This window comes from Paraburkholderia sejongensis (genome assembly GCF_020880815.1).
GTDB classification, from domain to species: Bacteria; Pseudomonadota; Gammaproteobacteria; order Burkholderiales; family Burkholderiaceae; genus Paraburkholderia; species Paraburkholderia sejongensis.
The window spans coordinates 1-56,968 of the sequence record NZ_JAJITD010000003.1 but is presented as its reverse complement, the minus strand read 5'-3'; the positions used below and the strand labels follow the sequence as shown (position 1 = coordinate 56,968).

Below are 56,968 nucleotides of genomic sequence, written 5' to 3'. Positions count from 1 at the left end.
TCGAGGAAAACAATGTGCAGGTCCACCTGTCGGGACTGAGAAAGTTGCTCGGCGCCGACCGCGATCTGATCGTCACGGTGCCGGGGCACGGCTATCGGCTGGTGCAGCGGCGCGCGCCGAGCGCGGCCGGCCCGCGCGAGCCATCGGACGCGCCGCGCGGCGCCGCGGCCAGCCGGCCGGCCTGCGCGCGCTCGCTGGTCGGCCGCGACGCGATGCTCGCGAGCGTCGACGCGCTGCTCGCGCACGCGCGCGTGCTGACGCTGGTCGGCACGGGCGGCGTCGGCAAATCGACGCTCGGCCGCGAAGCGGCGCGGCGGCTCGCGGCCCGCACGGCCGAGCCGCTGCGCATCGTGTCGCTCGCGGGCGCGCGCGACAAGGCCGCGGTGCTCGCGGCGCTGGCCCGCCACTGCGACGCGGCCGCGCACGCGCCGCTGGAACTCGCCGCGATCGTCGCAAGCGTGAGCCAGTGGCGCGGCGTGCTGCTGCTCGACGATGTGGACCCGGCCATCAGCGCGGTCGCGGAATTCGTCGATGCACTGACGGCGGCGGGCGACCAGCCGCGGCTTGTCGTGACCAGCCGCGAGCCGCTGCGCATCATGCCGGAGACCGTGTTCCGGGTCGCCCCGCTCGAGGTTCCCGCGCAGGACGCGCCCGCTGCCGCGCTGCGCACCAGTGCGTCGGTGCAACTGTTTCTGGGCCGCGCCCATGCGATGCAGGCGCAGGTGCGCGACGACGGCGACGCGCTCGCCGTGATCGCCGCGATTTGCCGGCGCGTGGGCGGCGTGCCGCTCGCGATCGAACTCGCGGCGGCGAGGCTGACCGCGCTCGGCCTCGACGACATCTTGCGGCGTCTGGACGACCCGCTGACGCTGCTGGCCGGCGGCTACCGCACCGCGCTGCCCCGCCACCGCTCGCTGCGCGCCAACGTCGAATGGAGTTATGCGTTGCTCGATGCGAACCAGCACGCGTTGCTCCATTGCATTGCCTGCTTCGACCGCGCGTTCGCGCTGGAGGCGCTGTGCGCGGTGGCGGACGACGCAGGACTCGCGCCGGAGCAGGCAGTGGAGTGCGCGAGCCAGCTCGTCGCGAAGTCGCTGTTGTGCGTTGAGTTCGACGGCCTGCGCGCCCGCTACCGCCTGCCGGACGCGATCCGGCTGTTCGCGCTTGAAATGTCACGCACGCCGCACTACGCTCCGAACGATCCGCTGGGCGCTCGCGCGAACCGCGACGCGGTCGCCGTCGCTGCCGCTGCCGCGACCGCGCACTGAGCGCAACCGGCGCCGCCGCCCGGCGGCGTGCCGGCAACCCGACCGCGATCTCGCAGGTGCGCGGTTTGCTCGCCTGTAGCCCGGCCAGCGCCGCGGTGCCGTAGCGCCGCAGCGCTGCGCCTATACTCCCGCCCAGTATTGACCTATACTGCCCGGCAGTATCCCCTATCGATCCCGCCATGCCTCACTCCCCCGAAGAAAAGAAGCGCGTCCTGACGCGCGTGCGCCGGGTTCGCGGTCAGCTCGACGCGCTCGAACGCGCGCTGGAAGAAGGCGCCGACTGCGCGCCGGTGCTGCAGCAGCTGGCGGCGATCCGCGGGGCGATCAACGGCGTGATGGCCGGCGTGCTCGAAAGTCATCTGCGCGAAGAGTTCGCGCATCTGGCGGGAACCTCGGAGACCTCGGCCGGATCGATCGATGATGTGGTCAGCCTCGTTCGAACCTATCTGCGTTAGCCCGCCGCGGGCCCGCCCGCGCTCCGCTAGCCGAACCCACTTGTTAACAGGACTTCTATGAAATCGCGTGCTGCTGTTGCGTTTGCGCCGGGCAAACCCCTCGAGATCGTCGAGATCGACGTCGAACCGCCCCGCAAGGGCGAAGTGCTGGTGAAGATCACCCACACCGGCGTGTGCCATACCGATGCGTTCACGCTGTCGGGCGACGACCCCGAAGGCCTGTTCCCGGTCGTGCTCGGCCATGAAGGCGCGGGCATCGTCGTCGAAGTGGGCGAAGGGGTGACCAGCGTGAAGCCCGGCGACCACGTCATTCCCCTCTACACCGCCGAATGCGGCGAGTGTCTGTTCTGCAAAAGCGGCAAGACCAATCTGTGCGTGTCGGTGCGCGCGACCCAGGGCAAGGGCGTGATGCCCGACGGCACCACGCGCTTCAGCTACAACGGCCAGCCGCTCTATCACTACATGGGCTGCTCGACGTTCAGCGAATACACGGTGGTGGCCGAAGTGTCGCTCGCGAAGATCAATCCGCAAGCCAATCCCGAGCAGGTCTGCCTGCTGGGCTGCGGCGTGACCACGGGTCTCGGGGCAGTGAAAAACACGGCCAAGGTGCAGGAAGGCGATACGGTCGCCGTGTTCGGACTCGGCGGCATCGGCCTCGCGGTGATCCAGGGCGCCAAGCTCGCGAAGGCGGGCCGCATCATCGCGATCGATACCAATCCGGGCAAGTTCGATCTGGCGCGCGCGTTCGGCGCGACCGATTGCGTGAACCCGAACGATCACGAAAAACCGATTCAACAGGTGATCGTCGAGATGACCACATGGGGCGTCGACCATAGCTTCGAGTGCATCGGCAACGTCAATGTGATGCGCGCGGCGCTCGAATGCGCGCACCGCGGCTGGGGTCAGTCGGTGGTGATCGGGGTGGCCGGCGCGGGTCAGGAAATTTCCACGCGGCCGTTCCAGCTGGTGACCGGCCGCCGCTGGCTCGGCACCGCGTTCGGCGGCGTCAAGGGCCGCTCGCAGTTGCCGGGCATGGTCGAAGAAGCGATGGAAGGCAAGATCCAGCTCGCGCCGTTCGTCACCCATACGAGGGCGCTCGACGGCATCAACGAAGCGTTCGATCTGATGCACGAAGGCAAGTCGATCCGCACGGTCGTGCATTACTGAGCTGATGCGTCGATGAGCGATCGGCACTGACCAGGAGGCGTTAATACAGATGGAGCGCATTGAACGACACGTCAGCCACGGCGGCAGCCAGGAGGTGTGGAAACACACTTCCACCAGCGTCGGCGGCGAGATGAAATTCGGCATTTATCTGCCCGAGGCCGCGCTGCGCGGGCAGAAATGTCCGGTGCTGTACTGGCTGTCGGGGCTCACCTGCACCGAACAGAACTTCATCACCAAGGCCGGCGCGCAGCGTTACGCGGCCGAACATGGAGTCATCGTCGTTGCGCCGGACACTAGTCCGCGCGGCAGCGAGGTCGCCGATTCGCCGGACTACGATCTCGGCCAGGGCGCGGGCTTTTATGTGAACGCGACACGCGAGCCGTGGGCGAAGCACTTCCGCATGTACGACTACGTGGTGTCCGAACTGCCGGCGCTCGTCGAGGCCCACTTCCCGGCCAGCGACGCGCGCTCGATCAGCGGTCACTCGATGGGCGGGCACGGCGCGCTGGTGATCGCGCTGCGCAATCCGGGCCGTTATCGCAGCGTGTCGGCGTTTTCGCCGATCGTCGCGCCGAGCCAGGTGCCGTGGGGCGAGAAGGCGCTCGGTGCGTATCTCGGCGACGAGCGCGACGCGTGGAAGCAGTACGACGCGGTGGAACTCGTCGGCAGCGCGAGCGAGAAGCTGCCGCTGCTCGTCGAACAGGGTGGCGGCGACGAATTCCTCGCGCAACAACTGCGGCCGGAACTGCTGCAGCAAGCTTGCGCGAAGGCCGGGCACCCGTTGCAGCTGAAGCTGCGCGACGGCTACGACCATAGCTATTACTTCATCGCCAGCTTTATCGGCGAACACTTCGCGTATCACGCCAAAGCACTGGCCTGATCGCGCGGGCCGGCTTGCGCCCGTTGCGGCAAGCCGGGTCCGATAATTGCAGCGCGTCGCTCACAGGAGGACTCATGGGCGACGACAAACTACTCGATCCGGAAAGCACGGTCAGCGATCCGGTGTCACGATCATGGATCCGGCGCCTCGGCCCGGGTCTCGTCACCGGCGCGGCGGACGACGACCCTTCCGGCATCGGCACCTATTCGCAGGCGGGCGCGCAGTTCGGCTTCAACCTGCTGTGGACGCTGCTGCTGACCTATCCGCTGATGAGTGCGATCCAGCTGGTGAGCGCGCGCATCGCCCGGGTGACCGGCAAAGGTCTCGCGTCGAACATGCTCGCGCACTATCCGCGCTGGCTGCTCTACAGCGCGGTCGTGCTGCTGGTGCTCGCCAACGTAATCAATATCGCAGCCGATCTGTCGGCGATGGGCGCGGCGGTCGGCTTGCTGGTGCCCGGTCCCGAGCATCTCTACGTGGTCGTGCTCGGCGGCTTTTCGGTCGTGCTGCAGATCTTCGTCCCTTACGAGCGCTATGCGCGCTTTCTGAAGTGGGCGGCGCTGGTGCTGCTCGCCTATGTCGCGGTCGCGCTGATCGTGCCGATCCGGTGGGGCGACGTCGCGCATGCGATCGTGTTTCCGCGCATCGAGCTGACCCCGGCCTATCTGACCACCGTCACCGCGGTGCTCGGCACCACCATCAGTCCGTATCTGTTCTTCTGGCAGGCGTCGCAGGAAATCGAGGAGATGCGCGCGAAGCCGGGTCAGGGGCCGTTGCGCCGCGAGCCGCAGCAGGCGCCCGCGCAGTTGCGGCGAATCAGCTTCGATACGTGGGTGGGAATGGGCGTGTCGAGCGTGATCGCGTTCTTCATCATGCTGACCGCCGGCGCGACGCTGCATCTGCATCACATCGAAGTAAAGACCTCGGCGGACGCCGCGCGCGCGCTCGAACCGTTCGCCGGGCGCTTCGCTTACGCGCTGTTTGCGATCGGCATCGTCGGCACCGGGCTGCTGGCGCTGCCGGTGCTGGCCGGCTCGGCCGCCTATGCGGCGGCGGGAAGTTTTCGCTGGCGCAGTTCGCTGTCGCTGCACCTGACGCTCGCGCGCGAGTTTTATGCGGTGATCGCGCTGGCGATCGTCGGCGGCGTGGCAATCACCTTCATGCACTTCGACCCGATCCGCGCGCTGTACTGGAGCGCGGTGATCAACGGCGTGGCCGCGGTGCCGATCATGGTGATCATCATGCTGATGGCGCGCAGCCGCCGCGTAATGGGCGAGTTCGCGATCAGGGGCGCGCTCGGCTGGGGCGGATGGGCGGCGACAGTCGCGATGATGGTTGCGGCGGCGGGGGTGTTTGTGCCGGCGTGAGCCGGGGTGTGCCCCAAATAGTCTTACTAGTTACGGGTATACAAGTATTAGCCGACGCAACCGCGCTGAACTAACATTTTTGCGGTACCGCACGGCGCGTAACGAGTGCTTCCGAATCCGGGCTGCCCGCCTTCACGCCACTACCCTGCGCTGCGCGCGAGCAGCGCACTCCCGGTGCCATCGAGCATCTGCATACGATCGACTCGACGTCGACCGCATCGACCAACGCAGAAGTGAACCGGAGGCAAAAATGGCACAGCAACGGGACGACGATCAGGCCGCTAGCGGCAATGGTTTCAGTGCGCAGCGGCGGGGGCTGATGCAGGGAGCGGGCTTGGGCGCCGCGCTTTCCCTACTGGGCGCGCTAGGCGGCAGCGGCGGACTGATCGGTACCGCGCAGGCGGCGGAAGCTGCTTTTCCCGCGCACAAGAAGTGGAAGATCGTGTTCGTTAATCACGTCACCACCAATCCGTTCTTCGTGCCCACCCAGTACGGTATTCAGGACGCCTGCTCGTTGCTCGGCATGGACTATCAGTGGACCGGCTCGGCCACCTCGGACGCCGGCGAAATGGTCCGCGCGGTCAATTCGGCAATCGCCGCCAAGGCCGATGCGATCGCCGTGCCGATCGTCGATCCGAGCGCCTTCGACAAGCCGATCCAGGCCGCGCTCGACGCCGGCATTCCGGTGTTCTCGTACAACGCCGACGCGCCGCGCGGCAAGAAAAATCCGCGCCTTGCGTATATCGGTCAGGATCTCTATCTATCCGGCTATCAGATGGGCGAGCGCATCGTCAGTCTGATCGACAGCGGGATGGTCGCCCTCTTCATCGCGACGCCGGGCCAGCTCAACATCCAGCCGCGCCTGGACGGCGCGAGCGACGCGATCAAGAAGTCGGGCAAGAAGATCGATATTCAGACCATCGCCACCGGCGCGACCGTCAACGAGGAGCTGTCGAAGATCAAATCGTTCTACCTCGGACACCAGGACGTGAAAGGCATGTTCGCGGTGGACGCGGGCAGCACCCAAGGCGTCGCGCAGGTGATGAAGGAATCGAACCTCCCCGCCAAGGGCGTGCACGGCGGCGGGTTCGACCTGCTGCCCACCACCGTGCAGCTGATCCACGAAGGCTTTCTCGACTTCACGATCGATCAGCAGCCGTACGTGCAGGGTTTTTATACGGTGATGCAGGCTTTCGTCACGCTCGCCTCCGGCGGCCTCGTCGGCCCGGCCGATACCAACACCGGTCTGAAATTCGTGACGAAGGACACCGTCGAGCCGTACCTGAACACGTCGACGCGTTATGAAGGCAAGACCACCCAGCCGCAAATCGTGCCGATGCGCGGCGCGATCAAGTCGTGATGAACACAGTGGACGAGACCGGCAAAATGCAAACGGCTCGCGTGCCCCGGCGCGCGGGCGTTTCGTTCGCATCGCAATGGGGCGCCGAGCTGCGCATTCTGCTGGTAGCGGTGCTGCTGGCCGCGTATTTCCAATTCGCAAATCGCGATTTTCTGCTCAGCAACGCGAGCCTCGTCAACCTGTCGCAGTACATCGCGCCGGTCGCGATCATCGCGTTCGGCGAAATCATGCTGATGATCGGCGGCGACATCGATCTGTCCGCGGGCATGGTGTTCGCATTCGCGCCGTTCATGATGGTGTTCGCGAACGACGCGGGCGCGCCGATGTGGCTCGCGCTGATCGCGGGACTGATTGCCGCGGCGCTGATCGGCTTCGTGAACGGCGCGGTGACCGTGTGGCTGCGCTTGCCGTCGTTCGTCACCACGCTCGGCACGCTGTTTCTGATCAACGGCATCACGCTCACCGTGTCGCGCGGCACGCCCGCCCCCACGCCCGGGTCGCCGCTGTTCGCGGCGGTGATGGGCGCATGGGGCTACAGCGAAATCCTCTGGACCTTCGCGATCGCGTTCGCGATGCACGTGCTGTTGCGGCACACGCGCTGGGGCCTGCATACCCAGGCCGCGGGCGCCAATCCGATCGGCGCGAGTGAAGCCGGTATTCACGTGAACCGGCTGCGGCTCGGCAATTTCATCCTCGCGGCGGTGCTCGCGGGTTTCACCGGGATCCTCGAAGCGTTCCGGATCACGTCGATCGATCCGCAGGCCGGCGGCAACCAGATCATGTTTCTCGCGGTGGCCGCGGCGGTGATCGGCGGCACACCGCTCACCGGCGGCTCGGGCACGATCGTCGGCGGATTGATTGGCGCGGCGGTGCTCGGCATCCTGAGCGACGGCTTCACGCTGATCGGGATCAACGCGTTCACGTTCAACATCATTCTCGGCGCGGCGATTCTCGCGGCGATGATCTTCAATGTTCACGTCGGGCGCATTCGCCGCAAGGGAGGCCGCTGATGGACGAAGCGCCCAACGCATCGCCTCACTCGCCCGCCGCCCCGGCTCCTCTTCATGCAGCCGATGCGGCGCTCGCGCTGCGCGGCGAGAGCCTCGTCAAACGCTTCGGCGCGGTGACCGCGCTCGACGGCGTATCGCTCACGCTCGGCAAGGGCGAAATTCTCGGCGTTCTGGGCGACAACGGCGCGGGCAAATCCACGCTGGTCAAGATCCTCACCGGCTTTCATCAGCAAACCGGCGGCACGCTTCATATCGACGGCCACGAAACGCTGCTGCGCTCGGTCGATCACGCGCGCTCGCTCGGCATCGAATGCGTGTACCAGGATCTCGCGCTCGCCAATTCGCTGAGCATCTATCACAACATGTTCCTGAACCGCGAGATCGTGCGGCGCGGGCCGTTCCGGCTGCTCGACCATAAACAGATGCGCGAGCGCGCCGCGCAGTGTCTCGACGACATCGGCGTGCATGTGCCGTCGGTCGATCTGCCGGTCGAGCGTTTGTCGGGCGGCCAGCGCCAGGCGATCGCGGTGGCGCGCGCCGTGCATTCGAACGCGAAAATCCTGTTGCTCGACGAGCCGCTCGCGGCAATGGGCGCGCGCGAGGCGGGACTGATCATCGATCTTTTAATGCGTCTGAAGGAAAAAGGCGGCCTGTCGATCATCATGATCATGCACAACTATGCGCAGACGCTCGACATCGCCGATCGCATCATGCTGATGCAGCGCGGACGCGTGACCTACGAGCAGCAGAGCGCACTGACTTCGGTCGCCGAACTGATGGATATCGTGCGGCGGGAATACCGGGCGATGCGCGCGGCCGGCTCGCATTGAGTTGATCGGCCCACGGGCTACGCGGCGCCGCTGCCCCGAAATAATATGGACTACCGAAATCCGGAGAAACGCAAGAGCATGCACGGACGCATCGTGCAGGAGCTCGGCATGCGGATCGTCGGCGGCACGCTCGCGCCGGGCCAGCGGCTGCCCGCTGAACCGTCGCTGTGCGAGACCTACGGCGTGAGCCGTCCGGTGCTGCGCGAGGCGACGCGCGTGCTGGTCGCCAAAGGGCTGGTGTTGTCCAAACCGCGCGTGGGCAGCGTGGTGCGGCCGCGCGAAGAGTGGCATCTGCTCGACCCGGACGTGCTGTACTGGACCGTCAACAGCGTCGCCGAAGGGCAATTCTTTCATTCGCTGATGACGGTGCGGCAGATCATCGAGCCCGCTGCGTCCGCTCTGGCCGCCACCTGCGCGAGCGATGCCGATCGCGCGCGCATCGCGGCCGCTTACACGCGCATGGAGCAGGCGGAAACGGCGGCGGATCTGCTCGAACCGGATCTGGAATTTCATCGCGCGATCATGGCCGCGACCCACAACGACATGCTCGCGTATATCGGCAATATGCTGTCGCTCGCGCTCGGCGAGTCGATCAAGCTGACGAGCCGCCACCCGAATACCCATGCGCTTTCGCTGCCGCGCCACAAGGCGATTCTGAACGCGATCGAGAACCGCGACGCCGGCGCGGCCCGCGAGGCGAGCCGGGTCCAGCTCGACAATGCGCGCGCGGATGCCCAGGCGATTCTCGGCGCCGCGACGCAGGCCCCGGAAAAGCCGAACAGCACGGATTAGGATCGAGCGTCATCTGTACCGAACGCCGCCTCGTAACCAGATCCCCCCGGACACCCCGCCGCCGCACCGGTCACCGGTAACGACACCGCGGCCACGATCCTGCCGCCGGGCACGCTCATGCTGTCGTTGCCCGCCTTGTGCGCTTTGCTGCAAGCCGCCACGCTGATGGCCATCGGCACGAGCAGCAGCGCCACGTGTATCCATCGTTTCATCTTTCCTCCTCACCCGAAGTTCGTGACTGCTACCCCGGGTCATGCAGCAACGCAGCAGCGTGCATGCCCGCACTCGCGGCGCTGCGAACCGGCCGTCGACAGACAAACGAAAACCTCAGGCATGGCTAATGCGCACCTACTAAAGACCGGTTCCGCCAAAGGAAGGAAAGTCATGTCCACAGCGCCATCGCCCACCCGCGCTTCACCTCGCCAGCCAGTCCGCCACCGTGCCCGTGCGTCAGCGCAGCTCGCCGCCGCGCTGTTCGAATGGCTCAATCCGATCCCGTATGGGATGTTCGTCGCTACGCTAATCTTCGACATCACGTATATGAACACGCGCAACGTCTTCTGGGCCAAAGGCGCCGCGTGGCTCGTCACGGTCGGCCTGCTGATCGCGATCATCCCGCGCCTGCTGAACTTCGGCCACGTGTGGTTGCAGCGACGCCGGCCGGTCTCGCGGCTCGAACGCGTCGACTTCTGGCTCAATCTGTTCGCAATCGCCGCGGCGATCGTCAATGCGTTCGTTCACAGCCGCGACGCGTATGCGATGGTGCCGGACAACGTGATTCTGTCGATGGTCACCGTCGTACTGCTAAGCATCTCGCACGTCGTAATGGCGATGAACCGGCTTGCTCGCGCGGAGGTGGTTCATGAATAAGCGCCCTACGATCAGCGTGTTCGTCGCGGCCGTCGCCAGTGCCGCGCTGCTTGGCGGCTGCCACGAACAGGCCGAGTACAACCCGACCCAACAGGCCGGCACCAATCCAACGCTGCCGCCCGCACGCAACTTCTTCGCGCCGCCGATGCAGGTGCCGAAATACGCCGGCTGGCAAAACGGCGCAACGCCGAAAGTGGCGGACGGGCTGAAGATCGAGAAGATCGCGTCGGGACTCGTGCACCCTCGCCAGCTTTACACGCTGCCCAACGGCGACGTGCTGGTGGCCGAATCGAATAGCCCGAACCAAGAAGCGGTGACCACGCCGAAGCAGGTGATCGCCGGACTGATCGAAAGCAAGTCGGGCAAGAAGGCAGAAGGCGCGAATCGCATCACGCTGCTCAGAAAGCCCGCGAACGGCAGCGGAGCATGGCAGCGCTTCGTGTTCATCGACCACCTGCACTCGCCGTTCGGCATGCAGCTGATCGGCGATACGCTCTATGTCGCCGATACCGATGCGATCCTGAAGTTTCCGTACCAGACCGGTGCGACCAGCATCAGTGAGCGCGGCGTCGAACTCGCCGACCTGCCAGATACGATCAACCATCACTGGACCAAAGCGCTGCTGGCCAGCCGCGACGGCAAGAAGCTGTATGTCGGCGTCGGCTCGAACAGCAATGTCGGCGAGAACGGTCTGGAAGTCGAGTACCGGCGCGCGGACGTGCTCGAAGTCGACACCGCGACCGGCGCGAGCCGCGTTTACGCGGCGGGCATCCGCAATCCGACCGGCCTGCAATGGGAGCCGCAAACCGGACAACTGTGGGCGATCGCCAATGAGCGCGACGAGATCGGCCCGGACCTCGTGCCCGACTATCTGACCTCGGTGAAAGAGAACGCGTTCTACGGCTGGCCCTATAGCTATTACGGCCAGCATGTCGATCCGCGCGCCCAGCCGCAGCGTCCGGACCTCGTCGCGAAAGCGATCCCGCCGGACTTCGCGCTCGGCTCGCACGTCGCGGCGCTCGGCCTGCTGTTCTATACCGGCAACAGCCTGCCCGCGCGCTATCGCGGCGGCGCATTCATCGGCGAGCACGGCAGTTGGGACCGCTCGCCGTTGAGCGGTTACGTGGTCGCGTACGTACCGTTCGCGAACGGTAAACCGGCCGGCGCGCCGCAGGATGTCGTGACCGGCTTCACGTCGGCGGATCAGAAGCAATCCTATGGAGCCCCGGTCGGCGTCGCGCAGGATCGCGACGGCGCGCTGCTGATTGCCGACGACGTCGGCAACACCGTCTGGCGGGTGACGGCCGCGGGAAGCTGAGCGATGCGCAGCACGGTTGAAATGCGCGAGCGGCAATTCGCGGGGACGCCGGCGCGCGACTGCGTCGGCTGGCCGGAACATGTGTAGACGCGCTGTGCCGACCGCCGCATCAGACATCCGGTTGGACAATCGCCCGTCGTCGCGCTCGCGTGCCGCCACGCACCTGCTGTTCGTGCTCGCGCTGGGCGGCCCGGCGCTATCAAGCACCACTCCCGCGTACGCGGTCTGCGCGATCGCCCAATACGGCGAGCCCAAATACCCGGCGAAGTTCCAACATTTCGACTACGTGAATCCGGCCGCGCCGCGCGACGGCACGCTGGTCCTCGCGAACCCGAACCGGCTGACGAGCTTCGATAAATTCAATCCGTTCACGCTGCGCGGCAACCCCGCTCCGGGCCTGGGCCTGCTGTTCGAAAGCCTGACGACCGGCAGCGCCGACGAAGTAGCAAGCGCGTACTGCTTGCTTGCCGACGACATCGACGTCGCGAAAGACGGCTTGTCCACCACCTTCCATATCAATCCGAAAGCGCGCTTCTCGAACGGCGATCCAGTCACCGCCGCCGACGTCAAGTTCTCGTTAGACACGCTTAAAAGTCCTCAGGCGTTGCCGCAATTCGCGGTGTACTTCGCGCAGATCGCGCGCGCGGTGGTGCTGGACCGGCTGACGATCCGCTTCGACTTCAAGGTCGCGACGCGCGAAATGCCGCTGCTCGTCGGCGGTATTCCGGTGTTCTCGCGCAAATGGGGAATGCGCGCGGATGGCACGCGCATTCCGTTCGATCAGCTCGCGTTCGAAAAGCCGATTGCAAGCGGCGAATATCTGATCGACCGCTACGACAACGGCCGCACCATCCGCTATCTGCGCAATCCCGACTATTGGGGCAAGTCGTTGCCGGTCCGGGTCGGCACACATAACTTCGCGCGGATCGACTACAAGCTGTATGCGGACACGGTCTCGCAGCTCGAAGGGTTCAAGGCGGGCGAATACGACGTGCTGGTCGAACACACCGCGCAAAGCTGGGTACGGCGCGATGTCGGCAAACGCTTCGACAGCGGCGAACTGATCAAACGCGAGTTCATGCATCACAACGGCGCCGGAATGCAGGGCTTTTTCATCAACCTGCGCCGGCCGCTGTTTCAGGACGTGCGGGTGCGCAAGGCACTCGATCTCGCGTTCGACTTCGAATGGCTGAACCGGCAGCTTTTCTACAACCAGTACAAACGCACCGACAGCTATTTCGTCAACACGGACCTGCAGGCAACGGGAACGCCGGGCGCCGGCGAACTCGCCATTCTCGATCCTCTGCGCGGGCAGCTCGATCCCGCCGTGTTCGGCCCGATGCCGCGCCAGCCCGACACCGATCCGCCCGGCTCGTTGCGCGCGAATCTGCTCGAAGCGCGCGCGCTGCTCGCGCAGGCGGGCTGGACTTATCGCGACGGCGCGTTGCGCAACGCAAGCGGTCAGCCGTTCGTGTTCGAGCTGCTCGGCGACAGCGGCGGCGACGTGTCGATGGAGCCGGTCGCTGCCGCGTATGCGCGCAATCTGCAAAAGCTCGGCATTACGATGCGCTTTCGCACCGCCGATTTCGCGTTGATTCAACGACGCATCGACGCATTCGACTTCGACATGACGACCGTGCGGCTACCCGACGTGCAGGTGCCGGGCACCGAACAGCTGTCGCGCTTCGGCAGTCGCTACGCGGACGAGCCGGGCTCCGACAATATCGCCGGCGTGAAGTCGCCCGCGATCGACCGCATCCTGCGCCTCGTGCTCGGCGCGCAAACCCGCGAGCAGTTACTCGACGCAACCCACGCGCTCGACCGCGTGCTGATGCATGGGTATTACGTGATTCCGCACTGGTATTCGGCGGTGCACCGCATCGCGTACCGCAACACCCTCGCCTATCCCGCCAGAGTTCCGCTTTACTTCGCCGCCGACGAATGGGTGCTGTCGGTCTGGTGGCGCCAAAGCCCGCCACCCTCCCCATAAAACGTCGAACCGCGCCGACGCCAGGGTAAACATCCATCCACGCAAGAAGTGCTTCAAAATGGTTGGGGTACGGAGTATATTCCCGCTCACAGTCTTTCACACATATCCGGAGGAGCACGTCATGCAGTTTCATCTGAACGGTTTCCGCGTCGGCGACCCGACCATCGAACCCGCCATCGAAAACGCTCATCGCGCGGAAATGCCCGATACGGTCGATGTGCTGATCGTCGGCAGCGGCCCTGCCGGACTCGTGCTCGCCGCGCAACTGTCGCAATTCCCGTCGATTCGCACACGCATTGTTGAACGTCGCGACGGCCCGTTACAGATGGGTCAGGCCGACGGCGTCGCGTGCCGCACCGTCGAGATGTTCAATGCGTTCGGCCTCGGCGATCGCCTGCTCGACGAAGCGTACTGGGTCAATGAAACGGCCTTCTGGCGTCCCGCTCCCGACAACCGCAATGCGATTCATCGTACCGGGCGTGTTCAGGATACCGAACCGGGTCTGTCGGAATTTCCACACGTGATCGTCAACCAGGCACGCATCCAGGAATATCTGCTCGACGTGATGCGCCGTTCCGCGCGCCGCTTCGAACCGGACTACGGCCTCGAATTCGTCGAACTGCAGCGCGACGACAATCACGAATATCCGGTACGGGTCACGCTCAAGCGCACCGATCCGGCACGCCTCGACGAACTCGTGACCGTGCGCGCCCGCTATGTAGTCGGTTGCGACGGCTCGCGCAGCAAGGTGCGCACCGCGATCGGCCAGACGCTGCGCGGCGACGCGGCCAACCATGCATGGGGCGTGATGGACGCGCTCGCGGTCAGCGACTTTCCTGACATCCGCCTGAAAGTGGCGATCCAATCCGCGAGCAAGGGCAACCTGCTGATCATTCCGCGCGAAGGCGGCTATCTGGTGCGTTTCTACGTCGACCTCGGCGACGTCACCGCGGAGAACCGCGACGGCCTCAAGCAGATCAAGGTCGAGCGCATTATCGAAACCGCGCAGAGCATCCTCCATCCTTATTCGCTCGACGTGAAGGAAGTCGCGTGGTTTTCGGTGTACGAAGTCGGCCAGCGTCTCACCGACCGCTTCGACGACGCGATCGCATCCGACGGCAGTTCGCGCGAGCCGCGCGTGTTCATCGCCGGCGATGCGTGCCACACGCATAGCGCGAAGGCCGGTCAGGGGATGAACGTGTCGATGCAGGATGGCTTCAATCTCGGCTGGAAGCTCGGCGCGGTGCTCGAAGGACGCAGCGACGTGAGTCTGCTGCGCACGTATTCGGACGAGCGCCAACCGATCGCGCAGGAACTGATCGACTTCGACAAGGAATGGTCGGCGATGATGGCCGCGCCGCCGAAAGATCCGAACCGCCCCGAAGCGGGCGGCGTCGATCCGGCCGAATTGCAGGCTTATTTCGTGCGCGCCGGCCGCTATACCGCGGGTGTCGCCACGCGCTACAAGCCGGCCACACTGACCGGCGAAGCCACTCATCAGGCGCTCGCCAAAGGCTTTACGATCGGCACGCGTTTTCACTCGGCGCCGGTCGTGCGGGTCGCCGATGCAAAGCCGTTCCATCTGGGGCACGCCGCGCGCGCGGACGGCCGCTGGCGTCTGTACGCATTCGCCGATGCATCGCGCCGTGAGTTGCATGCGTTGTGCGAGCATCTGAACACGTCGGCCGATTCGATCGTGCGACTGTTCACGCCGGAAGGCGCCGACATCGATAGCGTGTTCGATCTGCGCGCGGTGTTGCAGCAACCGCACCGTGAAGTCAGTCTCGACTCGTTGCCCGCGCTGCTGCTGCCGCGCAAGGGACGCTACGGTCTGGTCGACTATGAAAAGGCATTTACGCGCGACGCGAGCGCTGATATCTTCGACGAGCGCGGCATCGATCGCGAACGCGGCGCGCTCGTCGTGGTGCGTCCCGATCAATATGTGGCGCACGTGCTGCCGTTGAATGCATATGCCGAGTTGAACGCGTTCTTCAAGCCGATCTTCCGCGCGCGTTAAATCACCCTGAAATCCGACACTCCGAAATTGCCGATCGAACCTGAAGACACCGGCACGCTGCCCCGATTCACCGGCAGTCTGGTGCGCCGTGCCCAACAACGCCACGCAGCAGTGTGGCTCAGCGAGGTCTCCGCGGAAATCACCAGCGTGCAGTACGCGGCGCTCGAGATCCTGCACGAAACGCCCGGCGTCAGTCAGCGGCAACTCGGAGATCAACTCGACGTCGACCGCTCGACGATCGCCGACCTCGTCGCGCGGATGGTTCGCAATGGCCTGATCGAGCGCGCCGACGATCCGGTCGACAAGCGCAGCTATGTGCTGTTTCTCAGCGCCGCCGGCAAGAAGCGACTGGTCGCGTTGCGGCCGCGCGTCGAGCAGGTGGAGCGGATTCTTACCGCGAAGCTCACAGCCGCCGAGTCCGCGCAATTGCGGCGCCTGCTCGCGGCATTGCTGCTGCCGCAGACCTGATCGATTAAACCTCGTACGGCGGCGCGTGCTGATTCGCACGCGCCGCCGTTCGCGCTTTCTCGCGCGACGCGTCTCTCTCTTCTTTCCCTATCTGTTCACCGCTTGCGTGCGTGTCGTCGCAGGTGGACGCGCGCCCGTTCGTTCGTGTCGCTGCACGACGGTATTCCCCGTCGCTTCAATCCCCGGCCTGCGAAACTCGCACATCGCCCAACGCGAACTGTCGCAACGCAACATCGCCGTTAAACGCGTCGTTTTGTCATGGGAAAGTCGAATACTCCCAATTAGTGGTGGTGACGTTCTGTCGCAACTTCCCGCTCTCCCACACCAGGCAAGGCTGGCCGCTTGCATCAGACGAAACGGCGCCAAATATGTCCAGAAAACTTCGGGTAACCCCTTATAAAACAGCCTTCCAAAGGCATATTTAACAAAGTTAGAATGAACTGTCTAATGTTGCGATGCGGAAGGAAAATTCGCATCGTGACAAGTCTGGAGGGCGTTGTGCGTTGTCTGATGAGCCCCGTCTTCACCCCGCGTATTGCGTATTTAATTCGTATCACTAAAGGAGCTTCAGGTGTCCGTCCCGATGACCGAACAGTTCGACCGGCTGCACAGTGGTAGCGTTTTCACGGCCTTTTCGCTGGCGCAACAGGCGTTCAAAGGTTTCGAAGAACTGGTTCGATTGAACCTGCACGCGGCGAAGCAGGCGCTGCCCGGCAGCGAGGATGCGCAACGCCTGGCGGATAAAACGCCGTTCGATCTGTGGATCGAGCAGGCGAACCGCGTGCAGCCGCTCACCGAAGCGCTGCTCGAATACCACCGCCAGACGTCGGATATCTCGGCTCGTACCTCTGCCGCGATTCTCGCAATCTTCGATGCCGGCTTCGAACAACAGCAAGAGAAATTGCGCGAGGTCGTGGAAGGGTTCGCGCGGAACGCGCCCGCCGGTTCGGAAGCCGCTGTGTCCGTGATGAAGTCGGCGGTGTCGTTCGGCAGCGTCGGGATCGACACGATCCGCAAGAGCGCCGCCCAGGCGATCGCGATGGCGCAGCAGGGTCAGGCGGCCGTTCACTCCGCCGGCTAGCCCGGTTGAGTATCGCTGGGTCGTTCAGCCGTTTCGACCAAAGTAGTCGAATCGCATGATTCCAGATGGGCGGGGCGCGCATCCGAATGCGCGTGGAGCGAAGCTCGACCCGCCCGCTAGCGTGGTTTTCCTGTCAGCGAGGTCACGATGAGCGAAACATGGATGGGACTGACGATCACCGGCGTCGCGTTGCTGATCGCAATGCCGCTGATATTTAGCCATTACCGTCGGGAGCGACGACGACGCCAGTTGCTCCGCAATCTCGATCACGAGCAATGGTGGTATCAGGCCCGCCCCGGCGTCACCGCAACGCGGGTATTTAGCAAAACGAACCGATAAGGAATGGGATGGCACTCGACGCTTCTTACAAAAGCGACCTGTTGCACATCGAGGCGATCATCGCCGAACTCGAGCGAATTGCCGAGAGAGGCGACGAGATAGCACCGACATCGTTGATCAACGTGCCGGATTACTGGCGCTGCCGCATCGAAGGATTGTTGGGCCGTCAGGATATCTCCGGCGCAGATCGGAAGCACGCACAGGCCGTCATGGATCGACTGCATCGCATCGCCGATGCAGGTCCGGAAAAATAAGAGATCGAAAAATAACGCGGCGCCCACAGGGCGTCGCGACACACACCCAGGAGAAACACAATGAGCAACACGCACGTGGAAACGGGATTGCCGATGACACCACTGCAATCCGCGGATCACCATCGGTTAATCGTTCGCGCCGGAACGCAACGGATCCGCATCGCGGCGATCTGGCAGGTGTTGCTGCCGTTTTCGGGCAATGTCGAAAAGGTGGACATCAAGACGCTGCCGGCCGACGGCTTCGACCAGGCGACGATCGCACTGCGCCACACGCCGCGGGAGTCGCTCGATCATATCGTCACGCGCTTTAACGATATGTCGTGGGTGACGAGCACGACGCTTTGCTGACACGCGCGGCGCGCGGGCCGCATACATAAAAAAGGCATGGTGTCTTGCGGCACCATGCCTTTGCTTTTGCTGCGCCACGCGGCCAACGGCAATAAGCCGCGTTGCCGTTCAGGTTCGCCTTGCTGCCAGTTGACGAACCACCGATACCATCGCATCCACCTCATCGCACGTGTTGTAGAACGCGAGCGACGGACGCACCGTCGCTTCGAGCCCGAAACGGCGCAGAATCGGTTGCGCGCAGTGATGCCCGGAGCGCACCGCGATGCCCTCCTGCGACAGTGCCCGCCCGACTTCTTCGGTCGCGTAGCCCTGCAGCACGAACGACAGCACGCTCGCCTTGTCGCGCGCGGTGCCGACGAGCCGCACGCCCGGCACCGGCGCCAGCGCATGGGTCGCGTACTCGAGCAGATCGTGCTCGTAGCGCGCGATATTCTCGATGCCGACACGCTCGACGTAATCGAGCGCCGCGCCGAGACCGACCGCATCTGCGATATTGCCGGTGCCGGCTTCGAAGCGGTTCGGCGGCGGCTGGAACACCGTGCGTTCGAACGTCACGTCGGCGATCATGTTGCCGCCGCCCTGCCAGGGCGGCATGTCGTCGAGCACCGCGCGCTTGCCGTAGACCACGCCGATCCCGGTCGGGCCGAAGATCTTGTGCCCCGAGAACACGAAGAAGTCCGCATCCAGCGCCTGCACGTCGACCCGCATGTGCGACACCGACTGCGCACCGTCCACCAGCGCCTTCGCCCCCGCGCGATGCGCCAGCTCGACGATCTCGCGCACCGGCACGACCGTGCCGAGTGCATTCGATACCTGGGTAACCGAAACGATTTTCGTGCGGTCGTTCAGCAGCTTGCGGTATTCGTCGAGCAGCACCTGACCGGAATCGTCGACCGGAATCACGCGCAGTGTCGCGCCCGTTTGCGCGGCTAGCTGCTGCCACGGCACGATGTTCGCGTGATGTTCGAGATGCGACACGACGATTTCGTCGCCGGCGCCGACGTTCTGCACGCCCCACGTCTTCGCGATCAGGTTGATCGCTTCGGTCGTGCCGCGCACGAACACGATCTCGTCCGGCGACGATGCACCGATAAAGCGCTGCACCTTGGCGCGGGCGGCCTCGTAGGCATCGGTCGCGCGACCCGCCAGCGTATGCGCGGCGCGGTGGATGTTCGAGTTCTCGTGCGCGTAGAAATACGCGAGACGGTCGATCACCGACTGCGGCTTGTGCGTGGTCGCCGCGTTGTCGAACCAGATCAGCTGCTTGCCGTTCACGCGCTCCTGCAGGATCGGGAAATCGCGGCGAATCGCGTTGACGTCGAACGGCGGCCGGGCTGCCGGCGTACTCGCCGCGAGCCCGGGCGTTGCATCCTGCGCGCGGGTACCTTCGACGAAGTACGGCTCGCCGCCGCGCGGCAAACCATGCTGATCGTCGAGCGGTGCGAAGCGGTGGATCGACAGCAGCTCGCGCAGCTCGTCTTCACCTGGCAGACCGAACGAAGCCGGCGCGGCAATGCCGCTCGCCGGCAGCGCGATCGGCTGCTCGGGTCGCTGCCAGCCGTGCCCGGGCGCATCGAGGAAGTAGAACGGCGCGACGCCGAGCGCGGCCCCACCGGCGCGCGGCTCGAGCGCCGGCGCAATCGCCACCGCGTTATCGGGCAAGCCGTTCTGCGCCGCTGCGTGCGGCACAAGTGCCGGCGCGCGATTGCCGAGCGCGAGCACATGGGTCGGCGCCGACGGCAGCAGATTCGCCCCTGCCGCTTTGCCCTGCGGCACCGCGAGGCCCGGCACCCCGGTGCCGCTGCCGCCGGGGCCGGCCAGCGGCGAACCCGCCGGCGCCGGATTGCTCGCCGACGCAAGAATCGGTGCGGCGGCCGGCAACGCCGACGCGACGCCGCCGACCGCACCGCTGCCCGCGGACACGCCGGGCGCCGCCGCGCCGCCGGGCAGTGCGCTGAAGAACTCGGTTGCGAGACGCGCGAGTTGCGCGGGGTCCGGCAAGCCCGCCGGCAGACCAGCCGGCAGACCAGCCGGCAATCCCGGCGGCGGCGAAACAGACGCCCCCTCCACGCGCGGCGGACTACCGGTAGGTCTCTGGATAGTCATGGTATTTGCCGATTTCCACGTCATCGAGCACTGCGAGCGCATCGGGTGAATGAACCGCGAGCGAGCAATACAGCGAGATCAGATACGACGCGATCGCCTGATTGTTGATGCCCATGAAGCGTACCGACAGCCCCGGTCCCTGCTCGCCCGCGACGCCGGGCTGGTACAGACCGACGACGCCTTGCCGCTTGTCGCCAACCCGCAGCAACAGAATCTTGGTCTTGCCGTCGGCGACCGGCACCTTGTCCGACGGGATCAGCGGAATGCCGCGCCACGTCAGGAACTGCGAACCGAACAGGCTGACTGTCGGCGGCGGCACGCCCCGGCGCGTGCATTCACGACCAAACGCGGCGATCGCGAGCGGATGCGTGAGGAAGAAGGCCGGCTCCTTCCAGACTTTCGTCAGCAGTTCGTCCAGATCGTCCGGCGTGGGCGCGCCGGTCAGCGGAAACACCCGTTGCGCGTCATCCACATTGGCGAGCAGACCGTAGTCCGGATTGTTGATCAGTTGGCTTTCCTGAACTTCCTTGATCGTCTCGATGGTCAGGCGCAGCTGTTCCTTGATCTGATCGTGCGGGCTGCTGTACAGATCGGAGATCCGGGTGTGCACATCGAGCACCGTGCTGACCGCATTCAGGAAGTACTCGCGCGGATTCTCCTCGTACGGCACGTAAGTGGTCGGCAGCGTGCTCACGTCTTCGCGCGCGGTGCAGGCGGCCTGCACCGCTTCGGGATCCTTCACGCGATTCAGTCGATAAATACCCGCCTCGACGGGGACCCACTGCAGCAGGTGGGTCAGCCAGCGCGGCGTGATCGTGGAAAGCTGCGGGACTGTTTTGGTGGCGTTGGCTAGTTGCCGTGCTGCGTTATCGCCGAGCGCGGTCTGGCCGCTCGCTGACGTCGACATTAAAAGGCTCCAGGTTTTAGAAGAAAATCGGGAATGCTTATTACGGCAGGGAATTATCGGAAGACTCTAAAAATGGCTCAACATGCTATAGCCGTCATCACGCGCGTCGCGGACCCTGCTGCCGCTACGCGCGCTGTGTTGCTCTGTTTGGATGAGGCTTGCTCCGCAGATGCGGACGTCAGGCCGGCGCGTCCACCGTCAAGGGCGCGCACAGCAGCGTGCCGACCGGCACATTGAGCGCACGCGCGAGCTTGTCCGCGGTGACGATCGACGCGATCGCACTGCCCCGCTCGATCTCGCCGACATACGAGCGATTCAGCCCCGCGTATTCGGCAAGCTGCTCCTGCGACCACGACAGCGCCTCGCGCAACGCGCGCACGGTCGCTCCGAACTCGCGCACGAGTGCTGTCATCCCGGCACCTCCGCTGTGATTGCATCGGCCGCCGGCGCGACGGCCCGGGCCGATTCGCTGCGCAGTACCGCCTGGGTCACGTGCGAGCCCGGCGCGACGTCATGCGTGATCCACACATTGCCGCCGATCGTCGCGCCGCGCCCGATCGTCACGCGGCCGAGAATCGTCGCGCCCGCATAGATCACCACGTCATCCTCGACGATCGGATGGCGCGCCAGCCCCTTCTGCAAATGGCCGTTCTCGTTGAGCGGAAAGCGCTTAGCGCCGAGCGTCACCGCCTGATACACACGCACGCGCTCGCCGATCACCGCGGTCTCGCCGATCACGACGCCGGTGCCGTGATCGATGAAAAATCCCGAACCGATTTGCGCACCCGCATGAACGTCGATCCCGGTTTGCGCATGCGCGAGCTCGGCAACGATCCGCGCGAGCAGCGGCAGGCCGAGGCCATAGAGTTCATGCGCGAGCCGGTGATGGATCATCGCGAGCACGCCCGGATAGCACAGCAGCACCTCGTCGACGCTGCCGGCCGCCGGATCGCCGTGATAGGCCGCGATCACGTCGCTGTCGAGCAGCGAGCGGATCGCCGGCAGGCGCCGCGAGAACGCGCGGATTGCGTCGAGCGCGCGGGTTTCGATCGCCCGGTTTTCGCTGCTGTCCGCTGGCGCTTTATCGCGGCGCGCCCCGTACTGCAATTCGAGCCGCGCCTGCGCGAGCAGACTGTGCAGCGCCGCGTCGAGTGCATGCGCGACGTAGAGGTTTTCGCTCTCCTGACGCAGATCGGGCGGTCCGAGCCGCATCGGAAAGAGCGCGCCTTTCAACGCATCGATCACGGCCGCGAGCGCGTCGCGCGACGGCAGATCGCGGCCGCCGGGCTCCAGCGCGCGACGCTGCACGTCACGCCATTGCTGCCGGACCGTCTGAAGCGATCCGGCGATCTCATCGATATCGAATGCCGCCACTGCGCTGACTCCTTGAATGTTGTACACCGGCAAGCGGCATTTCACGGACAAGCCGGCTGGGCGTTAGTCCTGCACCCATGGCAAATCGTGGAAACGCCAGCCGTTCAGCGCACCGCGATGCTGCCCGTCGTTCAGGTCTCCTTCGAAACCTTCCCGCACATTCAACACCTGCGTAAAGCCGGCCTTGGCCGCCGCGTCCGCCGCTTGTGCCGAACGGTTGCCGCTACGGCACAGCAAGAGCACGACCGAGTCCTTGGGGGTTTTCGCTTCGAGTTCGCGCACGAAACGCGGATTGCGCGTCAGGCTCGTGCCGGTCGCCCACGGCACGTGCACGGAGCCGGGCACATAGCCGACGAACTTGCGCTCCTCCGCGGTGCGCACGTCCACCAGCAGCGCATTGCCGCTGGAAACGAGGGCCCACGCGTCGCGCGGCGTCACGCCGCCGGCATACGCGAGCCCTGCCGTTTCCGCCTCCTCGCGTGCGGTCTCGAGCACTGCGTGAAGCGGTCTTTCTTCGAGTACTGCTGTCATGTCGCCTCCTTGGTTGATGGAGCGTGCCGCCACCGCGCGGCATACCGTCTATAGCCATCAGCACCGATCATCGGCCAAACGATGCACGCGGCAGAACCAATCAAATTTCATTTGTTTAGAAGGCGCAATGGAATGACGCTATCCGCAACCGGCTTGCATCGAATCGCGATAACGATAGCGCTCGATATTGTTTGTGCGCTAACGGCCGGCTCTCTACGATCTCGTCACCTTCACTTCTATAGCGTCGAGACCATGAAAACGACCAAAGCACTCAAGGCCACTCTCTTTGCCGCTCTACTCGCATGCGGCGTCGTCGGCGCGCAAGCGGCGCACGCGGCGGGACAAACGGTGCGGGTCGGCATCATGTCGGGCGAGGACGAAGACGTGTGGCGCGCGGTTGCCGCCAATGCCGCGAAGCAGGGCATCACCGTCAAGATCACCACGTTCGCCGACTACACGCAGCCGAACGAAGCGCTCGCGCAGCACGACCTCGACGCCAACTCGTTCCAGCACAAGCCGTATCTGGATGCGCAGATCGCCGCGCGCCACTACGACATCGTGCCGGTCGGCTTCACCTACGTGCAGCCGATCGGTCTGTATTCGCGCAAGGTGAAGTCCGTCGCCGCTCTGCCGCAGAACGCGACGATCGGCGTGCCGAACGATCCCAGCAACGAAGGCCGCGCGCTGCTTCTGCTGCAGGCGAACGGGCTGATCAAGCTGCGCCCCGACGTCGGTCTGCTGCCGACCGCGCGCGACATCGCGGAGAACCCGAAGCACGTGCAGATCAAGGAACTCGACGCGGGCATCGTCGGCCGCGCGATCGGCGACCTCGACGCGGCCGTCGTCAATACCGACTGGGCGATCAAGGCCGGCATCAAAATTCCGCAGGAACGCATCGCGCAGGAGCAGGTGAGCGGCAATCCGTATCGCAACTTCATCGCGGTCAACGCGAAGGACGCGAACGCGCCGTGGGTGAAGACGATCGTCGACAGCTATCAGCAGGCCAACGTCGCTTCGTCGATCCTGACCGTCTATCACGGCGCCACGTTGCCCGCATGGGACGGCGCACCGCAGCACTGATCGCGCATCTCACATCAGCGGCGGCGGTCGGGCCGCCGCGCACCCGCTCTCTTTCATCGTCCTGCCTGTCATGTCCAAGCTCCCACGTCATTCGCACGAGCGCCGCTCGTTCCTGAAACTTTCGCTTGGCGCGGCGGCCGCCGCCGCGTCGCTCGCGGGCGCGGCGCTGTCGTTCGCGCAAGGCACGCCGGCGCGTACGCTGCGCATCGGTAATCAGAAGGGTTATCTGAATCTGCTGAAAGCGCGCGGCACGCTCGAAAAACGGCTCGCGCCGCTGAACGTGGCGGTGACGTGGACCGAGTTCAACGCGGGACCGGTGCAACTGGAAGCGCTGAACGTCGGCTCGATCGATTTCGGCGACGTCGGCGAAGCACCGCCGATCTTCGCGCAGGCGGCCGGCGCGCCGCTCGTCTATGTGGCCGCGACCGTCAAGCGCCCGCAATCGGAAGCGGTGCTGGTGCCGCCGCAATCGACGATCCGCTCGGTCGCGGACCTGAAGGGCAAACGCATCGCGCTCAATAAAGGCAGCAACGTCCACTACTTTCTCGTCAAACTGCTGCGCCAGCATGGCCTGCAATACAGCGACGTGAAACCGGTGTTTCTCGCCCCCGCCGATGCGCGCGCCGCGTTCGAGCGCGCGTCGATCGACGCATGGGTGATCTGGGATCCGTTCTTCGCGGCGGCGGAGAAATCGCTCGGCGCGCGCGTGCTGGCGGACGCGAGCGGCGTGGTCGGCAATCGCGCGTTCTATTTCTCTTCGCAGAACTTTGCGGCGAATAATCCCGACGTGATTCGCATCCTGATCGAGGAACTCGAGAAGATCGATCAGTGGGGTCAGCAGAACAAGGATCAGCTCGCGAGCGAACTCGCGCAGCTGTGGGGCGTGCCGAAGCCGGTCGTCGACGTGGTCGTGCAGCGGCAGCAGTTCGGCACGGTGCCGATCACGCGCGCGATTCTCGGCGAGCAGCAACAGATCGCCGACACCTTCCTCGAACTGGGCCTCATTCCGAAACACGTCGACGTGCTGCGGGCGGCGCCGAGCAATCTCGCGTAACGCGTCGCCGCATTAAACCTCCACTGACCGGCGGATTCAGGCCTCGGGCATCAGGCCGCAGGCCGCAGGCCTCAGGCTTCCGGCTACCGGCTACCGGCTACCGGTCGGAAACCGGCCGCTCGGTCGTGGCGCCGCGCTGCTGCGGCGCGTCGACCTGCTCGGTGCTCATCCGCCGCATCGAACTCGCGCAGGCCGCGATCACGGCCAGCGTCGCGGCGATCCCGGCAATCAGCGTCAGATGCCGGCCCGGCACGAGTCCGAACACGATCGCGACCACCACTGCGCCGCTCGACTGACCGAGCAGCCGGCCCATCGATTGCAGACCGGACGCGCCGCCGCTGCGATTTCTCGGCGCGCTGCCGATAATCACGCGATTGTTAGGCGACTGGAACAGACCGAAGCCGAGCCCGCAAATCGCGAGCCGCCAAACTATGCCGAACTGTGTCGCGGTATCGCCGAGCAGGCCCAGCAGCGCGAGCCCGCAGCCCAGCACGAACAGCCCGATGCTGCTGATGAGCCCCGGCGACACGCGGTCGGACAGCCGCCCCGCGATCGGCGCGATCAACGCGGTCATGAGCGGCCACGGCGTCATCAGCAGGCCGGTTTGCGTTTCCGACAGCTTCAGCGACTGCTGGAAATAGAACGGCAGCACGAGGTACGCCATCGTTTGCGCGGCGAACGAGCAGATCGACGTCGCCATCGACAGCGAGAACACCGGCATGCGCAGCAGGTCGAGCGGCAGGATCGGCGTCGCGAGACGGCTTTCGCGGCGCACGAATAGCACGCCGGCAACCAGCGCGATCGCGACCATCACGATCCCCCGCCGGGTTGCGCCTGCCTCGCCGAACGCGGTGAGACCCGAAATCAGGAGACCGAACGTTACCGCGTTGAGCACCACGCTGACGAGGTTCAGGCGCGCGCCGGAAGTCGGCGTCGCGGGCAACGTGCGGATCCCGATCAGCAGCGCCAGCACGCCGAGCGGCACGTTGACCAGAAACAGCCACTGCCAGTGCGCGACCGACAGAATCGCCGACGCGATGCTGGGCCCCGCCGCCGACGATACCGCGACCACCAGCGACGTATAACCGACGCCGACACCGAGTTTTGCGCGCGGAAAGATGAAGCGCACCAGCGCGATATTGACGCTCATGATGCCGGCCGCGCCGAGCCCCTGAAACACCCGCGCGAGCGCGAGGAACGCCAGCGTATGCGCGTTCGCGCACGCGAACGACGCGAGCGTGAAGAGCGCGAGTCCGTAGCAGTAGACGCGCTTGTAGCCGAGGCTGTCGCCGAGCACCGCGAGCGGCAGCAGGGACACCGTGATCGCCAGCTGGTACGCGTTGACCACCCAGATCGCGTCCGCCGGCGCAATCGACAGGTCGTTGCAAATAGTGGGTAACGCGACATTGACGATCGAGGTGTCGAGCACCGACATCATCGTCGCGATCGCGATCGCCAGGTAGGCAAGGGCGCGTTGGGGATTGGGCAGGCCGTCCGTCATGGGGCTAGGAGTCGAATGGGAATGCATGGGCAACCGTGGGTAACCGCGCGGCTTACGGCGCGCGGGTGCTGTCGGGCTGAATTGTTGCAACTCTGCGCCGCCGGAGCAAGGTGATGCGCGATACCGGGATCGGGAGTACCCGGAGGCGCGGGCATCGAGCGGTGTTCGAGCGGTAGCCGGCTGGCTCGCGGGCCGTGTTCCGGGGCGCGCCGGCGCGCGCGACTTTTTTCGACCTTTCCGCTCGCGGGTCTGAATCCTATAGTCGTTTGACGGCCAGCGCATCGGGCACTGGCCGGCCAGACGGATCGAACAAATCAGGAGAGAGAACATGCAGCGTTTGACGGGAAAAGTCGCGATCGTGACGGGTGCCAGCGCGGGCATCGGCCGCGCGAGCGCAAAGCTGTTCGCGCAGGAAGGCGCCAAAGTGGTCGTTGCGGCGCGCCGCGCGGCGGAACTCGAAACGCTCGTCGCGCAGATCGTCAGCGAAGGCGGCGAAGCCGCGTATCTGGCCGGCGACGTGCAGGCGGAGGACTTCGCGAAGGCGCTGGTCGATCTGGCGGTCAGCCGCTTCGGCCGCCTGGACATCGCCTACAACAACGCCGGCACGCTCGGCGAGATGGGCCCGAGCACCGGTATTTCCGCGGACGGCTGGAACGCCGCGCTGGCCACCAATCTGACGAGTGCCTTCTTCGGCGCGAAGCACCAGATTCCCGAAATGCTGAAGCAAGGCGGCGGCTCGATCATCTTCACATCGACGTTCGTCGGTTACTCGTTTGCGTTTCCCGGCACCGCGGCCTACGCGGCGAGCAAGGCCGGCCTGATCGGTCTGACCCAGGCACTCGCCGCCGAGTACGGCGTGCAGGGCATCCGCGTGAACGCGGTGCTGCCGGGCGCGGTCGACACGGAGATGTATCGCGGCATGAACGACAGCCAGGAATCGCAGGCGTTCGTGACCGGGCTGCATGCGCTCAAGCGCATCGCGAAACCGGAAGAGCTGGCGCGTTCGGTGCTGTATCTCGCGTCGGACGATTCGTCGTTCGTGACCGGCACCGCGTCGCTGGTGGATGGCGGCGCATCGATTACCCGTACCTGAAGCGCTCTTGTCACTTTCGCTTCACTCACTGCTTCACTCATTGAAAGGACAGCACTCATGGACCTGAATCTGACAGGCAAACTCGCACTCGTGAGCGGCAGCACGGCCGGCATCGGCCTCGCTATCGCCAGCACACTCGCGCAGGAAGGCGCGCGCGTGATCGTGAACGGCCGCTCGCAGTCGCCGGTGGATGAAGTGGTCGCGCAGTTGAAAGCGCAGACCGGCGCCGACGTGCTTGGATTCGCGGGCGATCTCAGCAGCGCCGCGTCGGCGGAAGAACTCGCGCGACGCTATCCGGACGTCGAAATTCTGGTCAACAACCTGGGCATCTTCGAGCCGAAGCCGTTCGAAGAGATCCCCGACGCGGACTGGCAGCGTTTCTTCGACGTCAATGTGTTGAGCGGAGTGCGCCTCGCCCGGCTGTTTTTACCGGCGATGAAACGGGCCAACTGGGGGCGCATTATTTTCATTTCGAGCGAAAGCGGAGTGCAGATCCCGGCCGAAATGATCCACTACGGGATGACTAAAACCGCGCAACTGGCCGTCGCCCGCGGGCTCGCCGAAGCGGTGGCCGGCACCGGCATCACGGTCAATAGCGTGCTGCCGGGGCCGACCCGCTCGCGCGGCGTCGGCGACTTCGTGGAGAGCCTCGCCAAGGCCGACGGCAAATCGTTCGAAGCATTCGAAAAGGAGTTCTTCGAGAAGGTGCGCCCGACGTCGCTGATCAAGCGGTTCGGCTCGCCGCAGGAAGTCGCGTCGCTGGTTGCCTATATCGCCAGTCCGCTGGCGTCGGCGACGACGGGCGCCGCGTTGCGCGCCGATGGGGGCGTGATCAAGAGCGCGTTCTAGATTCGCACCGGTCGTAGCAGGCGGTGGACGCGAACCCGGAGTAAATTGAGTGTTCGTCCGTAGCGCCGTTGCCGTACGCTAACCCGTAACCCCGATTCTGGAGAACCTCATGACAGATATCGCACTTGCACGCAAAGATGCTTGTCTTGCAGTGGTTCATGGAGTTTTGTCGGACATGCTCGACGACGCCAATCTGATCGGCGCGTGTCTGCGTGTCGCGGACTACCTGGCAGACGATCTGGAAGGCAAGATCACCGAGACCGACGCCGTCCTGCTGGCCGTCTCCTCCCTCACCAAAGTCAATCGCGCGATCCGCGAGTGGTACGACGTGGACGGCAATGCGATGGACCCTATGAAAGCCGCGAACTTTGTGATCGACGAAGAAATAAACGGCTACGATCGCGCAAACCATCCACGTGAAACGACGTCGTCCGCGCAAAGAATCGAGGCGCGCGAGGCCGCGGTGATCCGGCCGAGCGGGTCGCCGGTGCGGCCCGTTCAACATTAACGGGTGGGTTCCGCCGGGGCACCCAGGCGTTTGGGCGCCCGGGCTTTTTGCCTCCATTGCAGCCGGCTTTCGTTAGAATCTCTTTTCGATTCTTTTATTCGTCCATTTAACGGAGGCGAACGTGCCAGGCTTACTTCCCGATGTCGATCGCGATGGGCTTCTCGAATATTCCGTCGTCTACACCGACCGGTCGATCAATCATATGTCGCGGCTCTTTCAGGGCGTGATGCGCGATATTTCCGCCAGCCTGAAAAAAGTCTATAACGCGAAGTCGGTCGTCGTCGTTCCGGGCAGCGGCACTTTCGGCATGGAAGCGGTGGCCCGCCAGTTCGCGACGAACCGCAAGTGCCTGGTCATTCGCAACGGCTGGTTCAGTTTCCGCTGGTCGCAGATTTTCGACATGGGCGGCATTGCGTCCGGATCGATCGTATTGAAAGCGCGTCCGGTCGAAGCGGGCCCGCAGGCGGCGTACGCACCGGCTCCAATCGAGGAAGTGGTCGCCGCGATTCGCGAGCACAAGCCGGATCTGGTCTTCGCGCCGCACGTCGAAACCGCGTCCGGGATGATGCTGCCCGACGACTATCTGCGCGCGGTGGCCGACGCCGTGCATGCGGTGGGCGGGATGTTCGTGCTCGATTGCATTGCCTCCGGCACGGTCTGGGTCGATATGCAGGCGAGCGGCGTCGATATTCTGATCAGCGCGCCGCAGAAAGGCTGGAGTGCATCGCCCTGCTGCGGGTTGGTGATGCTGAGCCCGCTCGCACGCGAGCGCATCGACGCGACCACCAGCACCAGCTTCGCGTGCGATTTGCGCAAATGGCTGCAGATCATGGAAGCCTACGAGGGCGGCAGCTTCGCGTACCACGCGACGATGCCCACCGACAGCCTCGCGACGTTGCGCGACGTTATCAAGGAAACCGAAACATACGGTCTGGACAAGGTGAAAGCCGAGCAGCTCGAACTCGGCGCGCGGATTCGCGCGCTGCTGGCCAGCAAAGGTTTCCGAAGCGTGGCGGCCGCGGGATTCGAGGCGCCGGGCGTGGTAGTCAGCTACACGGACGACGACGGCATCCGCTCCGGCCAGAAGTTCGCCGATGCCGGTGTGCAGATCGCGCCCGGCGTGCCGCTTCAATGCGATGAGCCGGCCGACCTCAAGACCTTCCGGATCGGACTATTCGGCCTCGACAAACTGCATGACGTCGATGCCGCGGTCGCCCGCTTCGAGAAGGCGCTGGACAGTATCGTTTAAAGCGGCTCGTCCCGTTCGCACGCGTACCCGGACTCATGCCGCACGTCCGGGTACGCCGTGTCAAACAATCGTTTCACTCCCACCGCGCACTGCGGGTTAGTTGTCCGGGTGCGCGGCGACGAAGGTCTTGAACGTGCCGTAAGTCGGCTGGATCGGCACCAGGCTGTCGGTGACGATCCCGTAGGTCTGGTCGCCGCTCGTCAACTCGTAGTACATCACCGACTCGATCGCACTCGTCTTGCGCGCCGCATAGAATTCGCCGAGTTGCTGCTTGACGTAGGTCGAGCGGAACGTTTCGGTCTGCTGAGGACTCGCATTCCATTCGGTGATCATGAACGGCACCCCATAGCGCGCCTTGCAATAGACCGGCAGGTTGAAGCCCGGACCGGCGCCGTCGGTGCCAACGTTGAAGATATCGCCGTACGCCTCGTAGTTGTGCCAGGTCGTGATGTCCCAGCGCACCTTCGGGTAGCCGCCCGAGCCATCCGGCTGCATGCCGTCCCACAGCATATCGGCGGCGGCAATGTCCGCGACGCAGAAGTTGATCCCGCACTTCGCGTTCGGCTGCACCGACTTGATCCCGTCGATCATGCCGAGCATCGCGCCGCGCATGATCGGCCAGTTCGCGTTGTTGAAGTCGCCGCGCCCATTGCCCGCGGTCGCCGAATTCAGAATGATCGCCGGGTCGCGCGTCAACTCGTTGCCGCATTCGTACATCGTCACGCCATACGGCGCGAGCGCGGTCGCAATCGCGGCGGCGCCGGCGAACGACGCCTCGTATGCAGCCGATTCGCTGGTGTACAGCATGCCGCGGTCGTCGTGCAGCCCGTAATCGACGAGCGTGAACAGTTTCATTCCCGCCGCCTGAAACGCGCTGGCGAGCGCGACGACCGGGTTCATCATCGCCGGGATGTTGACGCAACCGACGCGATACGTGTTGCAGCCGAGCCCGCGCAGCGCGGAGACGACCTGGGAAGGCGTGAACGGATAGTCGTGATGGCCGTTGATGCCGTAGAACGCGCCCGCCGTCGCGACCGCGGCGATCCGCGGGTCCGCGCACGGCAACCAGTTGCCGTTGAAGGTCAGCACATAGAACTGGCCGCCGGTGCCCGACTGATAGATCAGGCCGCCGTACCACAACAACAGGCTCACGTTATAGGAATACGGATCCTTCACGCTGTTCCTGTAGATGTAGCCGGCGGACAACGTCCAGACGTTGTTGGACTTGTCGATGATGTACGACGAAGACGGCAGCGTCGTGCCGTCCGCGGAAACGCCGCCCATGCGGGGATCGAGCGAATACTCCCAGCCGGACCCGGTGTAGCGATAAAAGTCGCCGCCGGTGTTTTTCTGGTAGACGCTGCCGCCATACCACAGCAGCAGCGCCACGTTGTACGAGCCCGCATCCTTGGTGCCGTTCTTGTAGATAAAGCCGCTGGAGGTTTTCCACACATTGCCGCTCTTATCCACGATCGACGCCGCCGGCGGCGTCGTGGTGCCGTTCGCCGAGGCGGACACGGTCGCCTTGGCTTTCGCCGCGCTGCTTTGGGCGCCGGGTGCGAGCGCCTCGCTTTCATTGTCGCCCCCGCCGCCGCATGCGATCAGTACAGAGCTGCTTGCGGCCGCCGTCAGGTAGCCGAGAAATTGTCGTCGGTTGATCACAAAAATAATCCGTCGCCGGAGAACCGGCAAAATTCAGTCTGTCCGCGCCCGCGTCGCGCGGCTCGACCGGGCGACAAAATGCGCTTCCAATTTTTAATTCGCGCTCCTGATTGAATGGCCGGCTCCGCGATCCCGCAGTGCGTCCACGGCGTTAGCGGCACGCCGGGTTATTCAGCGCACGACTGACGTCGAAGGATCTGGATCGCTCGGGGGTGGCTGTCGATTGACCTGCGTGAAAGCAGTGAGCCGCGCGCATTCGAAAAGGAACTGCGAAAACGTTGATCGGTAAGTTATACCCAGTGCGCAGACCTCGATAAGTAACACATACCTGGATGTCGGCAGCGCGGGCGGCGACGTTAGAGTGGGGCTGCAAATAAGCGCATTCTTCCGACAGAAATGCGGCCAAAGGTGACCTTTGCGCCGAACTCACGTTTGCAGGGAGGAACGTGCCGGAAACGGCTGAAATCGCGTAAGAGGAAGTAATAATTACGGCGTGAAGTTGGATATCGTTCTCATTCTCAGGGGCAGACCTCGGCGACCTTTTCCCCGTATGCACCGCCCGGCCCGGATGCGGTGGCCGCACCCAAACTGATTACGGCCAAGCCCCCTCGCCCCAACTCGTCGCGCATCGGCAGAGCGCCGCGGAGCCGAGCGCGCGCCGAAAAGCACCCCCACCGCCCATCCCCCTGATTTTCAACGGCTTTTACTTTTCAACTCTTATATAAGACATAAGACATTTGACCGCATAGAGGTATTGCACTTAAAATCGCGGCCAAAGCTGCACCTGGAATACCGCCGCGAAGTGCCTGACAAGGTCTTCCCCTTACAACGCAATACAGCAGGTTCCCCATGCTTGAAAACTTTCGTGCTCACGTTGCCGCACGCGCCGCGCTCGGCATTCCCCCCCTGCCGCTGACGGCCCAGCAAACCGCCGAGCTGGTGGAACTGCTGGCTAATCCGCCGGCCGGCGAAGAGCAGACCCTGCTCGACCTGATCACCAACCGCGTTCCCGCCGGCGTCGACGAAGCCGCTCGCGTAAAGGCCGGTTTCCTCGCCGCTGTCGCCAAAGGCCAGACCGCCTGCCCGCTGATCTCGCGCGAGCGCGCCACCGAACTGCTCGGCACGATGCTGGGCGGCTACAACATCCAGCCGCTGATCGAACTGCTGGCCGACGCCGCAGTGGGCACCGTCGCAGCTGACGCGCTGAAGAAAACCCTGCTGATGTTCGACCAGTTCCACGACGTCAAGGAACTGGCCGACCAGGGCAACGCGAATGCGAAGGCCGTGCTGCAAAGCTGGGCCGACGCCGAATGGTTCACGAGCCGTCCGGAAGTCCCGCAAAGCCTGACCATCACCGTCTTCAAGGTGACCGGCGAAACCAATACCGACGATCTGTCGCCGGCACCGGACGCAACCACCCGCCCGGACATCCCGCTGCACGCGCTGGCGATGCTGAAGAACGCCCGTCCCGGCATCACGCCGGAAGAAGACGGCAAGCGCGGCCCGGTCAAGTTCATCGAATCGCTGAAGGAAAAGGGGCACCTCGTCGCCTACGTCGGCGACGTGGTCGGCACCGGCTCCTCGCGCAAGTCGGCTACCAACTCGGTGCTGTGGTTCACCGGTGAAGACATCCCCTTCATCCCGAACAAGCGCTTCGGCGGCGTGTGCCTCGGCGGCAAGATCGCCCCGATCTTCTACAACACGATGGAAGACGCCGGCGCGCTGCCGATCGAACTCGACGTGTCGCAGATGGAAATGGGCGACGTGGTCGAACTGCGCCCGTACGAAGGCAAGGCACTGAAGAACGGCGCAGTGATCGCCGAATTCCAGGTGAAGTCGGACGTGCTGTTCGACGAAGTGCGCGCCGGCGGCCGGATTCCGCTGATCATCGGCCGCGGCCTGACCGCCAAGGCGCGTGAAGCGCTGGGTCTGGCGCCGTCGACGCTGTTCCGTCTGCCGCAGCAACCGGCCGACAGCGGCAAGGGTTTCTCGCTCGCGCAGAAGATGGTCGGTCGCGCCTGCGGTCTGCCGGAAGGCCAGGGCGTGCGCCCGGGCACTTACTGCGAACCGAAGATGACCTCGGTCGGCTCGCAGGACACCACCGGCCCGATGACCCGCGACGAACTGAAAGACCTCGCGTGCCTCGGCTTCTCGGCCGACCTCGTGATGCAGTCGTTCTGCCACACCGCCGCTTACCCCAAGCCGGTCGACGTGAAGACCCACCACACGCTGCCGAACTTCATCAGCACGCGCGGCGGTATCGCGCTGCGTCCGGGCGACGGCGTGATCCACTCGTGGCTGAACCGCATGCTGCTGCCCGACACCGTCGGCACCGGCGGCGACTCGCACACCCGCTTCCCGATCGGCATCAGCTTCCCGGCTGGTTCGGGTCTGGTCGCATTCGCGGCAGCCACCGGCACGATGCCGCTCGACATGCCGGAATCGGTGCTGGTCCGCTTCAAGGGCAAGATGCAGCCGGGCGTCACGCTGCGTGACCTCGTCAACGCGATCCCGCTGTACGCGATCAAGCAAGGCATGCTGACGGTTGCCAAGCAAGGCAAGAAGAACATCTTCTCCGGCCGCATTTTGGAAATCGAAGGCCTGCCCGATCTGAAGGTCGAGCAAGCGTTCGAACTGTCGGATGCGTCGGCGGAGCGTTCGGCCGCCGGTTGCACGGTGCACCTGAACAAGGAACCGATCATCGAGTACCTGAACAGCAACGTCACGCTGCTCAAGTGGATGATCGCCCAGGGCTACCAGGATCCGCGCAGCCTGCAACGCCGTATCAAGGCAATGGAAGCATGGCTGGCCGATCCGCAATTGCTGCAACCGGACGCGGACGCCGAGTACGCTGCCGTGATCGAAATCGATCTGGCCGACGTGCATGAGCCAATCGTCGCCTGCCCGAACGATCCGGACGACGTGAAGACGCTGTCGGACGTGGCCGGCGCGAAGATCGACGAAGTGTTCATCGGTTCGTGCATGACCAACATCGGTCACTTCCGTGCGGCGTCGAAGCTGCTCGAAGGCAAGCGCGACATTCCGGTCAAGCTGTGGGTCGCGCCGCCGACCAAGATGGACCAGAAGCAGCTGACCGAAGAGGGTCACTATGGCGTGTTCGGCACCGCTGGCGCCCGTACCGAAATGCCGGGCTGCTCGCTGTGCATGGGTAACCAGGCACAGGTGCGCGAAGGCGCGACGGTGATGTCGACGTCGACCCGTAACTTCCCGAACCGTCTGGGCAAGAACACGAACGTGTACCTCGGCTCGGCGGAACTGGCGGCGATCTGCTCGCGTCTGGGCAAGATCCCGACCAAGGACGAGTACATGGCCGACATGGGCGTGCTGAACGCGAACGGCGACAAGATTTATCAGTACATGAACTTCGACCAGATCGAGGACTTCAAGGAAGTGGCCGATACCGTCGAGATGTAAATCGCGTGCTGTTGACTATGACGTGGTGAGATTGATGTAGGGTTCGCGTCGTAGTGCGATGGCGATGGCGCCGCAGGCTTAATGCCTGCGGCGCTTTTTTTTGCTTCCGAGTCACGAACAAGCGTGCCATCCGCCGCCAGTAAGAGGCTGCAAGAAGTCGCCTGTCGCCTGGCAAATTTTGCACAACACCCCTGTCCAGTCGCGTTCACGCAATAGCTCGGTCCCAGCAAACCGAAGATTCGCCAACCGCCTCGCGCCCCTGCGATTAGCGAGCGCGGCGCACCCCTAGCCAGCGGCCAACGCCCTCGCCACTGCATCAACTCCCCGCCGCTAAACCCCCGCCCCCAGGCACACCGCTTGCTCTCCGATTGCCCTGTCCTTTCGCCGCACCGCACAAGTGCAAACTGCGTCTTTCCTGGGGGCCACCTTGCCGCTTAACGTCCTGCTTGTCGCTTCAGAAGCCTTTCCACTGGCCAAAACGGGCGGCCTTGGCGATATGGTCAGCGCCTACGCCGCCGCGTTGCGCGATGCGGGCGTGGAGGTGTCGATATTGATGCCCGCGTATCCGGCCGCGCTCGAGGGCGCCGTCGACGTCGTCCCGGTTGCGCGCATGACAGGCCTGCCCGGCGGCGACGCGCGGCTGCTGCGCGGACAGATGCCCGACAGCGGCGTCACCGTCCTGCTGCTGCAAATGGATCATCTGTTCGCGCGCGAAGGCCTGTACCGCGATCCGCACGGACGCGACTACCTCGATAACCTGACACGGTTCGCGTCGCTAGCGGCAGCGGCCACGCGCATCGCGCGCGGCGTGCGCAACCTGAAACGCCCCGACATCGTGCATGCGCACGATTGGCATGCGGGCCTCACGCCGCTGTATCTGCGCGTCGCGGGCGTCGCGGCGAAAAGCGTGTTCACGATTCACAACCTCGCGTTCCAGGGCAACCATCCACTCGCGATGGGCAGCTGGATCGGCGTGCCGCCCGAACTGCTCGTCCCCGCGTTGACCGACGAACGCAGCATCGAGTTTTACGGGCTGCTAAGCATGATGAAAGCCGGCATCGTTCACGCGGATCGGGTGACGACCGTGAGCCAGCGCTATGCGCACGAAATCGTCACCCCGCACTTCGGGCATGGCATGGAAGGCGTGCTGCAAGCGCAGCAAACGAAACTCAGCGGCATCGTCAATGGCATCGATACGTCGGTTTGGAACCCGGCGACGGATCCGCTGATCGCGCGCCGGTATCGCGTCGATGACACGGCCGGCAAGCATGCGTGCAAACGCGAGTTGCAACAGGCGTTCGGTTTGACACGCGATCCGTTTGCGCCGCTCGTGGCGATCGGCAGCCGTCTGACCGAACAGAAAATGGCCGACGTGGCGGTACGCGCGCTGCCGACTCTCCTGCAACAGCATCCGCGCCTGCAGTTTGCGGTCCTCGGCCAGGGCGAGCACGGCCTCGAACACGCGATGCAGGAACTGGCCGCCGCGTGGCCCGGCCGCGTCGGAGTGCAGATCGGCTACGACGAGCGCCGTGCGCACGCGCTGCACGCGGGCGCGGATATCCTGCTGCATGGCAGCCGCTTCGAGCCGTGCGGACTGACGCAGCTCTATGCAATGCGGTACGGCACGATTCCGGTGGCGTCGCGCGTCGGCGGCCTTGCCGATACGATCGTCGACTACGCGCCGCACGAGGCGCGCGACGAAACCTGCGCGACCGGCGTCCTGTTCGACGGCGACCAGCCGCACGACGTCGTGCATGCAATGGAGCGCGCGCTCGCCGCATTCGTGCGGCCAGCGGCCTGGCATGCATTGCAGCGAAACGCGATGAGCCGCGACTCGGGGTGGGAACGGTCGACGTCGAACTATCTGGCTTTGTACGCGCAGCTCGTCGATGCACGCCCCGCGCCTCGCGATCTGCGCGTGCGCAAAGCACCAACGCGCACGAGAACCGCGGCGTCCGCAAAGGGGCGGCAGGCGCGCGGCGAAGCAAGCTTCGATACAGGTACGGGCGAACTCGCGCGCAGCGCATAACGCGAAACGAACGAAACGAAACGGCGCCGGCCGTCCCCGCCGGCGCCCCGCCCCGCTCCTGTCAACCCGGCACCGACCGCCGCACGCTCCTCGCGATCCACGCTGACAGACCGCTGCGACTCGCGATCGACAGCGCGCGACGCGGCCCCAGCACCAGCACGCCGAGCATCACCGCGAGGACCGTCGTCACGTGCGGTACTTCGGCGAGCGAACTAATCACGTTGACGGCTGAGGTGCGCACGGGCGAGCGCGGCCCCGGCAACGCGAGCGCGCGATTGGCCAGCAGCAACGCGTGCCGCGAGGCTTCCATGCGTTCGAGGACCGCCACCCGAGCGACTTCATGCGTATGTCTGGAATTCATTTGAGCGCCTCCCGGAGCGCGTCGAGATCGCTGTCAATCTCGCTCTTCAGTACATGGATCGATTCGGTCGGCTTCTGCGTCCGCATCACCAGCAGTGCGACGATGCAGACGAGGAACCACACGGCAGCCACAGCCCACACCACTGTCAGGAAGTAGCGGGTCTGCCAGGCGGTGGCAATGATGGCGATACAAAGAAACGACAGTGTGAACAGCCCTCCGACCGCCAAGGCGACGAGTGCGCTCAACTCGCGGACCAGACGCCGGCGTGTCTCGTCGATTTCCAGCGCCAACAGCTCGCTATAGTCGCCCACCCGTTCGACGCAAAAGCGGCCGACATTGCGCCACCGGGTTACCTTCGCGTGGATTGACATTCTGCCCTCCTGACGATCCGCTCACACCGACCGTCAAATCCAGTCGTTTCGTCCATCGGCCGCTCGCTCGGAGCGTCCCCCCGCAGATGCCGCGCAAAAGCCGGGCCTGCACCGCAAAAGCGTGTACACGTGGCGAAGCACGACGCCGCGGCAGCGGCCTACCTGGATTTATGACTGAACGCACCGTCCGGATTGGCATAGGGATTCGCCTCCTTGCGCGCCCGATCCGGACTTCCGTCCGACATCCCCATTTGCTCTCGGAGCGGCGCCGGTTGGTATTTGCCCGGCCGCGAGTCGGGTTTGATGTCGTTCAGACCACTCGCCCACGCGTCCAGCATGCGCTTGGCGACCTCGCGGAAATCCGGGTACTGGTCGGCCAATTCCGACACCATTGGCGTGACCCGATGGATCGCCGACGTGACCCGCTCGACCGCGTCGTTCATGTCGGTTTTGCTCAGGCCGAGCCGCGCGCCGCCGTAAGTCTGAAGCAGCGCGCCCGACGCCCACACCCGCTTGCCCTTCAAAGGCAGCGCGGGAAGCGCCGTCGCGTATTGCCGGTAGGCGGTGCCGCTGAGAACGTCGTAGACCGGTGCGAGCCGCACGTCGTCGCGGCCCGTGTACACGAGCGCAAAGTTCTTCAGATGTGCATCCTGGTTATGGATCGCATAGTTGAGCAACAGCAGCGTGAATAGACGCCGCGCGTTGTCCTTCAATTGCTCGCGCGGAACGTAGGCTTTGGTCAGCGTTTCCAGAATTTCGAGCGTGCCTTTGTATTTATCGACGGGATCGAGGCCCTTCAGCGCGCAGTAATCCTCCATCGCCAGCTTGCGGCCATCGGCCATGCGGTCGAAGCGTCGTACCGCCACGACCTGGCCGTCGCCGGACAAGCGCGCGTCCGGCACTTCGAGACCGGCGTGGCGCGCAACCTCCAGACACAGGTATTCGTTGATCGCGAGGCCCGGCAGATCGTCGAATCCGGTTTTCAGAATGAACTCGTCGGTCCATGTGGTGGCTCTGTCGAACGACTGCAGCAGCGCCTTAGGCATTACCCCGGAGACGCCTTCGGTCACGCCGGCTTCGAGAAGACGCAGCAGGTTTTCGCGCGAGTCGGTCGACGCCAGCAAGTCCGCCATATTGGTCTGGCTCGCAGCGGCTGCCGGCGTGGCGCCGCGCGGCACCACCTGCACACGCCCGATCGTGTTCGCACCCGTCAGCGCAAGCAGGCCGAAATCGCTGACATCCGCGTGCGGGCCCAACTGGCGGATCAGAATCTCCTTCTTCGCGCCCTCGGGAAGATTCATCTGAAAGAACGGATGCAGGCGCGGCCATACGTACGACTGCGCGCGCACCGGCATCAACAGCGACACCTGATTCGCTTCCTCGGCCTGAGGCAGGTACGTAAAAACGTAGCGGTCCGCCTCTTGTGCAAGCGTGCCGACCAACTGTCCGCCGACGTAGACATCGAGACCGTCGCGACTCATGATTGGCGGTCCGAAGTATTCCTGCGCGGCCGCACGCGCCGCCGGCCGGTTGGAGCGCCGCCGGATTCTTCACGCTCGTGCAGAACGTCGTCGAGAGTGCGCCGATGGCCGCGGCGCCGCGCGAGCAGTTCGAGCCCGACCGCGTCGAACAGGCTGAGCATCTTGACCGCGCCAAGCTCCGCCAGCATGCCGGACTCGAACAGGCTGATGCGCGAACGCGGTACCCCGCTCAGGTCGGCGACCTGCTGTTGGGTGAGATTTCCCGCGAGGCGGGCGTCGCGGAATGTTGCACCTAGTTCGGCAAGGTTCATGTTCGCTATATGTAACTTTATATGGAAATTTCTCTATAACGTATCATATACAAAACGATAAGCCACCGCGTTTAAAGTTATGTATACATAACTTTATATAGATTTACCGTGTTAAAGTTATGTATAGATAACGTTATGAATTTTGCGTCGTTTACCAAGCCAACGGCAAGGTGTTTCTCGTCGCTCGCAGCCATTGCGCACCCTGCCGACGCGCATCGCGCCCAACCCGCACGTCCCGTCCAGCGACGGCTGGCATCCGTTCGCCATTCGAGAATATCCATCCGCCATCGCCTTGTAATGCGGTCGTGAGCCAGTACCATCGCTTTATGCGTGGTGTCAAAACGCGCTCAGCGTTCGCTCAGCGTCGCCCCGGGTTGCCGAACTTACCTCCTGACAAAACAACCCAACGCCGGTTTGCCGGGGCATGCAACAGAAGGGAGATGGCAATGAGCAAGCACCTGAGTCGCACCGCGCGACTCGTTGCCCTCGCGGGTTGTGCGTGTCTGCCGATAGCGAAGGGCCACGCGGACGAGGTCTGTCCGACCTACGTCGTACTACGGTCCGGGACCGTCTTCGATGTCGCGAAGATGATCGCCGATAGCGGTTCAGCGGCGACGGCACTTGCCAGGGTTCGCACCGACCTGGCGCAGATACGCCACTACGGAGGCTGTACCAGCGTGCCGAACAATCCACGTCATGCGGAGTGCGAAGAAATTGTCGCCGCCGCGGAAAAAGCGATCGTGGCGCTGAAAAGCTGCGCCGACGGCGAATCGCTGGATGCCGCGATGAATAAAAAGCGAAGGTAAACGCAGGACCAAACCCGTTGCATGAACCGCTCGCCCAATCGCGTCGCTCGCTATGGAGTCACAGGCAGCGCGACGCGCTGCAATACCGTGATCGGGCCGAGCCGTTCGATTACCGCCAACTGCGCGGCATCGCGCACGAACAGCGACCCCGCAAAACCAAGCGCGTTTACCGACACGCCTTCGACCCGTTCCGCCGCCCTCGGCACCAGCAACATCCAGCGCCGCGTGACGAGCAGGTTATAGGGCGTCGCATGACAGGTCGCACCATCGCGCTCTACCGTACCGACGCCCGCCGCGTCGAGCAGCGCGTGGTAGCGCGAAAGCGCCCGTTCGGCCGCATCGGCGTGAGTGAATTCGGCTGCGTCAAAGCGTGCGAACGCGTGTCGAAACGGCAAAACCGGCGAGCGTCCCGCCACGCCGAGCAAAGGCTCAACAGGTACCGGCGGCCCGATATCGCCGAGCGGCAGCGGCACGATCTGCAGATGTTTGTGCGGCTGACTCGCGCCGGCCTCCTCGCCGGCGTTGTAAAAACCGATGCCGTCGAACTCGGCCATGCACGCGATCAACGCGTCGAAATCGGCCAGATCGAGCAGCGTTTCCTGGGGTTCGAACTCGCGCGTAACGATCAGCAGATGATGATCGATCACGTTGAACTTGTTCAGCAACGCCAGATGCGTGGCGGAGATATCGGCGACGAACAGATCCGCTTCGTAAGGCAGGAACGGGTTTGCTTCAGGGCTCCTCTGCGTTTGCCGCGTTTGCTGCGTTTGCAACGTCCGAGCCTGCTCACGCTGCCGCTCCTTGCGCGCCAGGCTCGACACCTGACGCACGAGAAAGCGGATGCCGCCGCTATCGAGCACCGACTGTCGGGTGTCGATCGGTTGCAGCGCGCCGCAAGCGAGCGCGTGGGCGGTCTGTCGCAGGATCGCGGGCCACAATGTGCCCGGCACGAGGCGTCGTGTTGGTTCCATATGATCTGAGCAGGCGTGACGAGGCGCCTGGAGTGGGCAAAAACGCGGTCGCTAAAGTTTGTATCCGATCGTGCGCAGAAGATCCTTGCGCCACTGAACGTCTTCCGCGGTTTCTATGCCGACAGGCGCAAAGCCATCGATCACGCCGACGATACCCCGGCCCTGATCCGTTTCGGCGATCAGCACTTCGACAGGATTCGCCGTCGCGCAAAAGATGCGGCACACCTCGGGCACCGCCTTGATCGTGTTCAGTACGTTGACGGGGAAAAAGCCGTCGCCGAGAAACACGAAGAAACTGTGGCCCGCGCCAACGCTGGTCGCGTTCTCGCAGGCCATCCCGATGAGACTCTCGTCGGTGCCGGAGCGCCGCACGAGACGCTTGCCCGATGCTTCGCAAAACGCGAGACCGAACTTGATGCCTGGCACCGCGCCGACCAGCGCCTCGTGAATATCCTCGACGGACTTGATGAAGTGGCTTTGCCCGAGAATGAAGTTGGTCGCTTCGGGCTTGACGACCTTGACGGCGGACAGTTGCATGGTGGACCTCGCTGCATGGCGGCGAAACGCCGGTCAAACACGGCGAAGGCGGCCGATGCCACTGCGCCTGTGGATCGCGCATCGGCCGGTCGTCGTCGCTTCGGCTTCTAGCCTAGTACCGGGCGACGGCGAACGAAAGCACCATGCCCACAAGAGGCCGGCTCGCCATTGAACGGGGCGAGCGGGTATGGAACAATGCACAGAAATCCTATTTAGCAGGACATAACGTGCATCATGGCCCATGACTCGCAGCGCCGCCGGACCGTTCTGCATTTCGCGCTCTATGGCGCGCAAGCTGAGCAGCCCTGGGTCGATATGGTGCATTACGAACGGATTCCGATGCGGGCCGGGCGTTTCGACTTCGACATCAAGCCGCACGTCCACGATGCGCTGATTCAGGTGCTCTACATCACCGCCGGCGGTGGCGAGACTTTTATCGACGGCAAGAACTGGGCGGTCGACGCGCCCTGCCTGATCGTCGTGCCCGCGCACTCGGTCCACGGCTTCCGCTTCCGCAGCGATATCGACGGCCACGTGATCACCGCCGCGCAATCCGCGCTGGAATCGCTGGCGATGACGGCCGCCCCCGAGCTGCTGGAATTCATTCGCACGCCGACAGTGCTGTCGGTCGATCCCGCTCTCGAGCGCGGCACCCCGCTCGACACGCTGTTTCAATCGATCGGGCACGAGGCCGAGAGTCACGAGCGCTGGCAGTTCACTGCGGGCGCGGCGCTGGCGATCGCGCTGTTCGTCAAGATCGGGCGCCTCAGCGAGAGCGCGCGGCTGTCCGCCGGCTCCGAGCAGCGCACGATGGCCGCGCGCATTGAACGATTCCGCGCACTGCTCGACCGCCATTGCCGCGAGCGACGCCCGGTCGCGAGCTATGCCGAAGCAATGGGCGTGAGCACCGGCCAGCTGTCGCGCATCTGCCGTGCCGCGTTCGGTGTCTCGGCCATCGAGGCGATCGATGCACGCTCGATCCATGAGGCCAAGCGGCTGCTCGGCTATTCGACGTACAGCGTGAAGCAGATCGCCAGTGAACTGGGCTTTCAGGACGAGGCGTATTTCGGCCGCTTTTTCCGCAAGCAGACCGGCTTGCGGCCCACCGAATACCGCGCGGCTGCGCACGACCGATCGATGCCGCCGGACCACGGGCAAGCGGGCTGACCCGCACCCGCTTGCCGACGTCCGTCTGCGATCAGCGATCGGCTAGCAGCTATCCGCCGCTTCAGGCCGGCAGAGCGCCGAGCTTCACGAACAGATGCTCCGGTCCGGAGTTGGTCAGGTTGTTGCCTCGCACGTACTGTATCGGCCTTGCCGGATCGAGCGCGATCTCGCCGATCTTGCGGGCCAGCGCCTTCGTCGCAATCAACGTTTCCAGCTTGGCGAGCGGCGCGCCGAGACATTTGTGCATGCCGTTGCCGAAGCCCAGATGGCCGCTCGAATCGCGGTCGATGTCGAACGTTTCGCCGTCGGCAAACTTGCGGCTGTCGCGGTTCGCGGCCGACAGCAGCAAACGCACCACCGCGCCCTTCGGCAGCTCGACGCCCGACACCGTAGTCGCCTCGGTGGTGATGCGGCTCACGCGCTGGACGGTGCCTCGATAGCGCGCCACTTCCTCGACGAAACGGTCCGCATCGGTGGGATTTTTGCGGATCCGTCCCAGCAAGTGCGGCTTTTCGGCGAACATCCGGAACGCGTTGGCGACGAGGATCGTCGTCGTGTCGTGCCCGGCGATGAAGACGAACGCACACAGCTCCTTCGCTTCCTTTTCCGACAGCACGCCGTCCTTCCACATCCGCGCGATATGCCCGCCGATCGACTGGCTGCCGTTGACCGCGAGCCGCTCCATCGCCTCCTTCAGGTAGGCGAAGAACGCGTGCGCGCTCTGTTCGTCGGTGCCGGTGCCCGGCGCATTGCGGGCGAGCCGCCCGAAGTAGCTGAAGGTCTCGTCCGACCAGAACTTCATCTTCTCCTCGTCCTCGTTCGGCACGTCGATCATCGTCGAGATGGTCGAGATGCTGAGCGGAATCGCAAAGTCGTCGACGACGTCGCCGCCGCCTTTGGCAATCATCGCGTCGAGCAGGTCTTCCGCGCGCTTCGCGATCTGCTCGACAAAAGGATCGAGCGCGAGCGGCAGGAACGACGGCTGCACGACCTTGCGCAGACGCGAATGGTTGGGCGCGTCGAACAGCGTCAGGAAAGTCAGCGGCGGCGGGCTGACGACCTCGGACGAAAACAGCTTCGGATTGCGAATCGCCTCGTAGACATCGTCGTAGCGCGACAGGAACCACACGTCCGAGGTCGCCGACTGACAGCGCAGCACCGGCGCATGCTCGCGCATCCAGCGGTAATGCTCGTACGGGTCGCCTTGTGAACCGTCGTCGACTACCTTGAACGGTTCCAGCCCCGCGGGCCAGTTCAGTTCGTGCGAATAGTCCGGCAGCGTGTTCGCCATGAACGGGCAAATTTGCGGCGCGCTTTGCGACGCGTTTTGCGGCGCACTCTGCGGCACGACAATCGGCGCGGACGACGCCGGCACCGGCGCGACAACCGGCGCCGCAACCGGTGCGAAAGCCGTCGCTGCAGACAGCCCGGACGCGGGCCGCGCGGCCGCGGTCGCCCCCTTGCCCAGCGCCATCCGCTCCAGCGCCCGGCTCATCGTCGCCTTGGAATGGCGCGCGTGCAGTGCAATCACGTCGCGGGCCGCGTTCAGGTCGCCCAGTTCGAAGGCGGCGACGATGTCGCGATGCTGCTGAACCAGGTCGCCGACGATCTCGATCTGGTCGGTCAGCGCACGGACGATATAGTCCTGCACCGCCAGTTGCCGGTACAGCGCGATCAGCTGCGCGTTGCCGGACGCTTCGATCGTGAACAGGTGGAACGCGTGATTCGCTTCGATATAGCGCGTCACATCGGTAAAACGCCGCCCCGCCACGAACTGCGCGGTCGCCTCGGCAAGCTGGCGGAACCGGATCAGTTGCTCGCTCGACAGCCGGCCCATCGTCAGTTGAGCGGCCCCGAGTTCGAGCGCCATGCGCAGGTCGAACGCTTCATCGACATCGACCGGTGCGAGGTGTTCTTCGCCGGTCTGAACCACGAGGCCAGTGCCGGCGAACTTCTCATAGTAGAAATTTCGCGGCGTCAGCCCTTCGGACGACAGAAAATCGCGCACCGCATCGACCATCGGCGGCGGACCGCATAGGTAGACATCCGCATCGCCGTCGTTGAGTTGCGCGGCGCTGATGTGCTGGGTCACATAGCCCTTGTTCGGATACGCGCTATCGGGACTGGCGACCGTGCATGCATAGGTGAAGTTCGGCACGCGCTGAGCATGGCTTTCGAGGCGGTCGATCCCGACCAGATCCTCGTCGGTATTCACACCGAGGATCAGGTGGATCGGATACGGACTGCCGCCGTCCTCGACGATCTTGTCCAGCATCGACAGGAACGGCGCGAGGCCCGTGCCGCCCGCCAGAAACAGCACCGGCCGCTCGATCGGGCGCAGGTAGAAGCTTCCCAGCGGCCCGCGAAATTCGATCAGGTCTCCTACCTTCGCGCTGTCGCACAGCCAGCTCGACATCACCCCCTGGCGCACATTGCGCACGAGGAACGACAGGCGCGACTCGGAGGGCCCCGAGCTGAACGAATACGAGCGGGTCTGATCGGTGCCGGGCACCCGGATGTTCACATACTGTCCGGCGAGAAAGCTTAGTTCCGCGCGCTTCTCGAGTTCGACCGAGAACGCGATCGTGCTGTCCGACACGCGTTCGCACGCGGCGATGCGGCCGCGGTGGGAGGACGGGCCGGTGCCGGAGACATCGGAGTTCGTCGCGAGCTGGATCACGCAATCGGAACGCGGGCTCATCTGGCAGGTGAGCACCTTGCGCTCGCTCGCCTCTTGCGGGCTCAGCGCATCGTCGACGCAGTCGCCCAGCACGTACTCGCCGGACTCGCAGACCGCTTTGCAGGTACCGCACACGCCGTCGCGGCAATCGAGCGGGATATTTATTTTGGCGCGAATGGCGGCATCGGTGACGCGCTCGCCCTCCTCGCAGTCGATAAAGCGGGTTACTCCGTCCTCGAAACGCAGGGTGATCTGATGGGTCATCGCGGTGTCTCCTCTTGGGTGACACCAATTTAGAGCGCGAGCCGCGCTCCCCTCAATGGACAGAGATCACGTTCGACCGGACAAAACGTGCATCGTCATTTTCCTCGCGCGAGGTATTCACGGCGTCCGCTAGCTGGCGACGGCGTCCGTTGCAGCCTGTGCATACCGCGTCGGCGCGACACCGACATAACGGGTGAACGCGACGCTGAATGCACTCGCCGAGCGATAGCCCACGCGGGCCGCTATCGTCGCAACGCCGACTTCATTGCGGCGCAGCAGGTTTTTGGCAAGGGCCATGCGCCACGACAGCAGATATTCCATCGGCGCGACGCCCACTGCGCGACTGAAGCGTTCGAAAAAAGACGAGCGCGACAGCGCGGCGGCCTTCGCGAGTTGCGCAACCGTCCACGGCGTTTCCGGGCTTTCGTGCATGCGCCGGATCGCGAGCGCGAGACGCGCATCGGCGAGCCCGCGAACGAGCCCGGGCGAAGCACCTGTTTGCGTCGATCGCAACGCTTCGATGAACAGCACTTCGAGCAAGCGCGCGAGCACGACCTCGCGCGCGGGCCGCTGAGCGCGCGATTCGTCCCGCACGAGTTTGACGAGCGTCGCCAGCCTGCTGTCGCCGCGCACCAGCACGAGTTCGGGCAGAAGCGAAACGAGCAAAGCCGCATCCGCCGAACCGAATGCGCATAGGCCCGCGAGCCATTGCGTTTCGGGCGCGACCGACGCATCGCCGAAACGAAAGCTGCCGTCGGGAAGCGCTACGGGTGCGAGATTGGAGCACTCGTCATCGTCGGGCGGAACGACGCTCGACATCGCGAAGTTGAACACACGGGGCACGAGCACGAAATCATCGGCCTGAAGGATAAGCGGCTCGCTGTCGTTGATGGATAAACGCAGCGACCCCTCCAGCACCACGCAATAGAGCGGCTCCCCCGCTTCGGCGCGGCTCGCGCGCCAGCGCCCGGCGCCGCTGACCACTTTCGAGAACGTGGGCATCGGCTGGAGCAAGGTAACGACTTCGGCCAGAGGGTCGGTCATGATCGGACGATCTCGAATGAAACGCGGACGGTCGATTGTAGCTAATCCGGCGGGTCACGAAGTATCGTCGAGGGACCGTTACCGACCACAGGAGTCGACATGAAATCCGTCTTGATCACCGGTTGCTCGTCCGGGTTTGGCCTCGAAATCGCCCGCTATTTTCTGGAGCGCGACTGGCGCGTGATCGCCACGATGCGCACGCCGCGCGCAGACGTATTACCCCGCTCGGATCGTCTTTCGATCGTCGCGCTCGATGTGAAAGACCCGCAAAGCATTCGTGCGGCCGTCGACGCGGCCGGTCCCATCGACGTGCTCGTCAACAACGCGGGCATCGGCTTTCTGAACGCTCTCGAAGGCACACCGATGGACACCGTGCGCGAGATCTTCGAAACCAATACGCTCGGCACCATTGCAATGACGCAGGCTGTCGTGCCGCAATTACGCGAGCGCCGCGAAGGGACGATCATCAACGTCACGTCGACGGTCACGTGCAGGCCGTTGCATTTACTGTCGGTCTATACCGCGAGCAAGTCCGCGATCAACGCATTCAGCGAATCGCTCGCGCTCGAACTGGAGCAGTTCAACGTGCGCGTGCGCGTCGTGCTGCCGGGACGCGCGCCGTCCACCCGCTTCGGCGAGAACGCGCAGGCACGCATGCAAGACGGCTTTCCCGAACCGTACAACGCACTCGCGCAACAGGTCTTCGCGCATTGGCAGCAGGAGACGGCCGTCACGCACGCGGCCGATGTCGCGGAAGCAGTCTGGCTGGCCGCCACCGATTCATCGAGCCCATTTAGCATTCCTGCTGGAGAAGACGCAGTCGAGTGGTACAACACGCGCACTCGCTAGCACAGCGCAACGCAGCTCGACCGTGCCGCCGGCGACAGCGGCATCGAAGTCTCATACCGCGAGCGAACCACCGTCCACCACCAGTTCGACGCCCGCGATATAGCTGCTCTCCTGCGAAGCGAGGAAGAGTACGGCCCGGGCAACCTCATCGGGTTGCCCCAGTCGCCCCAGCGGCACGACCTGCTTCAGCATATCTTCGACTCCCGGTCGCGCGGTGAGATAGCTGCGCATCGGGCCAGTTTCGGTGCCACCCGGCGAGACTACGTTCACGCGAATGCCTTGCGCCTTCAGGTCGCTCGTCCAGCTTCGTGCGAACGAGCGCACTGCCGCTTTGCTCGCGTTGTAAAGCGACTGGCCCGGAAAGCCTTTGCTGCCGGCAACAGAACCGTTAAGGATGACTACGCTACCAGCAGACAGCAGCGGCAAAGCTTTTTGCACGGTAAAAAGCAAGCCGCGCACATTCAGGCCGAACAGGCGGTCGACGCTTTCCTCGTCGATTGTTCCCAGCGGTCGCGGCTCGCTCTCGGAAAGGCCGGCGTTGGCAAAAACAACGTCGAGCCTGCCGTGGTCGCGCTGGATGCGCTCATAGAGTCGATCGAGGTCGGCAAGGTTTGCGGCGTCTCCCCGTACACCGACCGCACCGCTCCCGATTTCTTCTACCGCCTCGTCGAGTCGCTCCTGCCTGCGACCGGTGATATAGACCCGCGCGCCTTCGGCGGCGAAGAGCCTGGCGGTCGCCAGTCCGATTCCTTCACTACCGCCAGTGATAGCCACAATCTTGTTCTCAAATCGCTTTGCCATAGGATCCTCGATTAAGTGGAGTGTTGCTCCATTTATTATATGGAGGCATCATCCACTTATCAAGACAAACCGAAATGAAGATGAAGAGCAAGTCTTCCGCAACCGACGAAACACTGCTGCGTGCAGACGCAGTCCGAAACCGGGAACGAATTCTGGAAGCGGCGGAAAAGATGTTCATCGAACGCGGCGCCGACGTCTCGCTCGACGATATAGCCAGGCGCGCCGGGGTCGGCATTGGTACGCTCTACCGGCGCTTTCCGACGCGTGACGCGCTGCTTGCCGCGACGAGCGACGAGCGCCTCCTGGCGCTCGCCCAGGCGAGCCGTGCACGAGATGACAGACTGGAACCGATCGCTTCGATACGCGTCTTCGTCAAGGAGCTCGTGACTCACGCGAACCACTATCGTGGGCTGGCCGCGTTGCTGGGGACCGTACTGCAGAGCAATACGCCTGGTTGCCACGCCGGGCGTGAAGAAGGACGCAGGCTGCTCCAGCGTGCCCAGAAGGCGGGGGCTGTTCGGAAGGACGTCAGCCTCGACGATCTCCTGTGCATCATTACGGCAATTTCACTCGCAGTCGAACAGGGCAGCACGGCAAAATCGCGCGTGGGTCACATGGTCGATCTATTCCTCGACGGCATAGGTAACACCGGGGCAACGTGATGGCCAGAACGCGCGTCGGTCATGCTGATCGCCGCAGACGGGCGACGCGCCAGCGGAACTGCCGGTGGCGAGCAGCGCAAGCGCTCAGCGCGGTCGTGGCTGCGGGTTGCCCCCGGGCCCGACTACGGCGATCATCTGCGATATCGCACCGGCCGGAGACCGACGATGTCGCAAATTGCGAAGCTGATTCGAGCATGGCTGGCGGCAAGCGCGTTCGCCGGCGCAGCAGTGCACGCGCAAACCACCGACTTCTGGGGCAGCCGACTTCCCGACCAGCCGACCCAGTTCATCTTCGGCTACGGCTCGCTGATCAATTCGCCGTCGCGCGAGGCCACCGCCGGCAAGCCGGTGGCGGCGATTCCGGTGCGGGTGTCGGCGGCATTCGGTTATGTGCGCAGCTGGAGCGACCGCGCGGGTAGCGGCTTTACCACGCTCGGCCTGCGACGCCCGTTCGACGGCGAGGCGCCGATGACGATCAATGGTGTGATCTATCCGGTGGCCGGCAACGACATGTCCGCGTTCGACGCTCGCGAGAAGGGCTATGTGCGGGTCGAGGTGCCGCGCGCGCTGATCGAGGCCGTCTCATGGCAACCGCTGCCCGCCGCGGGCACCGTGTGGGTCTATGTGCCGAAGGCGGACGGCAACGCGCCGGGCGAAGGTCTGCCGGTGCCGGACGCGAATCATCCGCTGGTGCAGTCTTATATCGATGTCGTTATCGAAGGCGGGCTCGAATACGGGCCGCAATTCGCGCGCGAAATCATCGCGACGACCCGTGACTGGAGTCCGTACTGGCTCAACGACCGTACGCTCGCGCGCCGGCCGTGGGTATTCGACAAGCAGTTCGCGACCGTCGATGCGCTGCTCGCCGCTTCAGCGCCCTGCTTCGCGAAACGGGCCTTCTCCGAGGACTACGCGGCCGCGAATATCGCGAGCGCCAAACGCAACCGCAGCGGCAAGCCAGAGCCATCCAGGGCTTGCGAAGACGCTGCCGTCCCTGCATCGTCGCAACTTCGTTAACCGGACCCAACGGTCGGTGAAGGAGCGATAGAGCCGCCGTTCATTGAATAGCGGATGGTCGCGCGATCGGGTTACTCGGCGTCGAGGCCTTTATTGCTGGATCGACGCACTTTTTATCTGGTTTCCTGTGAACTGCGCGGCAGCCTTTTCAATGGCGAGTGTTTCCAGTTGTTTGCGCATCGCCTCCTTCGCCTCGTCGAACGTCGGCAGCTGCGTTGGACGCTTTGCGTCCAGCTTCACGATCATCCACACGTCGCCGACCTGAATCGGCTGAGCCGTCGTTCCGCCCACGGGCAACGTTGAGATCGTCTGCGCGAGCGCCATTGGCAACCCCTGTGTCCGGCCCTCGGTCACCGGCACCGGAAAACTCAGCCATGGCATTTCGCCACCGTTCGTCTTGCTCGGCGCCACGCTGTATTCGTTCGCCAGGGTCTCGAACGGCTGCCCGGACTTCATCTTGTCGAGAACCTTTTTCGCGGTTACTTCATCCCCGACCGTGATGACGCGAGGCTTGAACTCGTCCTTGCCGAGCGAAGCGGCGATCTGGTCATAACGCGCCTTCACCTGCGCGTCCGTCACCGGCTCGGGATGAATGCTGTCTTTCAGATACAACTGGATTGCGGTGCCGACCCTCGCAGCGGCGGGTGCCTGCTGCACTTCCGGCTTCTGATCGTAGTGGGCCTTTTCCGCGTTCTGCCGCAGCACCTCACGCGCAATCAGCCCGCTTTTGAGTATCTGGCGCAACTGCGGTGTGTCGGGCTGCCCAGTCCTGGCCGTGACTATCCGCACGGCATCGTCGAGTCCGCTCTTCGGCACGGCCACACCATTGACGACCGCCACGCTGCCCACGGGCAAGCTCGATGGCGCATCGGCGGCGTGCGCAAACGACGGTGCGAAAGTACTCAGTGAGACTGAGGTAAATGCGGTCACGCAAACGGTGCGGATCATGCTGTCGAGTCGGAACATCGGGTACGCCTTTTCCAAAGATTGTTAGAAAGACCAGTTGATCGTGCCGAGCGCGAGCGTCGACTTCGGGCCGATGGCTGCGGGCCGGCAAAGCTGCCGTCCGATCAGCCCCTCGGCCGACAACTGCTGACGGTGCCACTGCCATTGCGCACGCAGGCCCACCCCGGCGCCTGCCAACGTTGAGAATCCGGCCACCGCAATGAGATCGGCTTTGCCCGCGTCGACGAATACGTAGGGTTCAATGCGGCCGTCATGCCAGACCGGCACGTTCACCCACGCGAGTTCGTTGCGCGAATAGACGCCCCGGTCGCCCGCAATGTCACCCGACCGGAAGCCCCGGATCGTGTCCATGCCGCCCAGGTACAGCTGGTCGGTGCCATAGAGCGCCACGTTCGTGTACTGGCCGCCGAGCGCACCTCGATACGCCAATGCAGCGCGCCCCAGCTTTGGCAACGGCACCGTCCAGATCGCCGTCGCGTCGAACTTCGTGAACTGCGCATGCGCGTCGGTGCGCGGCGCCTGCGCTCCGTCATGATTCGCGCCGAACCACGGCAGGCCTCGCGAGAGACCCGCGTCGAGCGTGACGTTGCCCTGTGCATCGTTCAGCACGAAGCGATGCAGCCAGTTGCCTCCCACGCGCAGCACGGCCACGCGCTGCGGATCGAGGTCGTTGTTGTTAATCTCGCGATCGGTGCGCCGCCACGAGAGCGTAGCGTCGAGCGCGGTGAGGTCGGATGCGGTACGTCCAAGTTGATAGTTCCAGCCAAAGATATGGCTGAGCGTGCGTCCATATTCGAGCGCCGTGGTGCCGACGAGTTGCTGGTATTCGGAATCCGACAGCGTGTAGCTGAACGTACTGCGGCCCCACGGAATCGCGAACGAACCGACGAGCGCATTGCTCTCGATGCTGTCGATATAGTTCAGGCTCAGCGACTCCTGCAGGCCGATCAGGTTGTCGGCCTCGACGCCCGCGCGGTACCGCGTCACACCCGTCGCTGCCGCCCCATAGTTGTCCACGCCTAGCGTGTAGTACGTGCGGTCGCCGGGCGTGTTGTTGATCGCGATCACCGATTCGCCAACGGCCTGTCCCGGCAGCACCTGTACGCTCGCCTGGTTGCGGCGCAGCCGGTTGATCTGCGCAACGCCTTGGTCGATGTCGGCAAGCCGCAGAGGATCGCCTGGGCTGGTCGGGAATGCGTTCTGGTAGCCCGCGTCGGTCAACCATCCACCGCCGGCGGCGGTTTGGTTTGTCGCCAGGCGGCGGATAGGCTGGCCGTTGACGGTGAAGGCTTCGATCAGGCCCGTCTGGATCACGACTGTCAGCGTTCCCGAGCCGATGTTCTGCGGTCCGAGTACCGCCCGCGTCGTCACGTACCCTGCGGAGACATACGCGTTGGTGAGACGCCGCAGGAGCACGTTCAAACGGTGCGAGCCGATCTCGTGACCGGCAAACGCCGCCGCAATTGCGTCCAGCGTCGACTCCGCTACGGTGGTCTGCACGATTCGCCTGCCTTCCGGTCCGGTCAATACGATCTGCGTGACCGGGAACGTCGGGCCGGGTTCGGGAATCTGGTCGACCGGGGTGTCCAGCGGGATATTCAACGAGATATCGTTGCCGGACGGTGCAACGCTAATCTGTGCCGGCGGCTCGGCAAGCTGCCTCTGCCGCGCGTTCTCGCGCTGCTGGTCGATCAGTTGCTGCGCCGGGTCCTGCACGGGGCGCGGCGCGATCGGCGGGGGCGTCTGCGCGCAAACGTTCGTTGCGACTGCAAGCGCCGCGGGGAGTGCAGCGAGTCGCCAAGTCTTCTTCATCTGCATCGTCAGAACCACAACCACGTTACCAGGCCCAGGTGCTGGCCGATCTGCACTGGCGTCCTCGACGGCGCACGCAGCGTCGTTAGCTGGCCGCTGACGCCGTGCCCGCCCGAGATATAGCCGCCGTTGATGATCGCGTCGCCGGTGAGTCTCACGAGTCCATCCGCGGTGAAGCCGCCACCGATGTCCATCGCGATCAGTTGCGCCCACGTCGAGCCGAAGAACGCCTTGAAGCCGCGATCCTGATTGATCGACGAATAGCCTGTCACGCCTGTTGCGTACGTGAGCGGCGCGTCGACCGTGAGGTCGCCGTGCGCATAGACATTTCCGCCAAGGTTCGCCGCGCTGGTGCCGGCCTTGATTGCGACGTCGCCGCCCGCCTGAATGGTCCCGCCCCATGGCGTCACGCTGCTCGAAGCATTGCCGTGGCAGAAGATGAAGCAACTCTGCGAGTAGCTGGCCTGCCCGGAAAACACTGCCGCGTTGCTGAAGGCATCCTGTGCGGTGATCTTCACGTCGCCATCGTTGGACTGGATGACGCCCCCCGAATTGGTGACCTTGCGCCCGGAGATCAGCACGTTGCCGCCACTCGACGCAATTGTTGAAAGTTGCTCAGGCTCGGTGACCGTACCGTAGTCGACGTTGAAACCGCTCGACGTATGGCGGAAGAACAGGAAGCGGCCGCCCGCATCGGCGTACGCCACTGGGGTGCCACCGTTGACGCCGCCGGTATGGTCAATCACGTTGCTCACGTCGCCCTGCGCAGCGAGTGTCACGTTGCCGTTGGCGAGAATGCGTGCGTTGTCGTTGGTGATATCGCCTTGCGCGTTAAGGAGTGCCTGGCCATTCGCTGAAAACAGGATGCCGAGATTTGCGGCATCCGAGCGGTTCGTGATGCCGCCGCCTGCGTTTAACGTCAGGTCGCCGCCCGTGAGCGTGCCATCTGACTTTACGAGACCCGCCTGAACCAGGCTGCCGGTGTTGGTAATCTCCCCTGCGGCAGTCAGCGTGACAGCATTGCCTGCGGTGACCATCGAGGAACCCGAGACGCTGTCCGAGATCGCGATACGGCCCGCGCTGATGCCGATGTCGTGATTCGCTGCAATGTTCGCGCCCTGCACTGACGCCGCGCCGGAGGTCGTCAGCGCCACGTCATTGGCCGCGAGGATTGAGCCGCCGGCGAGCGTGATGTCGCCATTGGCCAGTACAACCACATCACCCGCCGTCGCGTTAAGCGTTCCGGCACTGCGCACGCCCGCGCCCTGATCCGTGACGATGAGTTGCACGCGGCCCGCTGTGAGGCCGCCAGCCTGCGTGATATCGACCGCATAGGCCGCACCCTGCACGCCAGGCGAATTCAACTCGACAAGCCAGTCGTGGCCGTTGTCGGACGGCGAAAGGCCAGTGTCCCATGTTGTCGTGCTGCTGCCGGTAATCGTTCGAACGCCGCCGGTCGAACTGGAATAGTCGTTCGTGACCGGACCATTGATAGCGAGTTGCTTCGAGACGAGGTCGAGGTTGATGAGCGTGCCCGTGAGTCCGCCTGCACCGATTGTGATCGCACCACCGTTCGTTGTCAGTACGACGTTGCGCTGGACCTGCCCCGGCGCAAGTGTGATGTCGTTGAAACTGACCTGACCGGTGGACAGCACCACGTGGCCAGCGTTCACGAACGAACCGCCGTCGACCGTGATGCCGTTGGGGTTCGCCAGGATCACGTTTGCGCGCTGTCCCAGCACGTTGACCGCCCCCTGGATCAGCGAGGGATTCGTGCTGGTTACCTGATTGACGATGGTGCGGGCGTTGATGCCCGCGTTGTTCAGGTCCGCGCCCGCTGATGACACGTTGAACGAGCGGTACGTATTGTTCGACACGCCGCCTATCGCCGGCGCGATGGACACGGTCTGATGACCGTTAGCTGATGTCGAGACGCCTGTCGCTGTGGCGCCGTCCGGGACGATCCCCGCGGCATTTGAATCCGGATGCGTCAGCGCGAGCACGAGCCCGACGCATAACGGCTTCAACATCAACGAGCCATTCAAGCCGAACCTGAGTTTTCTTTCCTTCGCTTTTCTCATTTTTGCATCAGAACCGAGTACCAACACTGCATCCGCCCAAACCGCCTCCGTTACTCGCGAAGCCGGCGCAACTGAACGCTCCGCACGCCGAGGTCAGAAACGCAACCACTACGGCAATCGCGATTGATCGCAATACAGACTTCATCCGGCTCGTTCTCCAACATTTCGATCGGACAGCCGAGCGGGAACGCCGTGTATCGGGTGCAACCCGAGCTGCCGCGATCCAAAATGAACGCAGAAAAGTCCCGTAGCAAATGCCCCCACTCCAATCCCAAATGCGATCCAAAAATACAAATTTATGTCAAATACCTCGAACGCTTTGCCCAGACCCAGCATTCCGATCGCGAAAAAGACATTGCCTGCATTGATTGAAGCAACGCACCATAATTGACTAAATTTCATTCGAGTACACAGGTTGGTAACGCATGGTCATGTGGGTATTGCGCGGATAGCAGATCGACCTACGTTGCTATCCGGGCTTCGAAGTTCATCAGGCGCGACAACGAACACAAACTGCGACATAAGACAGACCAGGAAGCCGAGCAACATTGCTGTTCTCCTAGTTGAGAAGAAAGCATTTTTCACTTGGACACGCCGCGAATATTCGCCCCCACGAGCGATGAAGTAGGTAGCCATCACCGTGCCCGGAGGAGGCTCGTTTATCGCGTACTTGCTCCCTTGAATAAATCTTGCAAGCAGGCCACCGCCAATAAATGCCGCCGCGATATGCACATAGCCAGCCAAAGCCGGCTGAATAACCCCGTCGTAAGTTCTGAAAATCACGAGGTTAGCGTAAGCAGATATCGCAGAAGCTGCGAGGCAGCAAAGACCCGTGATCGCCCATGATCGTGAGATTTTCTTCACCGTTAAACTTCCAGTAAAACTGCATCGTCCTCAGGCACAATTGCCAGCACCCAAATCGCCCTTGATCTCACAAGCTGCGGCGGCTGGACCGATGGTCAGCGTGGACCGTGCAGATATCCGTATGATTTCTATTCACCGCACCGATCAAACGCAACGCACGACGCCGCGCCAATGTCTGGCGAAGAACTACCATCCCGAACTTGTACAAAGCATTTTTCTGCAATGCCGATACCACTCCAGGTCGTGGAGCCGTTGCTCAACACCGTGAATTCCCCGTTCTTATTGACTTCGGACCGGCCCCCTATTTGTGGCAACAAGACTATGAACTCAATCGAGGTCTGTTGATCAGATCGAGCAATCTCTCAAGTTCTAGCCCATACAAATTCGGTTCAAAGGTCGGCAATATTCCTTCCATCATGAACTCGGCATTGATGATTCCACAAAGCGCGTCGATATCCGCGAAGGTCATTACCCCCTTCTCTAGGCTATTGAACGCGGCAGCGTTCTTCCCTGCGTCTTTGGCACGCAAGCTACTTACGATTTCCTTCTGACGATCAGTTAGCGCCAGTTTCATTTCTTAACTCCCGCTGCACTTGTTCCCCACGCAGGGGGATGCGGCTAAAATCCTGGACTGGTTATGCCACGATTCCAAGACTTTCCCGGTATTCGAGTGGGCTCAGGGAGCCGAGCGAGACCTTGATCCGAGTTGCGTTGTACCAGCGAATATACGA

The 56,968-nt window shown here is 64.0% G+C and carries 54 protein-coding genes (1 of these 54 cut by a window edge); 31 read left to right on the top strand and 23 right to left on the bottom strand.

What is annotated here, in order from left to right:
- From LJ656_RS06410 to LJ656_RS06370, 9 genes are all read left to right on the top strand, one after another.
- Positions 1-1,268 carry the 3' portion of an ATP-binding protein gene (locus tag LJ656_RS06410; protein WP_230508434.1) on the top strand. 226 nt of this gene lie to the left of the window's left edge, so 1,268 of the gene's 1,494 nt are visible here — the last part of the coding sequence; its start codon lies off the left edge, out of view; the stop codon is at positions 1,266-1,268.
- 179 nt (positions 1,269-1,447) lie between these two features.
- Positions 1,448-1,723: a formaldehyde-responsive transcriptional repressor FrmR gene (gene frmR, locus LJ656_RS06405; protein WP_230508433.1), complete on the top strand. Its 276-nt coding sequence runs from the start codon at positions 1,448-1,450 to the stop codon at positions 1,721-1,723.
- Between the two features lie 57 nt (positions 1,724-1,780).
- A complete protein-coding gene (locus tag LJ656_RS06400; RefSeq protein WP_230508432.1) occupies positions 1,781-2,890 on the top strand; it encodes an S-(hydroxymethyl)glutathione dehydrogenase/class III alcohol dehydrogenase in 1,110 nt (369 codons plus the stop codon).
- A gap of 49 nt (positions 2,891-2,939) precedes the next feature.
- Positions 2,940-3,770, top strand: a complete 831-nt coding sequence (gene fghA, locus LJ656_RS06395; RefSeq protein WP_230508431.1) for an S-formylglutathione hydrolase — start codon at positions 2,940-2,942, stop codon at positions 3,768-3,770.
- Between the two features lie 74 nt (positions 3,771-3,844).
- Entirely contained in the window at positions 3,845-5,137 is a 1,293-nt protein-coding gene (locus tag LJ656_RS06390; RefSeq protein WP_230508430.1) for an NRAMP family divalent metal transporter, read from the top strand.
- Between the two features lie 250 nt (positions 5,138-5,387).
- Positions 5,388-6,497 (top strand): sugar ABC transporter substrate-binding protein, encoded by a 1,110-nt coding sequence (locus LJ656_RS06385; protein WP_230508429.1) that lies wholly within the window; start codon positions 5,388-5,390, stop codon positions 6,495-6,497.
- Positions 6,497-7,507, top strand: a complete 1,011-nt coding sequence (locus LJ656_RS06380) for an ABC transporter permease (protein WP_230508428.1) — start codon at positions 6,497-6,499, stop codon at positions 7,505-7,507. Before LJ656_RS06385 ends, LJ656_RS06380 begins: the two co-directional genes overlap by 1 nt.
- A complete protein-coding gene (locus LJ656_RS06375) occupies positions 7,507-8,337 on the top strand; it encodes an ATP-binding cassette domain-containing protein (RefSeq protein ID WP_230508427.1) in 831 nt (276 codons plus the stop codon). The genes LJ656_RS06380 and LJ656_RS06375 overlap by 1 nt, the downstream gene beginning before the upstream one ends.
- Before the next feature lie 45 nt (positions 8,338-8,382).
- Positions 8,383-9,129 (top strand): FadR/GntR family transcriptional regulator, encoded by a 747-nt coding sequence (locus LJ656_RS06370; protein ID WP_230508426.1) that lies wholly within the window; start codon positions 8,383-8,385, stop codon positions 9,127-9,129.
- On the opposite strand, the gene LJ656_RS06365 is transcribed toward LJ656_RS06370, so the two are convergent.
- Complete coding sequence (locus LJ656_RS06365; RefSeq protein WP_230508425.1) at positions 9,126-9,341, bottom strand: hypothetical protein; 216 nt, start codon at positions 9,339-9,341, stop codon at positions 9,126-9,128. The genes LJ656_RS06370 and LJ656_RS06365 overlap by 4 nt on opposite strands.
- A 172-nt stretch (positions 9,342-9,513) precedes the next feature.
- On the opposite strand from LJ656_RS06365, the gene LJ656_RS06360 reads away from it, so the two are divergent.
- The 9 genes from LJ656_RS06360 to LJ656_RS06320 all read left to right on the top strand — a co-directional run bounded on the left by LJ656_RS06360 (position 9,514) and on the right by LJ656_RS06320 (position 17,814).
- Positions 9,514-9,999, top strand: a complete 486-nt coding sequence (locus tag LJ656_RS06360) for a DUF2231 domain-containing protein (RefSeq protein WP_230508424.1) — start codon at positions 9,514-9,516, stop codon at positions 9,997-9,999.
- Positions 9,992-11,317 (top strand): PQQ-dependent sugar dehydrogenase, encoded by a 1,326-nt coding sequence (locus LJ656_RS06355; RefSeq protein ID WP_230508423.1) that lies wholly within the window; start codon positions 9,992-9,994, stop codon positions 11,315-11,317. Before LJ656_RS06360 ends, LJ656_RS06355 begins: the two co-directional genes overlap by 8 nt.
- A gap of 79 nt (positions 11,318-11,396) precedes the next feature.
- Positions 11,397-13,307, top strand: coding sequence for an extracellular solute-binding protein (locus LJ656_RS06350; protein ID WP_230508422.1), 1,911 nt, complete (start codon positions 11,397-11,399; stop codon positions 13,305-13,307).
- A gap of 121 nt (positions 13,308-13,428) precedes the next feature.
- Complete coding sequence (locus LJ656_RS06345) at positions 13,429-15,324, top strand: FAD-binding monooxygenase (RefSeq protein ID WP_230508421.1); 1,896 nt, start codon at positions 13,429-13,431, stop codon at positions 15,322-15,324.
- Between the two features lie 27 nt (positions 15,325-15,351).
- The gene (locus LJ656_RS06340; RefSeq protein ID WP_230508420.1) at positions 15,352-15,792 is read left to right on the top strand and encodes a MarR family winged helix-turn-helix transcriptional regulator; all 441 of its coding nucleotides are present in this window, start codon (positions 15,352-15,354) and stop codon (positions 15,790-15,792) included.
- Between the two features lie 571 nt (positions 15,793-16,363).
- Complete coding sequence (phaP, locus tag LJ656_RS06335; protein WP_230508419.1) at positions 16,364-16,873, top strand: TIGR01841 family phasin; 510 nt, start codon at positions 16,364-16,366, stop codon at positions 16,871-16,873.
- A gap of 147 nt (positions 16,874-17,020) precedes the next feature.
- Positions 17,021-17,212: a hypothetical protein gene (locus LJ656_RS06330; RefSeq protein WP_230508418.1), complete on the top strand. Its 192-nt coding sequence runs from the start codon at positions 17,021-17,023 to the stop codon at positions 17,210-17,212.
- Positions 17,213-17,220: 8 nt separating this feature from the next.
- A complete protein-coding gene (locus LJ656_RS06325) occupies positions 17,221-17,466 on the top strand; it encodes a hypothetical protein (protein ID WP_230508417.1) in 246 nt (81 codons plus the stop codon).
- 60 nt (positions 17,467-17,526) lie between these two features.
- Positions 17,527-17,814, top strand: coding sequence for a hypothetical protein (locus LJ656_RS06320; RefSeq protein WP_230508416.1), 288 nt, complete (start codon positions 17,527-17,529; stop codon positions 17,812-17,814).
- A gap of 108 nt (positions 17,815-17,922) precedes the next feature.
- Here LJ656_RS06320 and LJ656_RS06315 read toward each other — a convergent pair whose 3' ends face one another.
- The 5 genes from LJ656_RS06315 to LJ656_RS06295 all read right to left on the bottom strand — a co-directional run bounded on the left by LJ656_RS06315 (position 17,923) and on the right by LJ656_RS06295 (position 22,732).
- Complete coding sequence (locus LJ656_RS06315; protein WP_230508415.1) at positions 17,923-19,920, bottom strand: family 2A encapsulin nanocompartment cargo protein cysteine desulfurase; 1,998 nt, start codon at positions 19,918-19,920, stop codon at positions 17,923-17,925.
- Positions 19,895-20,827, bottom strand: coding sequence for a family 2A encapsulin nanocompartment shell protein (locus LJ656_RS06310; protein ID WP_230508414.1), 933 nt, complete (start codon positions 20,825-20,827; stop codon positions 19,895-19,897). The genes LJ656_RS06315 and LJ656_RS06310 overlap by 26 nt, the downstream gene beginning before the upstream one ends.
- A gap of 178 nt (positions 20,828-21,005) precedes the next feature.
- Positions 21,006-21,239 carry a helix-turn-helix domain-containing protein gene (locus tag LJ656_RS06305; RefSeq protein WP_230508413.1) on the bottom strand — a complete coding sequence of 78 codons (234 nt, stop codon included), beginning with the start codon at positions 21,237-21,239 and terminating at the stop codon, positions 21,006-21,008.
- Positions 21,236-22,201 (bottom strand): serine O-acetyltransferase EpsC, encoded by a 966-nt coding sequence (gene epsC / locus LJ656_RS06300; RefSeq protein ID WP_230508412.1) that lies wholly within the window; start codon positions 22,199-22,201, stop codon positions 21,236-21,238. Before epsC ends, LJ656_RS06305 begins: the two co-directional genes overlap by 4 nt.
- 63 nt (positions 22,202-22,264) lie before the next feature.
- Complete coding sequence (locus LJ656_RS06295; RefSeq protein WP_230508411.1) at positions 22,265-22,732, bottom strand: rhodanese-like domain-containing protein; 468 nt, start codon at positions 22,730-22,732, stop codon at positions 22,265-22,267.
- A 252-nt stretch (positions 22,733-22,984) separates the two neighbouring features.
- Between LJ656_RS06295 and LJ656_RS06290 the strand changes: the two genes are divergently transcribed.
- Both LJ656_RS06290 and LJ656_RS06285 read left to right on the top strand, forming a co-directional pair.
- A complete protein-coding gene (locus LJ656_RS06290) occupies positions 22,985-23,812 on the top strand; it encodes a MetQ/NlpA family lipoprotein (RefSeq protein ID WP_230508410.1) in 828 nt (275 codons plus the stop codon).
- A 70-nt stretch (positions 23,813-23,882) separates the two neighbouring features.
- Positions 23,883-24,866 (top strand): sulfonate ABC transporter substrate-binding protein, encoded by a 984-nt coding sequence (locus tag LJ656_RS06285; protein WP_230508409.1) that lies wholly within the window; start codon positions 23,883-23,885, stop codon positions 24,864-24,866.
- A 97-nt stretch (positions 24,867-24,963) separates the two neighbouring features.
- Here the strand turns inward: LJ656_RS06285 and LJ656_RS06280 are convergent, their stop codons facing one another.
- Complete coding sequence (locus LJ656_RS06280) at positions 24,964-26,367, bottom strand: MFS transporter (RefSeq protein ID WP_230508408.1); 1,404 nt, start codon at positions 26,365-26,367, stop codon at positions 24,964-24,966.
- A gap of 328 nt (positions 26,368-26,695) precedes the next feature.
- Here LJ656_RS06280 and LJ656_RS06275 point away from each other — a divergent pair, with 328 nt between their 5' ends.
- The 4 genes from LJ656_RS06275 to LJ656_RS06260 all read left to right on the top strand — a co-directional run bounded on the left by LJ656_RS06275 (position 26,696) and on the right by LJ656_RS06260 (position 30,066).
- Positions 26,696-27,460: an SDR family oxidoreductase gene (locus tag LJ656_RS06275; protein ID WP_230508407.1), complete on the top strand. Its 765-nt coding sequence runs from the start codon at positions 26,696-26,698 to the stop codon at positions 27,458-27,460.
- Between the two features lie 57 nt (positions 27,461-27,517).
- Positions 27,518-28,309: an SDR family NAD(P)-dependent oxidoreductase gene (locus tag LJ656_RS06270; RefSeq protein ID WP_230508406.1), complete on the top strand. Its 792-nt coding sequence runs from the start codon at positions 27,518-27,520 to the stop codon at positions 28,307-28,309.
- Positions 28,310-28,418: 109 nt separating this feature from the next.
- Complete coding sequence (locus LJ656_RS06265) at positions 28,419-28,817, top strand: hypothetical protein (protein ID WP_230508405.1); 399 nt, start codon at positions 28,419-28,421, stop codon at positions 28,815-28,817.
- A gap of 121 nt (positions 28,818-28,938) precedes the next feature.
- Positions 28,939-30,066, top strand: coding sequence for an aminotransferase class V-fold PLP-dependent enzyme (locus LJ656_RS06260; RefSeq protein ID WP_230508404.1), 1,128 nt, complete (start codon positions 28,939-28,941; stop codon positions 30,064-30,066).
- A 96-nt stretch (positions 30,067-30,162) separates the two neighbouring features.
- On the opposite strand, the gene LJ656_RS06255 is transcribed toward LJ656_RS06260, so the two are convergent.
- Positions 30,163-31,728: a hypothetical protein gene (locus LJ656_RS06255; RefSeq protein WP_230508403.1), complete on the bottom strand. Its 1,566-nt coding sequence runs from the start codon at positions 31,726-31,728 to the stop codon at positions 30,163-30,165.
- 849 nt (positions 31,729-32,577) lie between these two features.
- Here LJ656_RS06255 and acnB point away from each other — a divergent pair.
- Together acnB and glgA are read left to right on the top strand one after the other, a co-directional pair.
- Positions 32,578-35,163 (top strand): bifunctional aconitate hydratase 2/2-methylisocitrate dehydratase, encoded by a 2,586-nt coding sequence (gene acnB, locus LJ656_RS06250; RefSeq protein WP_230508402.1) that lies wholly within the window; start codon positions 32,578-32,580, stop codon positions 35,161-35,163.
- Between the two features lie 427 nt (positions 35,164-35,590).
- The gene (gene glgA, locus LJ656_RS06245; RefSeq protein ID WP_230508401.1) at positions 35,591-37,192 is read left to right on the top strand and encodes a glycogen synthase GlgA; all 1,602 of its coding nucleotides are present in this window, start codon (positions 35,591-35,593) and stop codon (positions 37,190-37,192) included.
- 61 nt (positions 37,193-37,253) lie between these two features.
- Here the strand turns inward: glgA and LJ656_RS06240 are convergent, their stop codons facing one another.
- The 4 genes from LJ656_RS06240 to LJ656_RS06225 all read right to left on the bottom strand — a co-directional run bounded on the left by LJ656_RS06240 (position 37,254) and on the right by LJ656_RS06225 (position 39,716).
- Positions 37,254-37,553 carry a hypothetical protein gene (locus tag LJ656_RS06240; RefSeq protein ID WP_230508400.1) on the bottom strand — a complete coding sequence of 100 codons (300 nt, stop codon included), beginning with the start codon at positions 37,551-37,553 and terminating at the stop codon, positions 37,254-37,256.
- Complete coding sequence (locus LJ656_RS06235) at positions 37,550-37,924, bottom strand: phage holin family protein (protein WP_230508399.1); 375 nt, start codon at positions 37,922-37,924, stop codon at positions 37,550-37,552. The genes LJ656_RS06240 and LJ656_RS06235 overlap by 4 nt, the downstream gene beginning before the upstream one ends.
- Before the next feature lie 158 nt (positions 37,925-38,082).
- Positions 38,083-39,405, bottom strand: a complete 1,323-nt coding sequence (locus LJ656_RS06230) for a type II toxin-antitoxin system HipA family toxin (RefSeq protein WP_230508398.1) — start codon at positions 39,403-39,405, stop codon at positions 38,083-38,085.
- Positions 39,402-39,716, bottom strand: coding sequence for a helix-turn-helix domain-containing protein (locus tag LJ656_RS06225; protein WP_230508397.1), 315 nt, complete (start codon positions 39,714-39,716; stop codon positions 39,402-39,404). The genes LJ656_RS06230 and LJ656_RS06225 overlap by 4 nt, the downstream gene beginning before the upstream one ends.
- Before the next feature lie 446 nt (positions 39,717-40,162).
- Here LJ656_RS06225 and LJ656_RS06220 point away from each other — a divergent pair, with 446 nt between their 5' ends.
- Entirely contained in the window at positions 40,163-40,522 is a 360-nt protein-coding gene (locus tag LJ656_RS06220) for a hypothetical protein (protein ID WP_230508396.1), read from the top strand.
- A 50-nt stretch (positions 40,523-40,572) separates the two neighbouring features.
- On the opposite strand, the gene LJ656_RS06215 is transcribed toward LJ656_RS06220, so the two are convergent.
- Positions 40,573-41,493: an ATP adenylyltransferase family protein gene (locus LJ656_RS06215; RefSeq protein ID WP_230508395.1), complete on the bottom strand. Its 921-nt coding sequence runs from the start codon at positions 41,491-41,493 to the stop codon at positions 40,573-40,575.
- 51 nt (positions 41,494-41,544) lie between these two features.
- Positions 41,545-42,030, bottom strand: coding sequence for an adenosine-specific kinase (locus LJ656_RS06210; RefSeq protein WP_230508394.1), 486 nt, complete (start codon positions 42,028-42,030; stop codon positions 41,545-41,547).
- A gap of 234 nt (positions 42,031-42,264) precedes the next feature.
- Here LJ656_RS06210 and LJ656_RS06205 point away from each other — a divergent pair, with 234 nt between their 5' ends.
- Positions 42,265-43,197 (top strand): helix-turn-helix domain-containing protein, encoded by a 933-nt coding sequence (locus LJ656_RS06205; RefSeq protein ID WP_230508393.1) that lies wholly within the window; start codon positions 42,265-42,267, stop codon positions 43,195-43,197.
- A gap of 61 nt (positions 43,198-43,258) precedes the next feature.
- Here the strand turns inward: LJ656_RS06205 and benC are convergent, their stop codons facing one another.
- Both benC and LJ656_RS06195 read right to left on the bottom strand, forming a co-directional pair.
- Positions 43,259-46,141, bottom strand: a complete 2,883-nt coding sequence (benC, locus tag LJ656_RS06200; protein ID WP_230508392.1) for a benzoate 1,2-dioxygenase electron transfer component BenC — start codon at positions 46,139-46,141, stop codon at positions 43,259-43,261.
- A 129-nt stretch (positions 46,142-46,270) separates the two neighbouring features.
- Positions 46,271-47,185 (bottom strand): AraC family transcriptional regulator, encoded by a 915-nt coding sequence (locus LJ656_RS06195; protein ID WP_230508391.1) that lies wholly within the window; start codon positions 47,183-47,185, stop codon positions 46,271-46,273.
- A 99-nt stretch (positions 47,186-47,284) separates the two neighbouring features.
- Between LJ656_RS06195 and LJ656_RS06190 the strand changes: the two genes are divergently transcribed.
- On the top strand, positions 47,285-48,034 hold the full coding sequence (locus tag LJ656_RS06190) for an SDR family oxidoreductase (protein ID WP_230508390.1): 750 nt from the start codon (positions 47,285-47,287) through the stop codon (positions 48,032-48,034).
- A 51-nt stretch (positions 48,035-48,085) separates the two neighbouring features.
- Here LJ656_RS06190 and LJ656_RS06185 read toward each other — a convergent pair whose 3' ends face one another.
- Positions 48,086-48,835 carry an SDR family NAD(P)-dependent oxidoreductase gene (locus LJ656_RS06185; protein WP_230508389.1) on the bottom strand — a complete coding sequence of 250 codons (750 nt, stop codon included), beginning with the start codon at positions 48,833-48,835 and terminating at the stop codon, positions 48,086-48,088.
- A gap of 80 nt (positions 48,836-48,915) precedes the next feature.
- On the opposite strand from LJ656_RS06185, the gene LJ656_RS06180 reads away from it, so the two are divergent.
- A complete protein-coding gene (locus LJ656_RS06180) occupies positions 48,916-49,497 on the top strand; it encodes a TetR/AcrR family transcriptional regulator (protein ID WP_230508388.1) in 582 nt (193 codons plus the stop codon).
- A gap of 165 nt (positions 49,498-49,662) precedes the next feature.
- Complete coding sequence (locus tag LJ656_RS06175) at positions 49,663-50,514, top strand: gamma-glutamylcyclotransferase family protein (RefSeq protein ID WP_230508387.1); 852 nt, start codon at positions 49,663-49,665, stop codon at positions 50,512-50,514.
- A gap of 90 nt (positions 50,515-50,604) precedes the next feature.
- On the opposite strand, the gene LJ656_RS06170 is transcribed toward LJ656_RS06175, so the two are convergent.
- The 6 genes from LJ656_RS06170 to LJ656_RS06145 all read right to left on the bottom strand — a co-directional run.
- Positions 50,605-51,480 (bottom strand): peptidylprolyl isomerase, encoded by an 876-nt coding sequence (locus tag LJ656_RS06170; protein WP_230508386.1) that lies wholly within the window; start codon positions 51,478-51,480, stop codon positions 50,605-50,607.
- Positions 51,481-51,504: 24 nt separating this feature from the next.
- Entirely contained in the window at positions 51,505-53,292 is a 1,788-nt protein-coding gene (locus LJ656_RS06165; protein ID WP_425605909.1) for a ShlB/FhaC/HecB family hemolysin secretion/activation protein, read from the bottom strand.
- Between the two features lie 8 nt (positions 53,293-53,300).
- On the bottom strand, positions 53,301-55,322 hold the full coding sequence (locus tag LJ656_RS06160; protein ID WP_425605908.1) for a two-partner secretion domain-containing protein: 2,022 nt from the start codon (positions 55,320-55,322) through the stop codon (positions 53,301-53,303).
- Between the two features lie 480 nt (positions 55,323-55,802).
- Complete coding sequence (locus LJ656_RS06155) at positions 55,803-56,237, bottom strand: hypothetical protein (protein WP_230508383.1); 435 nt, start codon at positions 56,235-56,237, stop codon at positions 55,803-55,805.
- Positions 56,238-56,556: 319 nt separating this feature from the next.
- Positions 56,557-56,811: a hypothetical protein gene (locus LJ656_RS06150; RefSeq protein WP_230508382.1), complete on the bottom strand. Its 255-nt coding sequence runs from the start codon at positions 56,809-56,811 to the stop codon at positions 56,557-56,559.
- 61 nt (positions 56,812-56,872) lie between these two features.
- A partial coding sequence (locus LJ656_RS06145; RefSeq protein ID WP_230508854.1) for an IS3 family transposase occupies positions 56,873-56,968 on the bottom strand: 96 nt, incomplete at its 5' end.

Excerpts from the sequence above, each read along its gene's own strand:
- frmR (WP_230508433.1), top strand. The coding sequence starts at position 1,448 with ATGCCTCACTCCCCCGAAGAAAAGAAGCGCGTCCTGACGCGCGTGCGC.
- LJ656_RS06400 (WP_230508432.1), top strand. The coding sequence starts at position 1,781 with ATGAAATCGCGTGCTGCTGTTGCGTTTGCGCCGGGCAAACCCCTCGAG.
- fghA (WP_230508431.1), top strand. The coding sequence starts at position 2,940 with ATGGAGCGCATTGAACGACACGTCAGCCACGGCGGCAGCCAGGAGGTG.
- LJ656_RS06390 (WP_230508430.1), top strand. The coding sequence starts at position 3,845 with ATGGGCGACGACAAACTACTCGATCCGGAAAGCACGGTCAGCGATCCG.
- LJ656_RS06385 (WP_230508429.1), top strand. The coding sequence starts at position 5,388 with ATGGCACAGCAACGGGACGACGATCAGGCCGCTAGCGGCAATGGTTTC.
- LJ656_RS06380 (WP_230508428.1), top strand. The coding sequence starts at position 6,497 with ATGAACACAGTGGACGAGACCGGCAAAATGCAAACGGCTCGCGTGCCC.
- LJ656_RS06375 (WP_230508427.1), top strand. The coding sequence starts at position 7,507 with ATGGACGAAGCGCCCAACGCATCGCCTCACTCGCCCGCCGCCCCGGCT.
- LJ656_RS06370 (WP_230508426.1), top strand. The coding sequence starts at position 8,383 with ATGGACTACCGAAATCCGGAGAAACGCAAGAGCATGCACGGACGCATC.
- LJ656_RS06365 (WP_230508425.1), bottom strand. The coding sequence starts at position 9,341 with ATGAAACGATGGATACACGTGGCGCTGCTGCTCGTGCCGATGGCCATC.
- LJ656_RS06360 (WP_230508424.1), top strand. The coding sequence starts at position 9,514 with ATGTCCACAGCGCCATCGCCCACCCGCGCTTCACCTCGCCAGCCAGTC.
- LJ656_RS06355 (WP_230508423.1), top strand. The coding sequence starts at position 9,992 with ATGAATAAGCGCCCTACGATCAGCGTGTTCGTCGCGGCCGTCGCCAGT.
- LJ656_RS06350 (WP_230508422.1), top strand. The coding sequence starts at position 11,397 with ATGTGTAGACGCGCTGTGCCGACCGCCGCATCAGACATCCGGTTGGAC.
- LJ656_RS06345 (WP_230508421.1), top strand. The coding sequence starts at position 13,429 with ATGCAGTTTCATCTGAACGGTTTCCGCGTCGGCGACCCGACCATCGAA.
- LJ656_RS06330 (WP_230508418.1), top strand. The coding sequence starts at position 17,021 with ATGAGCGAAACATGGATGGGACTGACGATCACCGGCGTCGCGTTGCTG.
- LJ656_RS06325 (WP_230508417.1), top strand. The coding sequence starts at position 17,221 with ATGGCACTCGACGCTTCTTACAAAAGCGACCTGTTGCACATCGAGGCG.
- LJ656_RS06320 (WP_230508416.1), top strand. The coding sequence starts at position 17,527 with ATGAGCAACACGCACGTGGAAACGGGATTGCCGATGACACCACTGCAA.
- LJ656_RS06315 (WP_230508415.1), bottom strand. The coding sequence starts at position 19,920 with ATGACTATCCAGAGACCTACCGGTAGTCCGCCGCGCGTGGAGGGGGCG.
- LJ656_RS06310 (WP_230508414.1), bottom strand. The coding sequence starts at position 20,827 with ATGTCGACGTCAGCGAGCGGCCAGACCGCGCTCGGCGATAACGCAGCA.
- LJ656_RS06305 (WP_230508413.1), bottom strand. The coding sequence starts at position 21,239 with ATGACAGCACTCGTGCGCGAGTTCGGAGCGACCGTGCGCGCGTTGCGC.
- LJ656_RS06295 (WP_230508411.1), bottom strand. The coding sequence starts at position 22,732 with ATGACAGCAGTACTCGAAGAAAGACCGCTTCACGCAGTGCTCGAGACC.
- LJ656_RS06290 (WP_230508410.1), top strand. The coding sequence starts at position 22,985 with ATGAAAACGACCAAAGCACTCAAGGCCACTCTCTTTGCCGCTCTACTC.
- LJ656_RS06285 (WP_230508409.1), top strand. The coding sequence starts at position 23,883 with ATGTCCAAGCTCCCACGTCATTCGCACGAGCGCCGCTCGTTCCTGAAA.
- LJ656_RS06280 (WP_230508408.1), bottom strand. The coding sequence starts at position 26,367 with ATGACGGACGGCCTGCCCAATCCCCAACGCGCCCTTGCCTACCTGGCG.
- LJ656_RS06275 (WP_230508407.1), top strand. The coding sequence starts at position 26,696 with ATGCAGCGTTTGACGGGAAAAGTCGCGATCGTGACGGGTGCCAGCGCG.
- LJ656_RS06270 (WP_230508406.1), top strand. The coding sequence starts at position 27,518 with ATGGACCTGAATCTGACAGGCAAACTCGCACTCGTGAGCGGCAGCACG.
- LJ656_RS06265 (WP_230508405.1), top strand. The coding sequence starts at position 28,419 with ATGACAGATATCGCACTTGCACGCAAAGATGCTTGTCTTGCAGTGGTT.
- acnB (WP_230508402.1), top strand. The coding sequence starts at position 32,578 with ATGCTTGAAAACTTTCGTGCTCACGTTGCCGCACGCGCCGCGCTCGGC.
- LJ656_RS06240 (WP_230508400.1), bottom strand. The coding sequence starts at position 37,553 with ATGAATTCCAGACATACGCATGAAGTCGCTCGGGTGGCGGTCCTCGAA.
- LJ656_RS06235 (WP_230508399.1), bottom strand. The coding sequence starts at position 37,924 with ATGTCAATCCACGCGAAGGTAACCCGGTGGCGCAATGTCGGCCGCTTT.
- LJ656_RS06230 (WP_230508398.1), bottom strand. The coding sequence starts at position 39,405 with ATGAGTCGCGACGGTCTCGATGTCTACGTCGGCGGACAGTTGGTCGGC.
- LJ656_RS06225 (WP_230508397.1), bottom strand. The coding sequence starts at position 39,716 with ATGAACCTTGCCGAACTAGGTGCAACATTCCGCGACGCCCGCCTCGCG.
- LJ656_RS06220 (WP_230508396.1), top strand. The coding sequence starts at position 40,163 with ATGAGCAAGCACCTGAGTCGCACCGCGCGACTCGTTGCCCTCGCGGGT.
- LJ656_RS06215 (WP_230508395.1), bottom strand. The coding sequence starts at position 41,493 with ATGGAACCAACACGACGCCTCGTGCCGGGCACATTGTGGCCCGCGATC.
- LJ656_RS06210 (WP_230508394.1), bottom strand. The coding sequence starts at position 42,030 with ATGCAACTGTCCGCCGTCAAGGTCGTCAAGCCCGAAGCGACCAACTTC.
- LJ656_RS06205 (WP_230508393.1), top strand. The coding sequence starts at position 42,265 with ATGGCCCATGACTCGCAGCGCCGCCGGACCGTTCTGCATTTCGCGCTC.
- benC (WP_230508392.1), bottom strand. The coding sequence starts at position 46,141 with ATGACCCATCAGATCACCCTGCGTTTCGAGGACGGAGTAACCCGCTTT.
- LJ656_RS06195 (WP_230508391.1), bottom strand. The coding sequence starts at position 47,185 with ATGACCGACCCTCTGGCCGAAGTCGTTACCTTGCTCCAGCCGATGCCC.
- LJ656_RS06190 (WP_230508390.1), top strand. The coding sequence starts at position 47,285 with ATGAAATCCGTCTTGATCACCGGTTGCTCGTCCGGGTTTGGCCTCGAA.
- LJ656_RS06185 (WP_230508389.1), bottom strand. The coding sequence starts at position 48,835 with ATGGCAAAGCGATTTGAGAACAAGATTGTGGCTATCACTGGCGGTAGT.
- LJ656_RS06180 (WP_230508388.1), top strand. The coding sequence starts at position 48,916 with ATGAAGAGCAAGTCTTCCGCAACCGACGAAACACTGCTGCGTGCAGAC.
- LJ656_RS06175 (WP_230508387.1), top strand. The coding sequence starts at position 49,663 with ATGTCGCAAATTGCGAAGCTGATTCGAGCATGGCTGGCGGCAAGCGCG.
- LJ656_RS06170 (WP_230508386.1), bottom strand. The coding sequence starts at position 51,480 with ATGTTCCGACTCGACAGCATGATCCGCACCGTTTGCGTGACCGCATTT.
- LJ656_RS06165 (WP_425605909.1), bottom strand. The coding sequence starts at position 53,292 with ATGAAGAAGACTTGGCGACTCGCTGCACTCCCCGCGGCGCTTGCAGTC.
- LJ656_RS06160 (WP_425605908.1), bottom strand. The coding sequence starts at position 55,322 with ATGTTGAAGCCGTTATGCGTCGGGCTCGTGCTCGCGCTGACGCATCCG.
- LJ656_RS06150 (WP_230508382.1), bottom strand. The coding sequence starts at position 56,811 with ATGAAACTGGCGCTAACTGATCGTCAGAAGGAAATCGTAAGTAGCTTG.